Annotated in this window: 46 protein-coding genes and 2 pseudogenes (1 of these 48 running past the window's edge); 34 read left to right on the forward strand and 14 right to left on the reverse strand. The window is 47.3% G+C overall.

Features of this window, described 5'->3' with window-relative positions; translation table 11 throughout:
• The first annotated feature begins 284 nt into the window (after window positions 1–284).
• Window positions 285–1,430, forward strand: coding sequence for an AraC family transcriptional regulator (locus tag AB4124_RS16885; RefSeq protein WP_441973576.1), 1,146 nt, complete (start codon window positions 285–287; stop codon window positions 1,428–1,430).
• Between the two features lie 102 nt (window positions 1,431–1,532).
• Here the strand turns inward: AB4124_RS16885 and AB4124_RS16890 are convergent, their stop codons facing one another.
• Both AB4124_RS16890 and AB4124_RS16895 read right to left on the reverse strand, forming a co-directional pair.
• The gene (locus AB4124_RS16890; protein WP_441973577.1) at window positions 1,533–2,915 is read right to left on the reverse strand and encodes an ADP-ribosylglycohydrolase family protein; all 1,383 of its coding nucleotides are present in this window, start codon (window positions 2,913–2,915) and stop codon (window positions 1,533–1,535) included.
• A gap of 106 nt (window positions 2,916–3,021) precedes the next feature.
• Complete coding sequence (locus tag AB4124_RS16895; RefSeq protein ID WP_441973578.1) at window positions 3,022–3,870, reverse strand: AraC family transcriptional regulator; 849 nt, start codon at window positions 3,868–3,870, stop codon at window positions 3,022–3,024.
• 309 nt (window positions 3,871–4,179) lie between these two features.
• Between AB4124_RS16895 and AB4124_RS16900 the strand changes: the two genes are divergently transcribed.
• The 9 genes from AB4124_RS16900 to AB4124_RS16940 all read left to right on the forward strand — a co-directional run bounded on the left by AB4124_RS16900 (window position 4,180) and on the right by AB4124_RS16940 (window position 19,625).
• Window positions 4,180–5,844, forward strand: a complete 1,665-nt coding sequence (locus AB4124_RS16900) for an extracellular solute-binding protein (protein ID WP_441973579.1) — start codon at window positions 4,180–4,182, stop codon at window positions 5,842–5,844.
• Window positions 5,845–5,958: 114 nt separating this feature from the next.
• Window positions 5,959–6,861 (forward strand): ABC transporter permease, encoded by a 903-nt coding sequence (locus AB4124_RS16905; protein ID WP_441973580.1) that lies wholly within the window; start codon window positions 5,959–5,961, stop codon window positions 6,859–6,861.
• Between the two features lie 37 nt (window positions 6,862–6,898).
• Window positions 6,899–7,783: a carbohydrate ABC transporter permease gene (locus tag AB4124_RS16910; RefSeq protein WP_441973581.1), complete on the forward strand. Its 885-nt coding sequence runs from the start codon at window positions 6,899–6,901 to the stop codon at window positions 7,781–7,783.
• A gap of 40 nt (window positions 7,784–7,823) precedes the next feature.
• Entirely contained in the window at window positions 7,824–9,554 is a 1,731-nt protein-coding gene (locus tag AB4124_RS16915; protein WP_441973582.1) for a sensor histidine kinase, read from the forward strand.
• A 12-nt stretch (window positions 9,555–9,566) separates the two neighbouring features.
• Window positions 9,567–11,249 (forward strand): response regulator transcription factor, encoded by a 1,683-nt coding sequence (locus AB4124_RS16920; protein WP_441973583.1) that lies wholly within the window; start codon window positions 9,567–9,569, stop codon window positions 11,247–11,249.
• Between the two features lie 95 nt (window positions 11,250–11,344).
• Window positions 11,345–12,619, forward strand: a complete 1,275-nt coding sequence (locus tag AB4124_RS16925; protein ID WP_441973584.1) for a Gfo/Idh/MocA family protein — start codon at window positions 11,345–11,347, stop codon at window positions 12,617–12,619.
• 299 nt (window positions 12,620–12,918) lie between these two features.
• On the forward strand, window positions 12,919–15,957 hold the full coding sequence (locus AB4124_RS16930; protein WP_441973585.1) for a DUF4855 domain-containing protein: 3,039 nt from the start codon (window positions 12,919–12,921) through the stop codon (window positions 15,955–15,957).
• A gap of 464 nt (window positions 15,958–16,421) precedes the next feature.
• A complete protein-coding gene (locus tag AB4124_RS16935) occupies window positions 16,422–19,403 on the forward strand; it encodes an NPCBM/NEW2 domain-containing protein (protein WP_441973586.1) in 2,982 nt (993 codons plus the stop codon).
• A gap of 9 nt (window positions 19,404–19,412) precedes the next feature.
• Window positions 19,413–19,625, forward strand: a complete 213-nt coding sequence (locus tag AB4124_RS16940) for a DUF4855 domain-containing protein (RefSeq protein ID WP_430112272.1) — start codon at window positions 19,413–19,415, stop codon at window positions 19,623–19,625.
• A gap of 193 nt (window positions 19,626–19,818) precedes the next feature.
• Here the strand turns inward: AB4124_RS16940 and AB4124_RS16945 are convergent, their stop codons facing one another.
• The gene (locus tag AB4124_RS16945) at window positions 19,819–20,517 is read right to left on the reverse strand and encodes a MerR family transcriptional regulator (RefSeq protein ID WP_441973587.1); all 699 of its coding nucleotides are present in this window, start codon (window positions 20,515–20,517) and stop codon (window positions 19,819–19,821) included.
• 151 nt (window positions 20,518–20,668) lie between these two features.
• On the opposite strand from AB4124_RS16945, the gene AB4124_RS16950 reads away from it, so the two are divergent.
• From AB4124_RS16950 to AB4124_RS16970, 5 genes and pseudogenes are all read left to right on the forward strand, one after another.
• On the forward strand, window positions 20,669–21,163 hold the full coding sequence (locus tag AB4124_RS16950) for a DUF6022 family protein (protein ID WP_441973588.1): 495 nt from the start codon (window positions 20,669–20,671) through the stop codon (window positions 21,161–21,163).
• Between the two features lie 61 nt (window positions 21,164–21,224).
• A pseudogene (locus AB4124_RS16955) lies at window positions 21,225–21,479 on the forward strand (Vgb family protein); the annotation flags it as partial.
• Window positions 21,480–22,181: 702 nt separating this feature from the next.
• On the forward strand, window positions 22,182–22,553 hold the full coding sequence (locus AB4124_RS16960; RefSeq protein ID WP_441973589.1) for a hypothetical protein: 372 nt from the start codon (window positions 22,182–22,184) through the stop codon (window positions 22,551–22,553).
• Window positions 22,554–22,788: 235 nt separating this feature from the next.
• Window positions 22,789–24,015 carry a copper amine oxidase N-terminal domain-containing protein gene (locus AB4124_RS16965; protein ID WP_441973590.1) on the forward strand — a complete coding sequence of 409 codons (1,227 nt, stop codon included), beginning with the start codon at window positions 22,789–22,791 and terminating at the stop codon, window positions 24,013–24,015.
• A 12-nt stretch (window positions 24,016–24,027) separates the two neighbouring features.
• Window positions 24,028–24,183: a hypothetical protein gene (locus AB4124_RS16970; RefSeq protein WP_256720436.1), complete on the forward strand. Its 156-nt coding sequence runs from the start codon at window positions 24,028–24,030 to the stop codon at window positions 24,181–24,183.
• Window positions 24,184–24,468: 285 nt separating this feature from the next.
• On the opposite strand, the gene AB4124_RS16975 is transcribed toward AB4124_RS16970, so the two are convergent.
• Both AB4124_RS16975 and AB4124_RS16980 read right to left on the reverse strand, forming a co-directional pair.
• Entirely contained in the window at window positions 24,469–26,208 is a 1,740-nt protein-coding gene (locus AB4124_RS16975) for a sigma 54-interacting transcriptional regulator (RefSeq protein ID WP_076321474.1), read from the reverse strand.
• Between the two features lie 85 nt (window positions 26,209–26,293).
• Window positions 26,294–27,214, reverse strand: a complete 921-nt coding sequence (locus tag AB4124_RS16980) for a proline dehydrogenase family protein (protein ID WP_076321473.1) — start codon at window positions 27,212–27,214, stop codon at window positions 26,294–26,296.
• Window positions 27,215–27,405: 191 nt separating this feature from the next.
• On the opposite strand from AB4124_RS16980, the gene pruA reads away from it, so the two are divergent.
• Window positions 27,406–28,953 carry an L-glutamate gamma-semialdehyde dehydrogenase gene (gene pruA, locus AB4124_RS16985; protein ID WP_441973591.1) on the forward strand — a complete coding sequence of 516 codons (1,548 nt, stop codon included), beginning with the start codon at window positions 27,406–27,408 and terminating at the stop codon, window positions 28,951–28,953.
• 106 nt (window positions 28,954–29,059) lie between these two features.
• Window positions 29,060–30,406, forward strand: a complete 1,347-nt coding sequence (rpoN, locus tag AB4124_RS16990; RefSeq protein ID WP_256720435.1) for an RNA polymerase factor sigma-54 — start codon at window positions 29,060–29,062, stop codon at window positions 30,404–30,406.
• Window positions 30,407–30,715: 309 nt separating this feature from the next.
• Here the strand turns inward: rpoN and AB4124_RS16995 are convergent, their stop codons facing one another.
• Window positions 30,716–31,870: a lyase family protein gene (locus tag AB4124_RS16995; protein WP_441973592.1), complete on the reverse strand. Its 1,155-nt coding sequence runs from the start codon at window positions 31,868–31,870 to the stop codon at window positions 30,716–30,718.
• A 381-nt stretch (window positions 31,871–32,251) separates the two neighbouring features.
• On the opposite strand from AB4124_RS16995, the gene AB4124_RS17000 reads away from it, so the two are divergent.
• The 4 genes from AB4124_RS17000 (at window position 32,252) to AB4124_RS17015 (ending at window position 34,582) form a co-directional block, all read left to right on the forward strand.
• Window positions 32,252–32,938 carry an endonuclease/exonuclease/phosphatase family protein gene (locus AB4124_RS17000; protein ID WP_441973593.1) on the forward strand — a complete coding sequence of 229 codons (687 nt, stop codon included), beginning with the start codon at window positions 32,252–32,254 and terminating at the stop codon, window positions 32,936–32,938.
• A gap of 269 nt (window positions 32,939–33,207) precedes the next feature.
• On the forward strand, window positions 33,208–33,609 hold the full coding sequence (locus AB4124_RS17005; RefSeq protein WP_256720491.1) for a MarR family winged helix-turn-helix transcriptional regulator: 402 nt from the start codon (window positions 33,208–33,210) through the stop codon (window positions 33,607–33,609).
• Window positions 33,610–33,636: 27 nt separating this feature from the next.
• The gene (locus tag AB4124_RS17010) at window positions 33,637–34,275 is read left to right on the forward strand and encodes a nitroreductase family protein (protein ID WP_076321468.1); all 639 of its coding nucleotides are present in this window, start codon (window positions 33,637–33,639) and stop codon (window positions 34,273–34,275) included.
• A gap of 10 nt (window positions 34,276–34,285) precedes the next feature.
• Entirely contained in the window at window positions 34,286–34,582 is a 297-nt protein-coding gene (locus tag AB4124_RS17015) for a putative quinol monooxygenase (protein WP_076322147.1), read from the forward strand.
• Between the two features lie 140 nt (window positions 34,583–34,722).
• On the opposite strand, the pseudogene AB4124_RS17020 reads toward AB4124_RS17015, so the two are convergent.
• Window positions 34,723–35,037: pseudogene (locus AB4124_RS17020) on the reverse strand (kanamycin nucleotidyltransferase C-terminal domain-containing protein); the annotation flags it as partial.
• A gap of 205 nt (window positions 35,038–35,242) precedes the next feature.
• Between AB4124_RS17020 and AB4124_RS17025 the strand changes: the two are divergent.
• The 3 genes from AB4124_RS17025 (at window position 35,243) to AB4124_RS17035 (ending at window position 36,699) form a co-directional block, all read left to right on the forward strand.
• Complete coding sequence (locus AB4124_RS17025) at window positions 35,243–36,055, forward strand: GNAT family N-acetyltransferase (RefSeq protein ID WP_441973594.1); 813 nt, start codon at window positions 35,243–35,245, stop codon at window positions 36,053–36,055.
• Between the two features lie 42 nt (window positions 36,056–36,097).
• Window positions 36,098–36,259: a helix-turn-helix domain-containing protein gene (locus tag AB4124_RS17030; RefSeq protein WP_441973595.1), complete on the forward strand. Its 162-nt coding sequence runs from the start codon at window positions 36,098–36,100 to the stop codon at window positions 36,257–36,259.
• 131 nt (window positions 36,260–36,390) lie between these two features.
• Window positions 36,391–36,699, forward strand: a complete 309-nt coding sequence (locus AB4124_RS17035) for a hypothetical protein (RefSeq protein WP_441973596.1) — start codon at window positions 36,391–36,393, stop codon at window positions 36,697–36,699.
• Between the two features lie 162 nt (window positions 36,700–36,861).
• On the opposite strand, the gene AB4124_RS17040 is transcribed toward AB4124_RS17035, so the two are convergent.
• The 4 genes from AB4124_RS17040 to AB4124_RS17055 all read right to left on the reverse strand — a co-directional run bounded on the left by AB4124_RS17040 (window position 36,862) and on the right by AB4124_RS17055 (window position 39,113).
• Window positions 36,862–37,263 (reverse strand): ester cyclase, encoded by a 402-nt coding sequence (locus tag AB4124_RS17040; RefSeq protein ID WP_441973597.1) that lies wholly within the window; start codon window positions 37,261–37,263, stop codon window positions 36,862–36,864.
• A 71-nt stretch (window positions 37,264–37,334) separates the two neighbouring features.
• Window positions 37,335–37,682 carry an ester cyclase gene (locus AB4124_RS17045; protein WP_441973598.1) on the reverse strand — a complete coding sequence of 116 codons (348 nt, stop codon included), beginning with the start codon at window positions 37,680–37,682 and terminating at the stop codon, window positions 37,335–37,337.
• Window positions 37,683–37,780: 98 nt separating this feature from the next.
• Complete coding sequence (locus AB4124_RS17050; RefSeq protein WP_441973599.1) at window positions 37,781–38,377, reverse strand: hypothetical protein; 597 nt, start codon at window positions 38,375–38,377, stop codon at window positions 37,781–37,783.
• Between the two features lie 181 nt (window positions 38,378–38,558).
• The gene (locus AB4124_RS17055; RefSeq protein WP_441973600.1) at window positions 38,559–39,113 is read right to left on the reverse strand and encodes an NADPH-dependent FMN reductase; all 555 of its coding nucleotides are present in this window, start codon (window positions 39,111–39,113) and stop codon (window positions 38,559–38,561) included.
• A gap of 199 nt (window positions 39,114–39,312) precedes the next feature.
• Between AB4124_RS17055 and AB4124_RS17060 the strand changes: the two genes are divergently transcribed.
• Entirely contained in the window at window positions 39,313–40,077 is a 765-nt protein-coding gene (locus AB4124_RS17060; RefSeq protein ID WP_441973601.1) for an ArsR/SmtB family transcription factor, read from the forward strand.
• Window positions 40,078–40,523: 446 nt separating this feature from the next.
• On the opposite strand, the gene AB4124_RS17065 is transcribed toward AB4124_RS17060, so the two are convergent.
• Window positions 40,524–41,603 (reverse strand): GntR family transcriptional regulator, encoded by a 1,080-nt coding sequence (locus AB4124_RS17065; protein WP_339265050.1) that lies wholly within the window; start codon window positions 41,601–41,603, stop codon window positions 40,524–40,526.
• A 327-nt stretch (window positions 41,604–41,930) separates the two neighbouring features.
• Entirely contained in the window at window positions 41,931–42,872 is a 942-nt protein-coding gene (locus AB4124_RS17070) for an MTP-1 family protein (protein ID WP_441973602.1), read from the reverse strand.
• Window positions 42,873–43,017: 145 nt separating this feature from the next.
• Here AB4124_RS17070 and AB4124_RS17075 point away from each other — a divergent pair, with 145 nt between their 5' ends.
• The 7 genes from AB4124_RS17075 to AB4124_RS17105 all read left to right on the forward strand — a co-directional run bounded on the left by AB4124_RS17075 (window position 43,018) and on the right by AB4124_RS17105 (window position 53,163).
• Entirely contained in the window at window positions 43,018–43,866 is an 849-nt protein-coding gene (locus AB4124_RS17075; RefSeq protein ID WP_441973603.1) for an AraC family transcriptional regulator, read from the forward strand.
• Window positions 43,867–44,152: 286 nt separating this feature from the next.
• Window positions 44,153–45,067 carry an ABC transporter permease gene (locus tag AB4124_RS17080; RefSeq protein ID WP_441973604.1) on the forward strand — a complete coding sequence of 305 codons (915 nt, stop codon included), beginning with the start codon at window positions 44,153–44,155 and terminating at the stop codon, window positions 45,065–45,067.
• Between the two features lie 11 nt (window positions 45,068–45,078).
• Window positions 45,079–45,975, forward strand: coding sequence for a carbohydrate ABC transporter permease (locus AB4124_RS17085; RefSeq protein ID WP_441973820.1), 897 nt, complete (start codon window positions 45,079–45,081; stop codon window positions 45,973–45,975).
• Between the two features lie 111 nt (window positions 45,976–46,086).
• A complete protein-coding gene (locus AB4124_RS17090; protein WP_441973605.1) occupies window positions 46,087–47,712 on the forward strand; it encodes an ABC transporter substrate-binding protein in 1,626 nt (541 codons plus the stop codon).
• Window positions 47,713–47,804: 92 nt separating this feature from the next.
• Window positions 47,805–50,855, forward strand: coding sequence for a glycoside hydrolase family 38 C-terminal domain-containing protein (locus tag AB4124_RS17095; protein WP_441973606.1), 3,051 nt, complete (start codon window positions 47,805–47,807; stop codon window positions 50,853–50,855).
• Window positions 50,852–51,031 (forward strand): hypothetical protein, encoded by a 180-nt coding sequence (locus AB4124_RS17100; RefSeq protein ID WP_430205075.1) that lies wholly within the window; start codon window positions 50,852–50,854, stop codon window positions 51,029–51,031. The genes AB4124_RS17095 and AB4124_RS17100 overlap by 4 nt, the downstream gene beginning before the upstream one ends.
• A 506-nt stretch (window positions 51,032–51,537) precedes the next feature.
• Entirely contained in the window at window positions 51,538–53,163 is a 1,626-nt protein-coding gene (locus AB4124_RS17105) for a hypothetical protein (protein WP_441973607.1), read from the forward strand.
• A gap of 157 nt (window positions 53,164–53,320) precedes the next feature.
• On the opposite strand, the gene AB4124_RS17110 is transcribed toward AB4124_RS17105, so the two are convergent.
• On the reverse strand, window positions 53,321–55,570 hold the full coding sequence (locus tag AB4124_RS17110) for an AraC family transcriptional regulator (RefSeq protein WP_441973608.1): 2,250 nt from the start codon (window positions 55,568–55,570) through the stop codon (window positions 53,321–53,323).
• Window positions 55,571–55,871: 301 nt separating this feature from the next.
• On the opposite strand from AB4124_RS17110, the gene AB4124_RS17115 reads away from it, so the two are divergent.
• Together AB4124_RS17115 and AB4124_RS17120 are read left to right on the forward strand one after the other, a co-directional pair.
• Window positions 55,872–56,783, forward strand: a complete 912-nt coding sequence (locus tag AB4124_RS17115; protein ID WP_379406099.1) for an ABC transporter permease — start codon at window positions 55,872–55,874, stop codon at window positions 56,781–56,783.
• Between the two features lie 126 nt (window positions 56,784–56,909).
• Window positions 56,910–57,671 carry the 5' portion of a carbohydrate ABC transporter permease gene (locus tag AB4124_RS17120; protein WP_441973609.1) on the forward strand. 150 nt of this gene lie beyond the right edge of the window, so 762 of the gene's 912 nt are visible here — the first part of the coding sequence; the start codon lies at window positions 56,910–56,912; the stop codon falls past the right edge of the window.

Genomic DNA, 57,671 nt, shown 5'->3' on the forward strand with positions numbered 1-57,671 from the left:
AAAGTAAACCAGTTTAACTGGTAAGTGAAAGTGACAAATTACACTGAGCCTGAACAATTTTATTGTCAGGCTAGCGTCTTTAGGCGCAGTTTGGCAACAGGGGGTTATACCCCAAGTGCAAACCACCCGTTGGACGGGTGGTCATGATTTAACAATGCAAGTTCTTATCGCAGAGCGAGGACAAGGGAAGGCAAACCGCATAACGATTCTCCCCAATAAGAGAAAAAACATCGAGAAACCTATTTTTCTCCATGCTACAATTTATTCCGTGGAGGTGCACATCCATGGATTATGAGCAAAGAATTCAGTCCGTGCTTAATTATATTGAGACGCATGTGCAGGAAGACATTCCGTGTGAGTCACTTGTAGCGTTGGCCGGCTTCTCTAAGTCACATTTTTTGCGCGTGTTTGAGGCGTATACTGGCTTCACCGTCATGTCATATGTACGCAGTCGCAAACTGCATCTTGCTGCTGAACGTTTAAGCTATAGCAATGATAAAATTGCGGATATCGCATATGACTACGGCTTCGAATCCCATGATGTATTCGGTAGAGCTTTCAAACGCATGTATGGAATAACACCTGAAAACTATCGGAAGAGACGGTTTCTTTTGCCTACATTCCACGCTGTCAATCTCGCACAGCAGCAAAAGGGAGCTGTAGCCATGATAAAAACCAAGCCACATACGATGATCGTAACAAAACCAGCGATGAAGCTAATTGGCATAGAATGTCGATTTGAAGATGGTGTATCTTCGCCCGATCTGTGGAAACAGTATTTCGATGAGTGGCAGCAAACTTTCGGCAATATCGCACATCTGCGTGTTGAGCCAGAAAAGGAAATTGACTATGCATTGACGGTAGATCGAGACGAGAGCGGATACACCTACTTTATCGGGATCGAAGTGACAAACGTAGACCATGTGCCGCCAGGGGCCACAGCACGGCTCATCCCAAAAACGAAATATGCAAGGTTCACAGCGATTGGACCGGTTGGAGAGTCGATAGGGCGAACGTATGATTATATTTTCAAGGAATGGTTTCCATACTCGTCATTTCAAACAGCTGCTGGTCCGATCATGGAACATTATGATATGCGTTGTGCTACCCATCTCGGCATACCACCTGATACGCAGGAAATGGATATCTACATCCCAATCGAGCTCGTCCTAACACAAACCAAAGAAATTATTGAACTTCAACCATACCGAGCAGCTTATTACAAGGCCGCCGGCAGGAAGGGAAGGAAATGGCAGCAAGTAAAGAAAGAAGCATTTGACGTCATGATCACTTGGGCATTATCGCAAGGTATTGATCAGTCTGATTTGCGAATCCGAGCGCATAACAACGGAGGTGCTACGGAGGAGAAATTCAATTACGAAGTCTATATGGACGTTACAGGGATAGATGTCGGAGTGAAGCGGTTGTAAGTTAAATAAGTGAACTAACGGGAAACTATGGCTGCAACAAAGTACACGACGGAGAGGACGGGGGCTAACCGCCCCCTCCTACTCGATTCATCCTTAATGATTTTAATGCTGCAATTTTCGGAAGACACTATAGCTTCTTTGTGCGCATTCGGAGATGGCAATGGGGTGGAAGCCACTGACATCGGCATACAACGTATCGTTTAGCGGCGAGATCCACTTCTCAGGGAGCGCCGCTGCTCCAAGTGATGCGCCAAGAATGGAACCGACGGTGGCGCCATTGCAATCGGTGTCCCAGCCACCAAGTACGGCGGTTGTTATGCCTTTCTCAAAATCGCCTCCGGAATGAATGAGAGCAGCCGCGCATAATGCAGCATTATTATTGGTATGAACAGGGTGATAGTGCTTAAATGCTTCCCATATTTTACTCACCAATTCTAATGAATCTTCCGTTTCCTGAGCAATGTTGACCGCTAACGAGATATCTTCTGCAAGACGGCTGCGTTTCGGAATTTCACTCAATCCGATCTCAACAATTCGCTTCATATCACTTTCAACGAATGCCGCGGCAATCATAGCCGAGCAAAACATGGCGCCGTAAATACCATTCTTCACATGGGAGAAGGAAGCGTCCCGCCAAGCAAGCTCAGCTGCAAGCTGGGGCTGGCCGGCAGCACCGTATGCATAGCCGTCCACACGGATCTGGGCGCCGATCCATTCGCGGTAGGGATTCAAATAAGAACGTCCTGAGTGGATATGTTTCTCCCAATCATCTGGCCGATCGCCGTTAATATGTGAAGTGACACGCGCGAAATTAAGATAGGACTGCGCTTCAGCTGTGAATACCTGCCCGAATGACAAATGACGATGCCACAGCTTGCCCACATCCCAGGAGTTGAAATCAAGCCCGCGCTCCTCAAGCATGAGCAGGCCAAGAACGGTATAACGAATATCATCGTCTGTTTCCATAAAGCGAATATTCTCCCGGCAGCTGGCCATGCTGCTCCACCTTGCTATCTCGATACCGTACTCGGCTTCTGCAGTTGACTCGCCCGGTGTATAGTGGCGAATCGGCCATTGACCTGCGCCTTCGAACCACAACTTTATATTGTGCCAGCCGGGTCTGCCGCCAGAGCCTTGCATGAAGGCAGGAGCCTCCAGAGGTTTTCCGAGCGCACAACCAGCCGAACGGCCGAGCCAAGCACCATGAAATTTATCCTGCCATTTAAGTTCATCCCAGTTTCCGGACAGGATTCTCGGTCCATCCGGACGTTCGGCGCGAATGGCTTCCAATTCCGACGGCTCGATATACTTGAAATCCGCCATTGGTTCAAGTGCCATTAAAGCCTGGTATACTTCCATTAATTTTGCTTCGTCTGTGCCGGCGGCTTCCAAACGTTCGGACATCCCTTCTACATTACAGCCTTCTTCTTCGCGCTGTTTTACTTCTTCCCGAACTAATTCCCTCAGTCCAATCCATTTCGTCATAACGGTTGCCCTCCTGAAATACGTGAAATCAATGTATGCCTTGATTATAACCAGCCATGCCGGCAATGGCTTCTCAAATTAGGAAAGCGTTATTCTCATTTTTTGTTCATTCCATAACTCCCATCGATTGCCGATAACGGATCGGAGACATGCCGACAGTCTCTTTAAAGACGCGGTAAAAGGTCGGCAAGCTTTGAAAGCCGCATTCGAATGCAATATCAGCAACAACTTTGTCCGTTCCTGCCAATTCCCGCTTGGCAGCCTGGATACGAAGTAAGGAGACATATTCCGAGAAACGGTAACCCGTCGTTTCCAGAAACGCTCGGCTCACGCGCGAGACGCTTAAACCAAGTTCATTAGCCAATTCCCCTAAGCTAACCGGCTCATTGTAACGATGCTCGACCAAAACGGCAAGCGATTGCACCTGGAGAACGGAATGTACCATATGATGACGCTCATCATCGGATAGCAAACCGTTGTAATGTCGAAGAAGACGGCCGCACAGCTGAATGAGCGCGCTTTTGGCCATGACCAAATACCCCGGGGACTTCTCTCGCAGTTCTTCCGCTATAGCCAGTACCCAAGGAGTGAGCTGTTTGGCGAGGGGGGAATCGCCAATGATATGATTGCAAAAATGATTGGAGCGATAGGAGAATGGCAGCAGCAGCCCAGGCTCCTCAGCTAGCAGCAGCGAGGGATCAAAGTTAATAAAAAGATAGCGGCTCGGGTCATCGGGATCGGATTGGGCAATATGCCGTTCCTCGTTATTGACCAGAAACAAGTCGCCGGGATTAGCTGTATATTGTTTATTTCCGAAGAAAAAGCGGCCTTTGCCTGTTAAACAAAGGCCGATCTCCAGACTCGCGTGCACATGGGGCGGCTGCTGATAAGTAGCAGGAGTCCATTCGAAAGCATTGATGGCAATGGGATGATCATAAGCAATATGAAGTTTCATTATGATCCAATGGCCTCCAGACAATAATGAATTTATATGCTAAGTATATAGACAAGAGATGCCTTTAACCAGATACTGTTATTTACTTCTATACATACATTTTGAGGTGTATCTAAATGAAAAGAATACGCCGACGTTGTATCCATCAAACACAGTAAATATTTATTTTTGTCTGGTGTCAAGAGGTGTATACGAAAGTAAAGACTAGTATATAGAACAGCGGGAGGCTTCTTTTTATACTTGAAATATGAAATACTGCATTATAATTTGCAGCGAAAACTATAACGAAATGTACCGGAGGGGTAAAATTTGAAGAGCAAAAAGGCACTTGTCATGATCTCCTTGACGCTTGCATTGGCGGTTACAGGCTGCGGCTTCAAATCGTCGTCTGAGCCAAGTCCACCTGGAAATTCCAAGGAACCGACCGAAATAGCAGGCACAGGAAACAGCAATGATGTCATTGAGGTCTCAACGGTTTCGCCAAGCGATCCTTACTTGAAATTTGACGAAGGGGAGAGCTTCGACAAAAACTCCGTTTATGATGCTTATGAAAAAGATATCGGTGTCAAAATTACAAACAAATGGATTGCCGATGTAAGTCAATTTAAGGAAAAAGTGAAAATCGCGATTGCATCGAATGATATTCCGGATTTCATGCTTGTCAACGCAGCACAGCTTAAAGAGCTTACTGAAGCGGATATGATTATGGATCTGACAGAGGTTTATGATCAGCATGCTACGGAAGAGACAAAAAAGTTTCTGACTGTGGACGGCGGCATGCAAATGAAAACAGCGATGATCGACGGAAAAATGATGGGTATTCCAAGCTCATACAACCCGTTCAACTATCAGTACTTGTTCGTTCGTACGGACTGGCTGAAGGAACTGAACCTGCCTGAGCCTAAAACGATGGATGATCTCATTGAAATTGCCGAAGCGTTCAAAGCGAAAAATCCTGGGGGTACAAAACAAGCTTACGGTATTGCGGTCAGCAAGAACCCATTTAGTACAGAGACAGGCGTTACCGGTCTGAGAGCGTTCTTGAACGGCTACCATGCTTATGAAAACATCTGGATGGAGGACGGGAACGGCGGTTTGATGAACAGTGATATTCAGCCCGAGATGAAGCAGGCTCTTGGAGCGCTGCAAGACATGTTCAAAAAAGGGTTGATCGATCCTGAGTTTGCCGTTAAAGATACGGAAAAAGCCGCTGAGCTCATCTACGACGGCAGCATCGGCATGGTATTCGGCGCTTCCTGGACACCGGCGCAGCTTGTGCAGGGCGCTGTGAAAGACGGCAAGGTTGTTCAAGAATGGGGAGCGTTCCCGATCCCTTCAATCGATAATAAGCCTACTTTGAATCAAATCGGCCTTGGCGTTGACGAGTACTATGTAATCTCCAAACAAGCCAAGCATCCGGAAGGCGTTATCAAATTGCTGAACCAATACATCGTAACGCAGTCTAATCCAACCGAAGAACAAAAGGTTTACGAATACGGTAAAGATGGGGTAGAAAAAGGAGCTAACTACTGGTTGCTTAACCCGCTTCGTGTAGGTAGACAAATCGATAATAATGGGGAGATCTTGCCGAAAGCGATCGAAACAAAAGATGCTAGCATTTTGGAAACAAAAGACCAAAAAACGCGTTATGAGCGTGCAATGAAATATGTTGACGGCAGCGATATCACCATGTGGTGGGAGTACCTGATCTCGGGTCCGAACGGTGCGGTATCGCATAACCCTAAAATCCTGCAAAATAAAGAATACCTGCAAAACAAGTTCTACGGCGCGCCTACTCCGACGATGGCAGATCGTCAAGAAATCTTGACGAAGAAACGTGATGAGATATTCATCAAGATCATGATGAACCAAGTATCCGTAGACGAGTTCGATAAATTCGTTGAAGAGTGGAAGAAGCTTGGCGGCGATGAAATCACGAAAGAAGTTAACGAGTGGTATAAATCGCTTCAATAGAATCTGTGGCGGAGGGAGGGATTGATTCTATGCAATCCCTCCTTTTTTCAAGAACAATCAGGTTCTTGAGTAAAAAAATGCACAGCATGAAAAGTGAATCAGCGAGGTGAAGATATGAAACTGACGCGCATATGGAAGAAGGAATGGCCGCTTCATTTGATGCTGCTGCCAGGTTTAGCTTTTATTGTTATTTTTAGTTACATTCCGATGTCAGGAATCATGATGGCTTTTCAAAAATATGTACCGAATAAAGGGTTGTTCGGCTCCCCATTTATCGGATGGAGGAACTTCCAGCTGTTAATGGATTATCCGGATATCGGCCGTATCTTTTTTAACACGGTCTATATTGCCGTAATGAAAATCCTTGCCGGTTTGTTCGTGCCGATCACCATTGCTATTTTGCTTAATGAATTGCGTAGAGAATGGATGAAGAGAACGTTCCAAACCCTGGTCTATCTGCCCCATTTCTTATCCTGGGTGCTGCTGAGCGGTATTTTGGTCGACATTTTATCTCCTTCCTCCGGCATATTGAACCAACTGCTTGCATGGTTCGGCATGAAACCGATTTTCTTTCTTGGCGATAACAACTGGTTTCCTTATGTTATGGTTATCTCCGATGTATGGAAAGAATTTGGATTTGGCACCATAGTTTATTTGGCGGCGCTAACAGGAATCAATCCTACGCTTTATGAAGCCGCTCAAATCGATGGCGCGGGCCGCTGGAAACAAACGCTTCATGTGACGCTGCCGGGCATGATGCCGATCATTATCCTTATGCTTACGCTTAATATCGGCAATGTGCTGAATGCCGGATTTGATCAAATATTTAACCTGTACAGCGCGCCGGTTTATGAAAGTGCCGATATCATTGATACTTTCGTGTACCGCATGGGGATACAGCAAGCCCAGTTCGGATTTGCCACAGCTGTCGGTTTATTGAAATCCGTCGTATCCTTTATTTTCATTTCCGTATCCTACGTACTTGCATACCGACTAGCGAATTACCGCATTTTCTAATAGCGAAAAAGTCGGTGATTCAGAAAGGAGACAGATCGTGGTCATTAAACCGTCATTTGGAAGAAGAGCTTTTCTCGTTTGCAATCTAATTTTTCTAGCCTTTGTATCGTTTTTATGCTTAATGCCGATTATTCATATTTTGGCGATTTCCTTTAGCTCGGGTTCGGCTGCGGCAGCAGGCAAGGTGGGGCTGTGGCCTGTAGAATTTACAACGGCAGCTTATGATAACGTGTTCGGCAAGCCTGAATATTTAAGAGCTTTTGGCATTTCTTTTCAACGGGTTGTTGTCGGGACGGCATTAAGCATGCTGTTAACGATTATTACGGCGTATCCTTTATCCAAGGACCGCAATACGTTTCGTTTAAGAACCGTTTATGCCTGGATCTTCGTGTTTACGATTTTGTTCAGTGGCGGATTAATTCCTACCTATTTAACAATTAAAAGCTTGGGACTTATTGATTCTCTCGGAGCGCTAGTGTTTCCGATGGCAATTAACGTGTTCAACGTCATTTTGCTATTGAACTTTTACCGCAATTTGCCTAAGGAGCTTGAGGAAGCTTCACGGATAGACGGAGCCGGACATTTTTTAACACTTTGGAAAATATATGTTCCGCTATCGTTGCCCGCGCTGGCGACAACAGGGCTGTTTACGATGGTCGGGCATTGGAATAGCTGGTTCGATGGCATGCTCTATATGAATCATCCAGAAAATTATCCACTGCAAACCTTCTTGCAAACCGTTATTATTAAGATGGACTTCCGATTTCTAAAATCAGAAAATGTGGAACTCATGCTCCAGCTGTCTGACCGTACAAGCAGGGCGGCACAAATCTTCGTTGCGGCTTTCCCTATTCTTATTGTCTACCCATTCTTGCAGCGGTTTTTCATCAAAGGCATTGTAATGGGAAGTGTAAAAGAATAGACAAAGAAAGTCGTAGATCTCAGACACAGGAGAACAAACGATGAAAAGTATATTCTTTTTACAAGATTCCTCTATATTCAAAAAAATCATGGCTGCCTTTTTGGCGGCCTTACTGCCGCTTATGGCGATTACCTGGATGATTAATGAGCAAGGGGCCAATCATATCCGGAGTGAAATATCCGATTCGATTTTGAACACGACACGGTTTTATATAGACTCCTTGGATAAAGAAGCAGACCGGATCAGCCGATATTTGCCTAACTACGTCATGGACAGAGATTTAATGGAGGTGGCGGCGACAGGCGAACAGATGAACTCCTATGAGCGGTCGTATAAAATATTGGATATTCAGCATCGATTGGATTTAATGAAAAATTCCAGTCCGTTTATTCGCGAGGCGAAGGCGTACATTCCGCAAATCGAGCGTACTGTGCTGAGCAACAGCTTTGAAACCAGTCTGAATGCGGAAGAATTCGAAGCGATGCAGCCAGACAAGAAGCTTTATACGGAGCCCTTTATTTATTGGCAGGACCGGCTGTTTATTACAATGCAGTACCCTGCAGGCAAGAAGGACCCGCTCTATGTGGTAGGCGTTGAGCTCTCAACCGGTAAAATGAAAGAAACTTTAGGGCAAATTGGGAATAGCAGGGAAGGCCAGACCGTATTGTTTAATCTGGAGCGCGGCTTTGAAATCAATAGCGGCTCCGACCTTGAATTGCATGATCTGATGAAGCAGTTGGCTTTTGAAAAGCAGGCAGCGAACATGGATGAAGGCTATGATACGATCCATTATAAAAATAAGCGATTTCTAACCGTATTTAAGTATTCAAGCCTTTGGAATTCATACATGGTAACGAGCATACCGGAAGAGACGATTCTCGGTTCGCTCGAGGTATATAAAACTTTGTTTTGGTGGGCTTGCGTGCTTGCTGTATTTATTGTTTTATTCTTTACCTATTTCTTAATCCGGTTAATATACCGTCCGTTGATCAAACTGGTGCGCTCCTTCCGCCGCATGCAGCAAAACGAGCTGGAGCCGATCTTGATCGACCGCAGGAAGGATGAGTTCGGCTATTTATACGAGGCTTTTAACGATACGGTGAAATCTTTGAAAACACTGATTGAGGAAAATTATGAGCAGCAAATACGGAATCAGCGTTCGGAGCTGAAAAGATTGCAATCGCAAATTAATCCTCATTTTTTATATAATTGCTTCTTCGTGCTGTGCCGCTTGATTAAATCCGATAGTCAGAAGGAAAAGGCATACCAATTCTGTTTATACATCGGGCAATATTTTCAGTTCATTACTCGCCAACATGATGACGACATCCCGCTGGAGATGGAGCTTGAGCATTCCCGCACTTATGTGGAGATGCAGTCGATCTGTTACGGGGACCGAATCCAAGTGCTGTTTGATGTCGAAGCCCAGCCGATTAAAGTCCCCCGGTTGATTTTACAGCCTATTATTGAAAATGCTTATAAACACGCCCTTGGTAATATGCTGGGCACAGGCGAGTTATGGGTGCACAGCAAGCTGCGACATGATGCGTTTTACATTTATGTAGAAGATAACGGCGAATTCATGACGGACGAGGAGATCGAAGCGCTTGGCAAGAGGCTGCGTTATTCAACGAACCAGATGGAGGAGACAACCGGCCTGCTTAATGTTCATCGCAGAATTCGGCTTCGTTATGGAGAAGAGTTTGGGATTACCGTGTCACGCTCTGAGCTTGGCGGGCTTCAGGCTATTATTAAACTGAGCATGAGCTAAGGAGGAATCGCCATGTACAGGCTGTTAATCGTGGATGATCTGCCGATTATTGTAGATGGTCTTCTGGAGTTGTTCGAGAAGACGGAGCATTTGGAGCTTGAAGTCATGAAGGCCTACTCCGGTGAAGAGGCGTTAGAGGTACTGTCTCATCACCGGATGGATATTGTAATTTCGGACATTAAGATGTCTGGCATCGAGGGTATTGAGCTTCTGCAGGAAATTAAATCGCAGTGGCCGAAGTGCAAAGTTATTTTATTGACAGGCTACAATGATTTTCACTATGCAAAGAACGCCATTACGTTTGGTGCTTTTGATTATTTGCTGAAAGTGGAGAGCGACGAGAAGATCATCCATACCGTTGAACGGGCGATAGAGGAAATTGAAGAGGAACAGGATCAGGCGCAAATGATCTTGCGGGCCCAGTCCAAAATGAGAATCGCGATGCCTTCCTTGCAGAAGGAGTATATCTGGGGCTTATTTCAAGGCAAGACGATGACGGTGCAGCAGCTTCAGGACGCTTTTGCGGAAATGGACATTCCGCTCGACGCATCGCTGCCGGTCTATTTACTGATTGGCCGGATCGATGCCTGGAAAGAAATATTTACGGCGCCCGATAAAGCTTTGCTCGCTTACGCTCTGCAAAATATCGGCGATGAGTATTTATCCGCCCATGTGCGCTGCTTCTCCGTCGTATTTGATATGAACAAAATGGTATGGATCTTTCAGCCTAAAGACGGCCCGGAGTTAACGGCAGATACCGGTACGATGGAATGGACCAGGGCATACCGCTATGTGAGCGGCAATTTGGAGACGATACAGGCTACCAGCAAAAAGCTGCTGAGCCTTTCCGTTTCTTTTCTTATTGGCAGTGAAGCTGTCCCGTGGAGTCGGCTGTCGGATCGTTTTCATGCGATGAAATACGGTCTTATGCAAGGCCATGGTTTGTTTCATGAAATCATTATGACCGATAAAGATATTCAGAAGTCTGAAGAAAAAGAGAAGGCGATAAGCTATCATGACGGCTTTTTTCACGCTCGCGTACAGCTGCTGATGAGCTGTCTTGAAAATAATCACCGCGAGCAGTTCAATAAACTGTTTGTTGAATTGACAGACAGTTGGAAGGATCCGGATATTCCTGAAGGGCGTAAGGTCGAGGTGTACCACTCCCTATCTGCGGTATTTCTGGCGCATTTGCACAAAAATAAAGATATGCGAGACTATATGAATACCCAGATTAATCTGGATATGCTGTTCCGCCAGGTGGAGACCGCTTCATGGACGGAGCTTATTCCATACTATTGGCAAATTGGGAACTGCTTTTTTGAGTGGAATGCGATTAGAGGAACAGAACTGCCGGCGGAGGTCGTCAAAAAGGTGCATCGCTATATAGAGGAGCATATTGCGGATGATATATCCCTAACCGCTCTTGGGGATTATGTCAGCTTGAATCCATCCTATCTTTCTAGGCTTTACAAGCAAATAACGGGAATTGGACTGTCTAAATACGTAAATGATTACCGCAATGTCATTGCAAAGGACTTGCTGCTCAATACCTCTATGAAGGTCAATGAAATCGCCGCCAGGCTCGGCTACAATTCAGCGCTTGCCTTTATCCGCTTCTTTAAGAAGCAAAACGATATGACGCCGCAGGATTTTCGGACGGCCCGGACCGAAACAATGCAGCAAGGTAAATAAATGTATATGGAATGTAAGCAATGATCTCTTTTGATGCGCAAAGACACCCCTTAAAATGAAGTTATGATGCATTGTATACGCAAGGGGGAAGAGCATTGAAAACATTAACGGCTGTACTATTAGGCGCAGGCAGTAGAGGAAGATACATCTATGGACCGTATGCGGAAAAATTTCCGAATGAGCTGAAGTTTGTTGCTGTAGCCGAGCCGGATGATGAACGCAGACAACGTTTTGCAGAAATTCATCAAATCGATGAAGAGCATGTTTATGATTCTTGGGAAAAAGCATTCGAGCAGGGAAAAATAGCCGACGTGATGATCATCTCCACGCTTGATCGGATGCATTATATACCTGCAATGAAAGCGATGGAGCTTGGCTACCATGTCATGCTGGAGAAACCGATGTCGCCGAATGTAGGGGAATGCATCGAATTGGAGCAAGCTTCCCTTAAGTTTAAGCGTTTGTTGGTGGTCACGCATGTGCTTCGCTATTCCCCGTTCTGGTCGGGCATTAAGAAATGCATCGAGGATGGGGAGCTGGGTGCCATCGGCACCATTCAGCTGACTGAGAATGTAGGCTATCACCATATGATTCATAGTTACGTGCGGGGGAATTGGCGCAATTCCGAGGAAACAAGCCCGATGATTCTCGCCAAATCCTGCCATGACCTGGACCTCATCTCTTGGCTGATGGATGAGCCGTGCACCGCGGTCAGCTCCTTTGGCTCATTGCTTCATTTTAAAGCCGAGAACGCGCCGGAGGGTGCAACGGACCGCTGCATCGATGGTTGCGAAGCAGAGAGGGAATGTGCATTTTCAGCGATTAAAATGTATTTGGAGCAACCTGCCGACCATTGGGCGCGCTATATGACGCACGATTTATCACAGGAAGGCATTATCCGGGCACTTAAGGAAGGACCGTTCGGCCGCTGCGTCTATCGCTGTGATAACAATGTTGTCGACCATCAGGTCGTCAATATGGAATTCGCCAGCGGCGCCAACGCGAACTTTATTATGTCGGGATTAACCAAGAGCGGTACTCGCCGTGTGCAGATTATGGGCACGCAGGGAGAGATCATTGGCGACATGGATAAAGGTTCATTTACGCTGTACCGCTATGCGACGGGCGAAGAGATTGAAATTAAATGCAGCGTGCAGGGAGACGGACACGGCGGAGGCGATGAGCGCATGGTGAGCTCCTTCCTCAAAAATGTACATAAGTTCGACCGCAACCCGTCCCAAGGCCTTACATCGGCTACAGCTTCTTTGCAAAGCCATTTGATTGCCTTCGCTTCCGAACGATCTCGCTTGGAGCAAGGCAGAAGCATAAAGCTGACAGAGATGTATGAGAAGGAAGAAGCGGGAGTTTAATTGTTGAAATCTGTGGAACTATTCGGCAAAGGCAAATAGAACAGAATTACTTGCCGTGCAGTAACCATGGCGGACATCCGCGGCGTCGGGGGTTTGGAAGTGCGTACCCCGGATGCCGTACAAGTTCGCGAGCAAAGAAAAAGGAAATGGGGTATATGAATTTTTTATTTTTGAAAGCGATTCCAACAAAGGCTTTTGCCAGATTTCTTGAAAGGGGGGATCGATTCAGGTATTCATCATAATGCGGTAAAGATTTCAGGCATTTCTTTCAGTTGAGAACAAAAAAGGAGTTGACTAAAATGAATTCGAATAAGAAATGGGGAACCGTCCTGATGGCAGCCGTATTGCTGATGGCCCCGGTTTCTGCGGTCCAGGCGAAAACGCCTGTTCCGGAAGTGATGATTGCACAGGCAGGCGATGCAGGCCAGCCGGAAGGAAATGAGGCAGGAAATCCACAGTTCGTACCAGATCTACCGACGGATGCTGGGGAACCAGCAGCGGAACAGGCAGGATCAGCTCCGAATCCAAACCAAGTGGCAGCATCTTCGGCAGTGGAGGAGACGCAATTCCGCAATCTTGCGGCCGGCCTACCTTATGAATGGTCTGAGGAGCCAGACGCGTCGCGTCCTGACGGCGAGTACAAGCTTACGGATGGAAAATACGGCACATTGGATATGAATGACCCGGCATGGGTAGGGCATCAGCGTGGAAAAACGCGGGAAGTCGTCTTTGATCTCGGTGAGGAAAAATCAATCGGAAAGATTACAGCACACTTTTTCCAAGATTATCCTACCAACTCGATCCTCGTACCTTTGACGGTATCCATGTATGTCTCCGACGATAAAGATAATTGGGGACTGTTGTCCCATAACGCCACCCAGCTGCTCTGGGGGGAAGGTCCGCCAAGACAGGAGACCTTTGAATGGGACGGCAGCCGGGATGGAATCAAAGGCGGGAATACGAACGGCAAGCTTGCTTATGCCCGTTATGTCAAAGTCACCTTTACGATGCATCCAACACAATGGTCATATATTGATGAGATTGAAATTCGGGGTACCGATGGACAGGCTGACGGGGCCGTAAAGGTCCCTGCCGAGCATCCGCAGTTTATGGCGCCGGGAGAAGCCACTGGAGGCATCCGCAATCTCGGACTGCTTTATAACGGACAATATCCAAATGGTCTGGGTGATTGGAACAAGGAACGGATCATCCCTAATATCAGTTATGTAAATAAAGATGGCGAGCCTGTCGACTGGCTTTTTGACGGGATATTATATCTCGGACTGGCTTCGCCTGCCGGCCGTGACTTCGGTGTCGGGCAAACGATACTGGAGGACTGGAATTGGTATTTGGACAAAACCTTCGCAGCCGCAGGGGATATGCAGCAGTTAAATGAGGCTACAATGGAAGTCGGATCCAAGCTGAATCAGCCTGATCATAAAATGAAGGTTGTGCTCATGATTCCGAACCCGGGGGAATACGTAAACGACTTTGGTGACGTTGACGGTGACGGGGTATCCGAAAGCTTCAGAGACTCGGTTGTCGGCAAAGAGAAAGCGCAAGAAAACCGGATAAAAGCGATGCAGTGGTGGCTGGATCAGGTCCGCCAAAGATGGCAGGAGGCGAACTATTCCAATCTGGAGCTTGTCGGCATGTACTGGCTGGAAGAACAAATCAGCACAAGTGATACGGGCCCGGATTTGATTAAAGCAGTAAGCGGAAAAGTCCATGATATGGACCTGAAATTTTTCTGGATTCCGCATTCTTTGGCATACAAAGCGTTTATGTGGAAGGACGTTGGCTTTGACAACGCTGCCTTCCAGCCGAACTATTTCTTCGAGGACATGGGCTACGACCGTCTGGAGGATGCCGCCAACCTGGCGAAGCAATACGGCATGACCAATGAAGTCGAGTTTGATGACCGGATGTTGACCGACGGCGTGTTCCGTGAGCGATTTATCGACTACTTGAACAGCGGCGTTGAAACAGGCCTGATGCAAAACGGATTCAGAGCTTATTATCAAGGGAATAATGCCGTTTACAATGCGGCGGTCAACCAAGATCCTTCCAATCGCATTTTGTATGATTGGTTGTACCAATATGTGAATGGAACATATGAAATCAATAATGCGGCTCCGCCAGAGGCAGCCGTGCAAATAAATGGACAACCTCTTCAAAGTGGTGCCGTGGTAAATGAAACAGAGCCGTTCCAGTTTACGTGGCAGTTAAAGGATGACGATGGCGTGACGAAAGTGACGGCTCAGTTTGACGGCAAGCCTTATACGGCTGGAACAACCATAAATCTGTCGGGTGCACCCGGAAAACATGAATTGGTTATTACCGTAACGGCCGGCAAGTCGCAGAAAACGTCTTATATCATCGATGTCCGTGCAAACGCGGACAGCATGAAAACATTGGTGAACCGATTTGTAGAACAAAATCAATTTACGAATGCCGAAGCGCCTCGTTCTTTGAACAATTATCTAGAGCTAATGAAACGCTACGAAGGAACGGATGCGACACAGTTTGACAAATATCTGAAAGGATTTAACGCGGAACTTGATATTTTGTTGAAAGATGGCGTTATAAAAGAAACGGCGTACAACGCGCTGAAGGAGGACGTTTATTACCTCATTGGAAACTTGGCGCAAAATAAAAAGGCGGAAGCTTCTTCGGTAGAAGGCGGCAGCCCGAATTATCAACCGGAAAAAGCAGTAGATGGATTCCCAGCGACAAGATGGGCCAGTGATTACACGAATAATAGCTGGTTCCAGGTCGACCTTGGCGAAGCCAAGGAATTCGATACCGTACGAATTCATTGGGAATTTGCGCGTGCTAAAACCTACAAACTTCTTGTATCTGACGATAAACAGAATTGGACCAGTGTGGTCAAGAACAATGATGGAATCATTACGGCACGTGACGGAAAAGAAACGGTTCATTTTGAGCCGGTCAAAGCCAGATACGTCAAATTTCAAGGGCTCGAAAGAAATACGGATTATGGTTACTCCTTCTATGAGTTTGGCGTGTACAACCTGGCGGGAGGCGACGGGGTAACCCCGATCGACGGCGTAAGAGCTCTGGCAGATGTCGGCGCAGGAAAATTGACGATTGATGGTCTGGTCATGGATGGAAGCAGTCAGTCCGAAGTGAATTTGAAAGTGCTCGATTCGAAAGGGAAAGTTCGGTATGAAGGCCAGACGACAAGTACAGTAACGGGAAGTTTCCAATTCACGATCAAGCTTACCGGTTTTCTAAAAGGAACCAACGTTGCCTATCTCTCAATCGAAGGTATGTCGACTCCCGTGAAGTTTACATTTGAATACAAGCCACAGTGAATGATGATTATTTCTCGGGCAAGCGCAGAATTCGATAACAAACGGCTTGTTTTCGTTGATTTCGGCCTTGGACCAAGGCATTTCATGACAAATTCTGTTGCAGCGTGATGCAAATAGCATGCGGTATACAACGTATGAAGAAAAGAAACGTGGGAATGATATTGGTTCTTATAGGCCATGTCCAGTTCGGATATGGCCTTTTTTCGTGTATCATTTTCTATTTTTTTTCGATTTTCACGGAGAATACGTCTCATATAGCATACGAAAAAAATAGTACAGTACATCAAATTATGCTGCTTGCTCTCCTGTAAGTCCCCCTTTATCATAAGCCCATGCGGAAGCGTTTTCAGCATGGCCGTTACGAAAGTGTTCTCCAAATGGTTTGTGCCGGATGCCGCGAAAGGAGGGATCAAAGATCTAGAGTTCCATACGAGAAAAAAATAAAAGAAAGGATGATATGTTCAATGAACAAACCTAGGTTTCAAAAGTCGTTGGTAACGCTTTTGTTTTTGTTTACACTGGTCATTGGTTTGTTAGGGTTCAATCATTCGCAAGCCTATGCGCTTGACAATGGGCTTGCAAAAACGCCTCCGATGGGCTGGAATGGTTGGAACGCCTTTCATTGTGACGTTAATGCCGATCTCGTGAAGAAAACGGCTAAAAAGATCGTTGATTCCGGGATGAAAGAAGCGGGCTATGAATACGTCAACATCGATGATTGTTGGATGCTTAATCAACGCGATGCAAACGGCAATTTAGTTCCCGATCCGGAAAAGTTTCCAAACGGGATGAAGGAAGTCGCTGATTATGTTCACTCTCTCGGTCTGAAAATTGGTATTTACGCAAGCGCAGGTACCACGACTTGTGCCAATTATCCGGGGAGTCTCGACCATGAAAAGAAAGATGCCCAAAGTTTTGCCGAGTGGGGAATCGACTATTTAAAGTATGATAATTGTGGAGACCCTCAGGGTCGACCGGTAAAGGAACGCTATGAGAAGATGCGCAATGCGCTTGCGGATACAGGTCGGGACATTGTTTTCAGTATGAGCGTTGGGGGAACTGATGATCCGTGGAAATGGGGCAAGCAGGTGGGCAATCTGTGGCGGACAACCGGTGATATTAGTGATACGTATCTAAGGATGTTAGTCCATTTCCTTAAGACTGTTGAACTGTATCCGTATGCCGGTCCGGGCTATTGGAATGATCCCGATATGCTGGAAGTCGGTAACGGGGGCATGAGTTTAGAGGAATATCGTACCGAATTTAGTCTTTGGTCCATAATGGCTGCGCCATTGCTCTCGGGTACCGATTTACTGAATGCCCCCCAAGAAATTTTAGATATTTACGCCAATCGTGAAGTGACTGCGGTGAATCAAGATCCAATCGGAATACAGGGACGTCCCATCAAGATGCCAAACGACGGTACTTATGTGTTGTTGAAACCGATGGCCAATGGGGACAAAGCCGTGTTGTTCTTCAACTCAACCGATGGTCCGTCAAATATGGAGATAAGTATAAGTCAATTGGGCATACCATCCTCTGTCGACAATAAAACCTATACGGTTCGGAATCTCTGGGCACATGAAACGACTACGACCTCAGACAAAATCAGCGCTTCTGTTCCGTCTCACGGGATTATGATGTATCGCGTCAGTCCGGAACCGAGAAATGAGGTTTCAACTGACGGATTTAAGCGAGTTATCGATAATGACGGCAAAGAAATTTGGGTCAAATCGCTGTCTGACGGAAGCAAAATGATGACATTGGTCAACCGGACTACTGCAGCGACAACAATCAGTGCTGAACCGGAAAAATTAGGTTTTAAACCTGCTTCAGTTTATTTGGCTGAAGACTATTGGACTGGCCAAACAATGAGTTATGCCAGCAAAATCGTCTCCGATGTTGAACCATTTTCAGCGGTCACCTACCGTGTTATACCGGGAACACCGAACGGGGTGCCTGCGGCTGTTGGTATATCGTTTGACGGTCCTTCTGTTATAGCCCCAGGTGAAACCACAACGATCATAACAACGCTGACCAATTATGGAAGAGTGGCTGTTCATAACCTGGATCTCAATCTAAATGTACCGGAAGGATGGACAGTAATCCTCGCTTCGGACACCACACTTCAAACCATGCCACCTGAAGGCAAAAACAATTCCGTTAAGGTGAGTTGGAAGGTGACGGTGCCTCAAGACGCTGGAGCTGGCTGGAGTCATCTTACAGTGGATGCCATGTTCGTTTCTGGTGGGGAAATTCAGGGGCATGTACGCTCAGAATATTCCGTGCAAGTCCCGTCCGCCCCTAAGGCGGAAGATACATTTATCAGCGACATGCCATTTTTCGGCAACGTTTCAAACGGCTGGGGTCCGGCTGAAAGGGATACAAGTGTCGGCGGGAGTGGTCAAGGAGATGGCAATATGATCACCCTGAACGGTAAAGGGTATGAAAAAGGATTGGGTGTTCATGCATACTCTAAAGCTTCATTTTATATCGGTAAGAACTTTTCAAGGTTTATCTCGGATATTGGACTAGATGTTGAAACTCAGGGAGGCTCTGTCATCTTTCAAGTGTGGGGAGACGGGAAAAAGCTCTATGATAGCGGTGTAATGAAAGATAACGCGGATTCCCAGCATGTCAATGTTGATGTTTCCGATGTCGATATTCTTACGTTGGAAGTAATGGATGGTGGCGTCGGCAATGGTGCGGATCATGCTGATTGGGCTGGAGCTAAGCTGTTGAAAGAGGTGTTAGTAGATGACATCAAGATCAACGGGGAATCCTTCTCCAGTTTTGATCACGTAACCAAAGATTACTACATGACATTTTTGGAAGGCACGATATCGGATGTACCTACGGTGGAAGTCATTCCGGCCAATAACGATGTCAAGGTAGATATTTCACCTGCGGAACAACTTCCGGGTACCACCGTGATTACCGTCACCTCGGCAGATGGATCCGTGACGCAAACGTATAAGATTCATTTTAATATCACTCCAGAATTGTATTTAAGCGACCTTCCGTGGATTTATGGGACGACTGGTTGGGGAACGATTCATCGAGATGCTAGTGTCGAAGGGAACCCGATTACATTGATAAGTGATTCGGGCGTTGTCACCTATGATAAAGGAATTGGAACGCATGCTAATTCAGAAATCATTTACGACATTGCCGGGAAAGGGTATAATCGCTTCCAATGTTACGTAGGCCTTGACCAGGAGGCAAACAGAAACGATGTAGGATCCGTAGCTTTTCAAGTATGGGCCGACGGTGAAAAATTGTTTGACAGCGGGATTATGAAAAGAGACACTCCGGCCAAGTTTATTGATGTTGATGTTAGTGGAAGGAAACAATTGAAGTTAATCGTTACCGATGCCGGCGATGGAATTGGCAATGATCACGCCGATTGGGCGGACGCCCAATTTATTGCTGACAAAGCGAAATAAATAACCAAAGTGTCCGCAACATTCGACGGCAAAGAGTACAAGAAGGGCAGTTCGCAATTCATTCAGTTTTTTATAGTTGAAGCGTTCGAAAACCGGATAAAAGTGATGCAGTGGTGGCTGGATCAGGTCCGCCAAGGATGGCAGGAGGCGAACTATTCCTATTTGGAGCTTGTCGGCATGTACTGGCGAGAATTCGAAAACAAACGGCTTGTTTATCGTTGATTTCGGACTTGGACCAAGGTCTTTCATGACAAATACTCCTCGTGCCATGATACGGATAACTTATAGTTCCAAAAAAATAAAAGCCATGGTCACAGCGATAATCCTTCGCTGTTACCATGGCTTCTTCGTTTGAATCGGTCCTAAAGACTGTCAAACCGACAAAATATATTGTCGATGTTTATTAATCTATACACTACAATGGGTCTTTAATTAAGCGATATAGAAAATAGTGCGCTCGCATCTGGAGTTTGATCGTTTTGTGCAGGTAAGCCTGGATACTTTCAGAAAGCTTCATCGCATGCTCGATGTTCTCTAGATCTAAGCGTGCAATGGATTGTTTTAAGTTCACGGTTTCCTCGGAATAAACAGCGCTCTGCAGTACCTGAAACATCCTAATTTTAAAGAGATGCGCTTCATTATAAAGACGGTAATCGTTATCAGGGTCTCGCTTAGCCGTAAACAGGCCGCTTTGCTCCCAGTAACGGATTGCCGATTTAGGAGCCCCTGTCCGGCTGGAAACCTCGTGGATGCTGAAATGTTGTTTAAAGTCGTAAACTTGACTACCTTCAGAATACGACTTCAATTCCCTTACCAGTTGATCTAAACTTGCTTTTTCTCGATGCAGCATGACCTCCCGATCCCTGACGATCCACAATGCGTCATTCAACTCATTTCGCCCAAGACAATGCATTACCTCGCTCGTTACTTCCATACCAAATCCGGCAGCCATGGCTTGAATACATGCCAGATAAGCTTCATGCCGTTCGGTATACATACGATAGCCATTTGAAGATCGAATTGCAGGAGGTATCAGCCCCTTCGCTTCATAGTTCCGCAGGGTGCTGCTGCTTAACCCGTATTTTTCAGCCAGTTTTTTGGGTCGAAAGCCCATGTTATCCCACCTTCGTGAACAATGCACAACATTAAAACCGTTGTAATGTTATTCTTGATTATTTATTGATTTCCTTCAAATTTATCCTCTAACCTTCCAATTGGCTTACATGTTATATGATGGAGATAATCCAATTCAAGGAGGAGTATATATGACTGTAAAACCAGTATTCCGTTACGACATGACCATTGAGGAGATTGGCGGGGCAGGTAATCAATATATCGAATCGGTATGGAAAACACTATACGATTTGATGCTTGATGAGTTAACGATCGCTTTTCGTGAAATCGAGGATGCTGCCTATGGGCTTTATTTGGACCAGTTGATGCCCGTAATCTTTGATAGCCTTGAAGATGCAGGTTTCGAAGCAACGGAGCCCCTCAAGGAGCATGATTTTGTCATCGGGAAATGTTTGCTATTTCGCAATTCGCTTGAAAAATGGGGAACCGAGGAAAATAGGTCTAGAATTTTCTGGAACGTTATACGTAGTAAGAATAGTCAACAGCCCATTGGAACATTATTGACGGAAATCCCTCATTCTCATCTGAAGTTCGACATTCCTATGGCACCTGTACTATATTCGCTGAGCGAGCATGAGAGGGAACAAATCGCGCGAGGGATTCGACGGATTAAGGAATCAGAATAACGGAACAACGGGGCAATCGGATCGGATCGGGACTTGCGGTTTACCGAGTATCAAGCCAATAGCGCCTTTCGGCATGACGGAAGATCGGGAAGGTGCGATTTGGTTTACGGAAATGAATAGCGGCAGAATCGGAAGGTTAACCACATCGGGGGAGATGACCGAATTTGAGTTGCCTAATTCAGACTCATTTCCTTCATTTATTGTTCCCGGCCCAAACGGGGCATTATGGTTTACGCAGAATCGAGGTAATTCGGTCGGCAGAATAGCCACCGAAGGTGATGTAACAGAATTTCCAATTCCAACACTGAATTGTCGGACGACAAGAACATGAAAACTGTGTAAGTCGCATTCTATGCGGCTTTTTTCTTTTAAGTATATAAGTTCTTGTCGTGACTCGATGACAAGAGCTTCTAATTGAATATCATCAACAGATTATTTAGCTAAAGGACACTATAGTTGAAAAACACATCAACAAAGCCGAATAGCCTGATAGATCATTTTTGTAGCCATAATTGAGTCATTACAAGTAGAGAATGATCTAATGTACCTCATATGATTCAAACAATCTTTAGAGAAAACATTAAAGTACTTCGATAATCTTTTTATATTGATATTAGGGAAATGAAGGGAATGTCAGTTTTATCTTTGCACTTGCATAAATGTTGTACACTTATATTGGAATCGAAAGGAAGGGGATTGTAATGGGAGACCCTAGCTTCGTCATTATGAGTCGGGCAGTACATTGGCAGATACGGATTATCCTCTTCTTACGATATCGGCAGTCGATTGCGCACAACATGAGCTACATTATTTCGAGCAAACACAACCAAATGAAGACCGCCATTGTCGAGTGATTGAACTCAATCAAGTAAGGCCGCCTTTGAAGCTAACGCAGCACAGGCTCGCCGGGCAGGCCCTGGCTGTGACGAATGTAACTGCTCACGAGTTGGGTGCAGCGACCTATGGGATCAGCACCTTACGTTGAGTACAATACATAAGGGAGTGAGGAGTGAGAAAAATGAAAGTTGTTAGTCCAGAACGCCAAACATTGTTGATAAAATCGATGCAGTCAACTTTAAGCAAACTCGAAAATGCCTACAAGAATATGATTGAGAAAGGATCAAACGCAACCCTCGTTAAGAAACGACTGGATGCAGTGAAAATCGCCTTAGATAGTCTAGAAAATGCTTGGCATGGAGCAGATTTTTCATACGAAAAGGAAAACATCCTTGAAGCCCGAAAGGTTATAATTGGTATTCTTCCATCTGTAGAAAAACAGCATGAAAACGCTAAAGAAGGTAGTCCTCAAAAGACGTTACTTGAAAGACGCATTGCTTCTATTGAAGCGGCTATAGAAGCTCTTGAGGTTCACACAATAAATTTTAAGTGAAATGCGGCTCTCGGCGTAAAACGATACTGGATCAAGGATAGAAGACCTGTAGGATTACGCTCAAAAAATAACGCTGGAAACCGAAATTCCATATATAACTTGGAAGTATCAGAAGAACAACGACGCTTCGTTGCGTCGTTGTTCTTGTTACCAATTATTACATACCTTATAATCTCATAGTCGAACATTGCGTGCACAGTAAGGAAAATAAAAAAATAAGATGAGGAAGTCACACATGAGAAAATTGCTAGTATGCACGTTATCTATCATGCTATGTTTAGCTGCGTTTACCCCCGCTACCTACGCTTCTGAAGTCCGAGTATCCGTGGATGGCCGTGAAGTACAATTCCCAGATGAACACCCATACGTCGATCAAAAAACCAACCTTACGATGGTTCCACTTGCTTTTGTATCCGACAAGCTCGGAGCCACTACGAAATGGAACGGAAAATTAAAACAAATCACGATCTTGCTTAACCGTGACATCATTAAATTGATGATTGGCGATAATCATGCACTGGTGAATGGAAAAAGAGTAGATTTTGAAGGGTCGGCGGTGCTCAAAAACGGTCGCACGATGGTTCCGCTTCGCTTTATTAGTGAAGCCTTGCATGCAATTGTGGATTGGCAGCCTTCACTCAATCTGGTGAGCGTCATGACCTCAGTGGCTCGTGCTCCGAAAGGAACATGGATATGGGATAGCAACATCCTGAAACAGGATCAAGATAAAATTATAAGTTTTGCAAGAATAAAAGGGTTAACGGATATTTACCTTCAGGTTGATAGAGACATAGATCCAGCAATATATGAGGGTTTTATTCGAAAAGCGAAGAGCGAAGGAATTCAAGTGGAGGCACTTGAGGGTCGTCCCGAATGGGCCTATAGGTCTAAGCAGGAGGATATTCAAAAATTTATAGCGTGGGTTAAAGCCTATAACGCCGCTGTTGGCCCGGAAGCAAGCTTTTCGGGATTGCATTTCGATATTGAACCTTATGCGCTAAGTGAATGGACGAAGGACAATAAGACGATTCTTGAAAGCTGGATGGACAATTTGAGACTGATCGAGAAAGAAACCAAAGGGAGCGGCTTGAAAATTGCGATCGACGTTCCGTTTTGGCTAAATACGATTAATGTACCGGGGAAGGATTACAGTATGAGCGCATGGATGCTAGAGAAGTTCGATTGCCTAGTCATCATGAATTATCGGAATTATGCGTTAGGCAACAATGGAATTGTGAAGAATGCGCAGGCCATACTGAGAGAAGCCTCCACGTTGAAGAAGAAAGTTGTTGTTGCTGTAGAAACGCTCGAAAGCAAAGAGGGGCCACGGGTCTCATTCTATTCCATGAGCAGCGAAGTGATGGAAAAAGAGTTGCAGTCCGCCCATAATCAATTGGCGCACTACACAAGCTATGCCGGCTTCGCCATTCACGATTTCAAAAGCTGGAAGGACATGAAATAAGAAGCTGCTTTTTTGCCTCTGGACAGATTATCGATCCCATCGTCGGAGATGTGGTGGTCGAACCGGTACGGCTTGCAAGTCGGCGTAGCATCCAGCGCAATTTTTATAGCGATTGCTGCTGCCGGTTTGTATGGACTACAGAAACGAAAGCTTGAGATCCGTGATTAGCCTGTCAGAGGTTGAAATAACAAATAATGACAAGCTAGAGAAATAGAGTTTATTTAGCTAACTGGATACGGTAGTTGAACCATGATAAAGAGGCGGCTGATCAAACGATCAGCTGCCTTTCGTTTTTGGGAAATAATGAACAGAGCAATACGATGGAAGTCAGCAAGAAAAGCAAGGTACAAGCGTGTATGATTCATAATTGGATGATAATTCCATTATGTATGCAATTTTAGACATTCAAAATTGAAGTGTCCAAAATATTAGACATCGTCCATCCAACTAGCTTCACAGTTTCAGCCGTTTGAGCTTATTGTAGAGCGTAGCCCGCGAAATGCCGAGCTGCTTCGCCAGCGTGTACTTGTTCCCGTTGACCGCTTCAAGCGCTTCACGCATTAGGTTCCGCTCGTACTCGTCAAGCCTAGCCTGGTATGAAGCACCGTTGATGGGTGCGGTGCTTGGACCAACATCCTCTCCCAGCTGCGGACTCTTATCGCCGGAATAAATATGGTCTGGCAAATATTCGCGCCGAATCTCTCCTTCGGTAGAGAAGATGACGAGCCGCTCAATGGTGTTGCGCAGCTCGCGGATGTTGCCAGGCCAATCGTAATGAAGCAAATCCTCGAATACCTCCGGCGTAAACGAATGGATATGGCGGCCATAAACGAGCGAGAATTCGTGAAGAAAGGACTGTGTCAGCTCGTAAATATCTTCTTTGCGGGCACGTAAGGGGGGAACCTCCAAAGTTACGACGTTTAGCCGGTAATATAGGTCCTCGCGAAAGCTACCGTCATCAATCATCCGCTTCAAATCACGGTTTGTGGCCGCGATAATCCGGCAGTCGGCCTGCAGCAACTTCGTGCCGCCGACCGGGAAGTAACTCCGTTCTTGGAGCACGCGCAGCAGCTTGACTTGAAGATCAAGAGGCATTTCTCCGATCTCGTCAAGGAATAGGGTGCCGCCGCGGGCCAGTTCGATCTTCCCTTTTTTCCCTTTCGGGTCTGCACCTGAGAAAGCGCCCCGTTCATAGCCAAATAATTCGCTCTCGAACAGTGCGGCTGGTATGGCTCCGCAATTGATTGCAATGAAGGGGGCGTTCATCGACTCGCGGGACTCGTGGATCGCCTTCGCGAATAATTCTTTTCCGGTACCGCTCTCACCCAGGATAAGCACCGTCGCTTTCGTCGAACTGATCTTCTTGATCGTTTCGATACTGTGTTTAATCGCGCGGCTCGTTCCCTTGATATGCTGAAATGGGTCTGCCGCAGGGTTCAGCAGGGCCACTTCCTTCTGAAGATGATGGACCTTGCTTGTCATCTGCAGCAGCTCTTGATGCAGCCGCATTTGGGTGGTCAGGTCTGATTCCGCCGCAACGGCGCCGATAATCCGATCCTCGAGAGTAACCGGATTCGAATTAATTAGGACGAACAGGTCGTGCCGCGGCCGATGCTGCATTTTATAGGCGGGCTGGCCGGTTTCGAGCGTGCGAAGAGACTGCAGACGATCGACGGGAAAGAAATCCGAAGCAGGCTTGCCGATGATATCGTCTTTCGGAATGGAGAATATATGCTCCGCTCCTGACGTCCAGACGGCTACACATCCTTCCTCGTCAATCAGCGTAATGGCAACGTCCGGGTCCAAGGTACCCAGCGTTGTTGCAAAATAAGCCTCCAGCACCCGGTGAGCCTGCACCACCGCATCCATAACATCCTGTGCGGAAAGGTAACCGACAGCCTTGCCGTCGTTAAGAACGATCGCCAATGAACAAGAGTTGAAGGCAGCAGAGACTTTCGTTAACGGATCATCTGTGTTTACTGTCTTGACGTTGATCAGGATATCTTGAACATTCAGAATGGTTTCGGCTGCCGATACAGGCAGCAGTGCATATTGACCGGACTCATCCCTGACAAAAACAGGGGTGAACTCGGCAGCCATCCGTGCACCCCGGATGGCTACAAGGTCGGTCAGATCTACAATTATGCAGTCCGTGCGGATGAAATGCTCCACGTCCGGCAATAGATGCTTCATTCGATTGCCCCCTATTTTATGGGAAATGTAAATGCTTACAATCTGGTACTAGGGCCATTATACCGGGCCTGTTTTCCAGTGTAAATCATTTGAACATATTTTTGACGACCATCCATAGATTAGCAGGCTTTTCTGCCAGCCGTCGGGTGTAGTACGGGTACCACATGCTGCCGTAGGGCATATAGCAGCGGATTCGGTGGCCTTCCTTCGCCAATTGCGCCTGGTCGTTCATTCGCAGGCCGTACAACATCTGGAATTCGTAGGCATCGTTCGAGATGCCGTTCTTAAGAGCATATCCCTTGACCCAATCGATGATGCGATCATCATGCGAGGCAATGGCGGTGTACACGCCTTGGTCAAGGTGCATTTGAATGAGGTCTTTGAAGTTATCGATGACTTCGCTCATTTGCTGATAGGCAACGGATGCCGGCTCCTTGTACGCTCCTTTTACGAGACGGAGGTTTACACCAGCTTCAATCAATCGCTTCACATCTTCGCGTGAACGCAGCAAGTAGGCTTGAATCACAGTCCCGACATTGGTTAATCCCTCCCCGTGAAGGCGAAGAACGATATCGATTGTCGCTTGTGTAAAGGGGGAATCCTCCATATCGATCCGTACGAAATTGTTATCTTGTTCAGCTTGGATGACGATGTCCCGAATGTTGCTATAGCATGCTTCCGGATCAAGGGCCAAGCCCATCTGCGTTGGCTTCAGTGATACGTTGGAGTTCATCTTCCGCATGGCGATCCCATTAATTAAGCGTATATATTCCTCTCTGTAGCCTGCAGCTTCCGATAACTGTGTGATTCCCTCCCCCAGATGATCCAATGTGACGATGATCCCTTTCTCGTTCAACCTCTGAATTTCATCCAACGCTTCCTCCAAGCTGTTACCTGCAATGAATTTAGCTGCTAATTTACGGCCGTACCGAAGGGCAAGATGCTCGACCAGTTTATTGCCGGAAACTGATAATAATACTTTTCGATAGAGTTCAGTACTATCCACGGTTGATTTCTCCTTTCAGGCTGTCATTGCTCGTGCAATGAATCTTTACCAGGTTTAACTGCAAGCAAAAATCGTTCCAGACGAAAGAAACAAGCACAGTTGGCACGATAATTGCTTATTATCCAAGAGGACCGGTGGAATAGGGTTTGACGATTCTACCCAAATCACACGAAAAAGGGTGGGTAATAATTATGAGAACTGAATTCAGGAACGAGTCGTTTGTTAACTTTAAGGATGAGCGTAACAATGCGGAATATGACCGCGTACTTGAGCAGACGGAGGCAGGACTTGGCAAAGAGTATCCGCTAATCATCGGAGGTGAGCGCATCATGACTGAGCACATAGCCGTCTCCATTAACCCTGCGAATAAAGCTCAGGTGGTCGGTATCGTATCTCAGGCGAATGTACAATATGCGGAGCAGGCAATGCAGGCGGCTGCAGCTGCATTTGAGACTTGGAAGCGGACTGATCCGAATGAGCGTGCACGTTATTTATTCCGGGCAGCAGCTATTTTGCGCCGGCGCAGAGATGAATTTTCTGCCTTGATGACATTTGAGGCTGGGAAGACCCGGATAGAAGCGGATGTTGAAACGGCGGAGGCGATCGATTTCCTGGAGTTCTATGGACGCGAGATACAGCGGCTTTGCCAGCCGCAGCCATTAACGGTTAGCCAGGAAGAAGAGAATGAGCTGTATTATCTGCCTTTAGGCGTCGGTGTCATCATTCCGCCATGGAACTTTCCATTGGCCATTATGGCAGGCATGACGATGGCTGCCGTTGTATCCGGGAATACCGTCGTCCTTAAACCGGCCAGTCCAACACCTGTCATCGCTGCCAAATTTATGGCACTGCTCGAAGAGGTGGGGTTGCCGTCAGGCGTCGTCAACTTCGTTCCTGGACCGGGTGGAGAGGTCGGCGATTACCTTGTTGACCACCCACTGACCCGTTTCGTCAGCTTTACAGGCTCCCGCGATGTTGGACTCCGCATCAATGAACGGGCGGCCAAGACGCAGCCTGGGCAAAAATGGATCAAACGTGTCATTGCGGAAATGGGCGGCAAAGATGCGATCATCGTTGATCAGGATGCAGACCTCGATCTGGCGGTGGACGCTATAACGCTGTCCGCCTTCGGTTTCTCCGGGCAGAAGTGTTCGGCTTGTTCCAGGGCTATCGTCCATGAGAAAGTCTACGACATCGTGCTGCAGCGTGTAGTGGAGCGGGCAAGTCAGCTGGTAATGGGTGTCCCGGCAGCCGCCGCAACCGATGTAGGTCCTGTTATTGATGAAAAGGCATACCTTAAAATTCAGGAGTATATCGAAATCGGAAAACAGGAAGGACGCCTGGTCCTTGGTGGCGGCACAGGAGATCCGAACGGATTCTTCATCGAACCGACGATTTTCGCGGATGTAGACCCGAATGCCCGGATTTCGCGGGAAGAAATATTCGGTCCGGTAGTTACATTCACGAAGGCGAAAACCTTTGATGAGGCGGTGGCGTATGCCAACAATACGGATTATGGCTTGACCGGTGCCGTCATTTCTCGTAGCGGGCCGAATCTGGAGAAGGCAAGACGCGAACTTTTCGTTGGCAATCTGTATTTCAATCGCAAATGCACTGGCGCCTTGGTCGGAACGCATCCGTTCGGCGGATTTAATATGTCAGGCACGGATTCAAAAGCCGGCGGTCGGGATTATTTGCTGTTGTTTACGCAGGCAAAGCTGGTAGCTGAGCGCTTCTAGCAGGATGAACATCAAAACGCTCAACATATATAGTCTAAAATATTAGACACGAAATCATGATGTTCATTTCGAATGTTTTTGAGTATAGTCAAGAGGGAACAGTATATTGATTGAAGAGAGCCTGCGGGAGGAGGAGAATCTGTTGCTGGGCTATCAATTAGTGCAAGACCAAAGCACGAAGCTGGCAATAACTCCTGAACTGAAGCAATCGATTCATATATTAACCATGTCCGCCGAAGACCTGGTCCGGTATTTACAGGAGCAGGAAGCTGAAAACCCGGTCCTTGAACTCGAATTCAGACGGGATTACGACGCTTATGGCTACAGGAGAAGGGCCACAATCAGCAATGGGTACGAGATGGACCCATTACGGAACGCAAGGCAGTTGCAGGACACGTTGGAGTCAAGGCTTAGGAGCCAACTGCGTATGCTCCCCTTGCCAAGGGAGGTATACCGAATTGCGGCATTTATGGCGGGGAATCTAAGGGATGACGGATATCTGGATATCCCGATCACCGAAATCAGAAGGAAGCTTGACGTATCAGAAGAGCTTATTCGGACCGCCCATGAGGCATTGCAATCGTTAGAGCCTGCCGGTGTCGGCTGCGGAGATTTGAGTGAATGCCTGCTGCTGCAGATTATTAGAGATCCGGCGGCCGCTCCGTATGCGTATGAAGTTGCAGACCGATATATGTCGGAGCTGGCATACGGGAAGCTGGAGAAGATCGCAATGGCTTTGAACATACCCATGGAGACGGCAAGGACGGCATCGGAATATATTCGCGGATTGAATCCTCGTCCGGGGCTGGCGTATGCCTCATTAGAGCCAGAGTATATCGTTCCGGATGCGATCGTCGAATACTATGAGGGTGGCTTCATAGTGTCGATCCATCCGGAAAATCTCCCCAAGCTCTCCATTAACAACTCCTCCCGAGAATGGGTTAAGTTGCGGGGATCAGCCGAAGCAACTTCGTATTTGAGCAGCTGCGTCCGATCTGCCCGTTGGCTGGTTCGGAGCTTGGCGAAGAGGAACCGGACGCTGATGAGGGTCGTCAATGCCATTATGGAGGAGCAGCGACAGTTTCTGGTTGAAGGAATCAAGGGAATTGCACCGATGAAGATGAATACGATATCCACCAAACTGGACCTGCATGAATCGACCGTTAGCCGGGCGGTGAACGGTAAATTCGTACTTACGCCGCATGGTGTGCTCCCTCTGAAATATTTTTTCTCCGCTAGACTATCGACGACGGGCGGTAGCGGTGTATCCTCCCGGAGTGTTAAAGCCCGAATCAAGGAGCTTATCGACGCCGAAAATAAAAACATTCCCTATTCGGACCAGCATATGGCGGATATGCTGCGAGCGGAGGGAATCCGGCTGTCTCGCAGAACGGTTGCGAAGTATCGGGAACAAATGCAGATTATGCCCTCCTCATTCCGCAAGCGCAGATAGAAAAGGGTGTCTCGGATAGGTTTCCGAGACACCCTTACTTGGGTCCGCCAAGCATGGGCGATAACTTGGAGATGAAAATCTGTATATAGCCGTAAGCGCGATATTACAGCGTTCGATTACAAATGAAAAGCTCGCATAGGCAGGATATTATGACTTTCCTGCGCAGTACGAGCGCATGCGTAACTTGCACTTAAGCGATTGAACCGCCGATACCGAACTTACGTACGGTGGTGTGGAAGGTCGGCTACTCAACTATTAGTAGCCTCCTATTCGATTTTCAATACTTCTGAGGCGGTGCGTCATTTTCCTTCAGTCGGCTGTTGTATCGGCATCATTCTGCTCTCGTGTCAGCGAACTTGCAAACGATCCGATTCCCTTCATCATAATGTCAAGCGACTCCATTAAATGGTAGAGGATTACCGGAGGAACGGTGTCGTCATCAGGCATCCCGGCTTCCTCGGCGAGGTTGATGATATGGTCATATCCAATAACCTGCATACAGATCTGATGCAAAAATCCAGCCGATTCATAGTAAATGCGGTTCGGCGGATTCATATCCTTCTCACTCATAAAGGCGTTCCGAATATCGCAGCATAGCTTGAACAGATTAACAGCCAATGTTTTCAGAACCGATGAAAGGTCTGCATAGGCGCTTTTGCTGCCGGAAGAAGAATCTTGGTAGTGACTTGCTGCAAAATAATCAGTACGGGTAATTTGCCTTAAGTAAGAGACGGTTCTCTCCGTTAATTCGCAATACGAATGTGGCATGGCAGCATCCGGTGCGGAATCGATCCGGATGCTCTTTAATCGGGAGGCGGCTTCCGTGAGCGGCGTCGCATCGAGCTGCAGCTGCTTCGCGGATTCCCTGAAAGAACGGATCAGTCGTGTCGACACCATCATAACAGAATCCGCGGAATCGGCCGGGCGTTGTCCCTCAAGAAGTTCTTTTGCCATCCATAATCGATACTTTAATCCCTCGATGGCTGTGATTAACTTGTGCGAAGATTGATGGGCGGCGACATTTAGCGTAGTCGAAATGATCCAATCGGCTGTATGGGGGCCGTTCACGTGAATGTCTGGATCAACCACTGCATAGTTTCCTTTATCCTCAAGCATCAGCTCCAGTGCCCGGTTGGCAAGCACCTCGTTCATATTCACATTCAGGATATTGCTTGAAGAACCATGGATATAATCTGTAATAAATTGCTCCGAATGCTTTCCCTCCATGATTTCATCCGTCGCCTTCATAATGAGATTTCCGATTCGCTCCGGCACGATGCTATGCTCTATGCCTGCACGTACGGTAGCGCTTTTGACGGAAGCCAAAGCCTTAATAAATTCGCTATGGACGCGAGCGTTCACAGTGGGATATTCTCCGGCAGCGCGCATCGTCTCCACACCGTAGTATGCATGGGAGGGCACGTTGACCTCTCCATTCTTGTCCCGCTCAATTCTTAACATCATCAACTCATCCCTTTCGAAAATGTTGTGTCGTCATTTCCTTATAGGGATAATAAGCAATTTTCGTGCCATCAAGATGGGATTCTAGACGAGTCCTTCTCTGAAACCTTAATCTTTGGCTGAAGAAGTCAGAGTGGAGTTGATTAAGTACCAGGAGCTTCACCACACTTTAGCTTATCCTGCCGCGACTTCATATGCGTATCTCCTTGCATGCGTTATTAACATTAATTGGGACTTATGAATATTTACATTTTGTGAAAAAATAACAAAGGGTTCCAGGGCTAAGCCTGCTGTTAGATTTCATCGCTTCATCTGATCATTAACTTTTATATCCATTGTAAACTACACGAAGGTCAGATAGATAAAATGGAAAAGGTGATTCATATGGATAACAACAACAATCTGAAAGTGATGTCCTACAGCATACGGCACGGAAAAGGATTAGATGGGAAAGCAAGTTTGAGCCGCATAGCGGAAGTGATCACAAAAGTCCAACCGGATATTGTTGCATTGCAAGGGGTGGACCGTTTTCTGCCCCGAAGCGGCTTTCGAGATCAGCTGAAAAGGCTGGCTAAACAGCTCGGGATGCACGCTTGTTTCTCTCCTAGCGTTAATCTCATTATTTTTCAATATGGAAACGCTATTTTAAGCCACTATCCGATAATTTCAAAAGAAATTCAGTATATTGGCGGGTCTAAAGAGAGAAGGAGCATCTTAATGGTAAAACTGCAAATCAATGAAGACGTGGTTACAGTAGTAAATACGCATCTGGGGGTACATATGAGGGAACGGATAAAACAGAACCCAATTCTTTGGAGTGTTTTAGAGAAACTGGAACAACCGACGATCCTGGCCGGGGACTTTAATATGGAGATGGATGATCCTTTCATGAAACGGTTGAACGCCCGATGGAAAAAAGTCACGCTTCAGAACAACCTGCCTACCATGGAAAATGGTAAGGAGATCGATCACATCTTCGTAAACATGCCGACAGAACTGGCCACAGCCAGGGTTATTCCTTACGACGCGTCGGATCATTATCCGGTCATTGCAGAACTTCGCTGGCAGTAAGAGATTGGGATGATCTGTCATAAAGACTTTGTGTTTTATCCACGAAGAAATGAACCTCATCCAGGTGTAGAAGCTAAGTAATTAAAATTACTGAATAGACCGATGAAGTTCCCTGAACGGAATCTTTGTCGGTCTTATTTTCTGCAAGGGGACTTGATTTTCTGTAAATAAAGATATATGATTGATCCATCAATTATTGATGAGTCAATGAATTGAAGGAGGTATTTATCATCTCTACATGTCATACAGAAGACCTGCTGTACTTGCTAATGCATTTAAACAAGCATATAGCGACCCGGTTTGAACGATGTGCTGGAGTTAGTCCCAATCGGCTCGAACTCTTATGCAAACTGACGGGTGGCCAAATTAGCCAATCGGATCTGCAGAAGGCAGTGTCTATTGATCCTGCTGCGGTGACCCGACATGTTCAGCAGTTGGAAGCGGAAGGAATGCTTCTGCGAACCAGATGTGAGAATGACAACCGGATTACGTTAGTTCAGCTAACCGAAGAAGGCAAGAGAAAAGTAGCAACGTTTAGAGCGGAGAAAGATCGATTTATGGAGGCCCTGCAGGCAGACCTTACAGAATCAGAACGACTTGCGTTTGTTCAAGTGCTGCAGAAGCTGAACAGCCAGATTCAACAGATGAAAGAATCTAGTAAGACCAATTAACTTATAGAGATTAAAGGAGAGACTATCATGACTGTAACATCCCTAATCAATGATTATAAAGAAATAATTACCTCCCGTCGCTCTGTGCGTGTGTACGATCCAGCGGTTAAAATCAGCCGTGAGGAAATGACTGAGATTTTGGAAGAAGCAACTTTGGCACCATCTTCCGTTAATCTTCAGCCTTGGAGATTTCTTGTCGTTGATAGCCCAGAAGGTAAAGCGACGCTTGAAGAGCTTGCACCAGGTAACAAAACACAAGTTACAACTTCCTCTGCAGTCATTGCCGTTTTCGGAGATATGAACGCATTTGATAATGCTGACGAAATTATGGGTACCGCTGTGGAAAGAGGCTATTTGCCGCAAGAGATTAAAGATCAACTGATGGCTAACTATACTGATCTTTTTGCACGTATACCAGCACAAGCTTTTCGCGAAATGATTCTTATTGATAGCGGCTTGGTATCCATGCAGCTCATGCTTTCTGCTCGTGCCCGTGGATATGATACAAACCCGATTGGCGGATATGACAAATCCCGAATTGCGGAAGCATTTGGTATGGAAAAGGAACGTTATGTACCGGTTATGCTCATATCTGTAGGTAAAGCTGCTAAAGAGGCACGTAGAACAACTCGTCTGCCTATTGACCGCATTGCGGAGTGGAAGTGAGGTTATGACTATGATTATTATTCATGCAGAAATGAAAGTAAACCGTGAAGTAGAAGCGGAATTTCTGGAGTCCGTACAAGAACTTATTGCGTCATCCCGCGCGGAGGCAGGAAATGTGTCGTATAAACTCCTAAAGGATACAGATCAGGATGACACATATGTGATGGTTGAACAATGGAAAGATGAAGAAGCAGTAGGGGCTCACAATGCAAGCAGCCATTTTCAGGCGTTCGTAGCTAATGCTCCAAAATACTTGACAGCTCCGTTACAGGTTCAAGCTCTTACAGGTCAGCCTATTAGAAAATAATTAAAGATCTAAAGTCAAAAAAAGGTCGATCCCAGAGGATTGACCTTTTTTTGCGCCAGTTATGATCGAAGAGATATTCCTATACCCTTATAAAAGCGAGCTTTGGAGAGCCTACATCATAAGTACATTTAAAATGCGAATCAGAATGGAAATCGTTTAGAATGGATTGAGTAGTTATGTTCGGTTGCCCATTTCACAATGCCATTCCAGAAATTTTCACAGGCTGAAACAACACTAGAAGGATATGCTAATTCTCCAGACATAACCATTCGCAGAACATTGTCGAATCCTTCTGGACGACCAGGCAGTTTCAAGGCTTCCGGTAGAACCATGGAGCCAGTAGAGTAAAGCTTTTGGTTGTGTAACCCGACTAACATAGCTCCATATTGGGCAAATTCCACTGCCAAATAAGGCAAATAGGTATGAGGTCCATTTAGACTTACATTTCTTAGTTTTCTAGAATGAGCGATACGATCAACATTTGTCATTATTAGTATTCCCAATACGCAGTTAAACAGGAATGCATGAACGAACAGAAGGTGTATCATTGAACCAGTTCGACTCTGTCACTGAATTCGAATCATTTTATATAAACAGAGTATGAGTACATGTCGATAACACGGGTCACGGTTATAGGTGTCTAGAAGTGAGAAACGGAGAGTGTATAGTTTTGACTACAACCGCGCCTTCGGCGGTGATAAGTTCCTTCAAAGCCTGACAATCTGTGAAATCGAAGACGGAACGATCATCGGTGCGATCTGGCCGGGGCATTATCGAATTATTTATTGTTTTACCGGGCCTGATTACGTTCACCTGGAAGATGAAATATTCGCCTGGGCTGAAAGACACTACTGCGGTCTGTCGCTTGAAGATCGGAGTGGATTGGAAGTTTATATTTGGGGTTATGTCGAGGATCATCCCCGAGTAGAGACGCTGAAGGCAAGGGGATACGAGCAGCATACATGGTACATGTATTCCGGGGTAATCGATTTGGAAACTGCGAATCACGAGCCTCGTTTTCCCGAGGGGTTCAAGGTTCGTCCGATTAAGACGGGTAATATTGAGCAAAAGGTTATGATCATGAGCGATTCAGCAGGGTTGACTGCGCCGGATATGAATATTTACCGGCGTTTGATGTCCTGTCCAACGTACAGTCAGGATTTCGACTTGGTTATACTAGACGAGGCGAATACAGTCGTCGGCTTTGCAAATATCTGGCCCGACCGCGAGAACAACATCGCGATTATCGAACCGTTCGGAACGGCTCCGACGCATCGAAGAAGGGGATTGGCGACAAACCTCTTATACAAGTGTATGCGCCGCTTGAAAGAAGTCGGCGTCAGCAAGCTCTACATTAATCATGGGGGGATGTGGACGCTGGAACCTGAACCGGATGACGCGATGCGCGTCTGCACGAGGGTTGGCTTTCAAGAACTTGGAAATATGTTTGTATGGTGTAAGTCATTCTCATGAACTCTTAATAAACAGTTCCAGGAAACATGCGGACATACAGCAATGGGTTATTTGTTTTCACATCGTTTGAAAGTTGCCTGTGATCTTTTAACTCATACCGGTATGAAGCTTGATGAAATTGCACGCGCTACCGGATTTGAGTATGTCACTTACTTTATCAATCAGTTTACGGTTAAAAAAAGGCATATCACCGACAAAGTATAGGAACATCACTCGCAAGTTCGCCACGACCCAATAGGTTGCTTAGTCGGAGTCATCCAACTCAATTGACAGAGACCAGCTTAACAATTAATGTATTGGAGGATACAAGGTCATTTTATTTTTGGAGGATATTTATGAATCAACGTTATCGAATTACGAGATCCATGCAACCAAACTCAAGTGGTCAAGAGATTTCATTGGAAGAATGCCAAGCTTATTTTTCATCCAAAGCTGATTTTACTTATCAGACGGTGCTGACTGTGAAAGGGGAGGAAAGCACTATGTCTATAGAAGGGGATTTCTTTATGTGGAAACAGGGAGAAGCCCTTATTCCATTCAGACACTATATGGGGGAGTTGTATGTAGCCGTCTCCCATCAAGAAATCGTACCCCTCATGATCGAAATTGCAACTGATCTTTGGGCAGATATCGTGGAAGGGTAATGTCTTTATTGCCGATTAGATGAATATCTAACTAGATGAGAAGCGTCCCAAAACAAAGGGCAAGTAGTAAGGCTCTAATTCTGCCTCTATGATCTTTCATTACAACATACAACCGACCCAGTTTTGGGTCGGTTGTATGTGAAGCGTTGTATTTTACGGAAGTTAGTTGCCCCGAATTTGGCTCCACATGGACACCATGTCGATCCAGCCCCGATGCTCGGCGATCTTGCCGTCCACAACGCGATATTGACGGTAAAGCGTGACATCAATCGTATTGCCCGTGGGCGCGGTTCCAAAGAACATACCTTGATGTGTGCCTTTCACAGTCATTCTCACGAGCACCTTATCCCCTTGACCGATGATCTCTTCCACGGTGTAGCGTTTATCGGGAAATGCCTCCAAGATCGTTGCAGCGAATTTTTTTAGCCCTTCCTTGGATTGATAAGAGAGCTCTTGATAATCGTCGGTCAGAAATCGATCCACAGACTCCAATTCACTGTGATTCCAAAATGCCTCGATAAATTGGTTTACCGTCTCCACATTGGTTTGTTCCAACGTTTTCATACTTAAACATCTCCTTATGAATGGGTTATTAGGAATTGACTTAACGACGAAATGCCGTTCTTGATAGGCGGTTATTGAGCTTGGATCTGAGGCAAAAGCGTGGCCGTATCGAACCAGCCGCGGTGATCAGCGATGTTCCCGTCGATGACGCGAAATTCGCGGAACTGTGTTGCCTTCACGGTTCTGCCTGTAGGTGCATTTCCTGCAAAATGGCCAGCATGCACAGCCGTCATGAAGATTCTAGCGATGACCTTCTCGCCTTGGGTCAGAATTTCCTCCACGGTAAACCGCCGATCCGTAAATGCCTCTACGATTTGCGGTTCAAAGAATTGATCGGTCTTCTCCAACATGCTCTGATTCGCAATGTCCTTGATAAACGCGGTCACCGCTGCTGCATTTCTTTGTTCCATCGTTTTCATACAAAACAGCTCCTTTTTTATTGTTTGTTGAAATCAGTTGTACTGGGTCAAAACAAATTAGATTTTATCCATGAATAGGGACAATGGAATGCAATCGGCTAAATTTGATTTCCAACGATTCCTGCATTGAGCACGGAGATCGGAGAGGCTGGATTTTCTCGATGAAGTCGTTCAAAGAAAATATCCGGCCAACGATGGTTAACATCTTGAGTAGACGTACCCCCTTCTGTAATGGAATCACCAAAGGCGGCAATGACTCGAAAATGCTCATCTTGTGATAAAACCTCCATACCCGAAAGCCAGTAGTATGAATGAATCTTCTTTCGAAAAAAATCCGCGTTGCTATCGTCGGTATGGTTTCCCTCGGCAACATAAGTGGACCTAGGAGGCGAAAAATGCCATGTTGAGGTAGGGGGCGACTCAGGTACATAAACGCTGACGGTTACGTCAACATGTTCCTTTGCTTGGAGATCGACAGGATCCGTATATATTTCTTTTCCTGCAGGGATAACTATGGTGAGTTGGCCATTCAAGGCAACTTGCCGACCGGTTCCGGGAACGATTTCCCCGTTTTTTGCGGATAAAGCTGCCGTCACTGTGCCGAATACCGCAGGCTTGGAACCGTAAAGATTGGAAAACTTCAGCCGGATCTTGGAACCAAAGGCATGCGGATGTATAATCATTCGAATTATCAAGAAGAAACATCTCCTTCGGAAATAGGTTACCATTTGGTAACCTAATGGTGATAAGAAAAACGTCTATCGACGTACTTTCAAAGAATACAGACCGCTTTTAGCTGTAGTTTTTCTTGCGAGATAAGGATGTTAAACCGCGGAAGTTTATACTTTCTGATCTCTTAAAAAAAGGCTTGTGCTGTTAGTTTGCTGCCACAGCTGCTGTTGCTGTAAGCTTACGGGTGAGATCCACGAAACTGCCCACCGCATCTCGAACCCTGTCTCTCATTCCCTCATCTATCGGAGCCCCGCCGGGACCGAATGTATTCGATCCATATCCGATCGAAATCCACTGCGAACAGTTAATACCGTGCAAATTACGTACAATAGTCTGCAAATGCGAGAGCGAGCTTACTCCGAGCGGACCACCTGCGGAACTTACGGAAAGCACTGCCTTGCCGGCAACCTGGCTTCCGGTAATAAAGTCCAAGGCATTTTTAAGAGCTCCTGATACTGATCCATGGTATTCCGGGGTAGCAAGAACCAAACCGTCCCCATCTGTAATTGCCTCCAAGACCTGCTTAACATTGGGATGAAAATCCCAGTTATCAGGTGAAAAAAGCGGCAGCTGCAGCTCCGATAAATCGACAAAGGTGACCGGAATTTGCTGGGTTTTCAAAAGGCTTTCAATGTACTTGAGAAGATACGTGCTTGTGGCGTTTGCGCGGTTGCTTCCCGCAATCAACGTTATTTTCATCTTCAACATCACCTTTCATTTTTAAAAAAGTTGGTTGTGGGCAGATGGATTTGTATGTCGCCGGCTGACAAACAGGTCCGTTTGTGATAAAATGTGACCATTAGGTAACTTGTTGTGTTTTATGATACGTTACCAAATAGTAACGTGTCAAGAGATTCAAACGAATTTATTTCAAATCGACAGAAAGGGGGTGTTTCGATTGGAGAATGACACTTTCAAAGCACTTGCGGATCCCAGCCGCCGTAAGCTTTTGGACCTGCTTCACGCTTCAGACGGACAGACGCTGAACGATCTCTGCGCGCCACTAGACATGTCCCGGTTCGGCGTCATGAAGCATCTGAATATATTGGAGGAAGCCGGGCTCATTACCACGAGAAAAGTTGGACGGGAAAAATTGCACTATTTGAATTCGGTGCCCATACGTCAAATTTATGAGCGGTGGGTGAGTAAATACGCCGAACCATGGGCCGCCCAGTTAACATCTCTTCAAAATGAAATGGAGCGTGATACGAATATGGATAAGAATCTCCGGAATATAAACCAGATAGCGATTAAAGCAAAGCCTGAACAAGTGTGGCAAGCTCTCACGGATCCGACCAAAACGTCGAAGTTTTGGTTCAACTGCGCCATCCGAACCACCTGGGAAATCGAATCTCCATTCGAACTATGGAACGGGGAAGAGAAGAAAGCGGAAGGAATCATTCTGGAACTTGATCCTCCGAATAAGCTCGTGATGAGTTGGCGTTTTACTTCGTTTCCGGGCACGGAGAGTGACACCCCGTCGCGCATTACGTGGGAGATCGATTCGCATGCCGAACTTCATGGCGTGACGCTCGTAACCGTTATACATGATGAATTCGAACAGGCGATGAGCACTGCAAAAATTCTTGAAAACGGGTTGCCGATTGTTCTTTCAGGTATGAAGACGTTGCTTGAAACCGGAGAGACGCTCGCTGACCACTAAAAATCCAGCATACTATTGGCTCAATGTGTTTTCTGATGAAAGACCGGATGGTTATGATGCGGAGGGATATACCATCATAAGTACAGAGTTTCTCATGATGTTAAATCTGGATAGCTGGCCTATTGAAACAGAAAAGAAAACAAGATCATCAAGTGTGTCAAAACCGAGGAGGAAGCTCGACGTATCAATCATTTTTTCGATAGAACGGTTATCGATCTAGAGAAATTTGTTGGTAGATGCGATCAAGGAATCGGAGGTGTCGAATCCGTTAGCGTCAAATAGTACAGAATTTGTATCAAGAGGATAGGCGTGGAGGATTATGGATAGGGGCTGATCCATGATCTTTTGAAATTACAATGGACCTATTTCTTTAGCATGTTTTGCGGCATTATGACCGGCAATGGATACCAGCATATCCTGGAATCCAATGCCTTTTTAGCTTTGTTTTAACCTTGGACTATCTTGATCGTGTCACGTATGACCAAGCTTGTAGGCAGCATGACTTTCTTATTGCCGTAAGATGAGCCTTCGGTAATTTCGAGCAGCAGCTTGGCACTCTCATAGCCTAGGACGTCGAAATATTGCTTCACGGTGCTCAAGGCCACCTTGGCAAATTTGGAGCTCTCGAAATCATCAAAGCCCATTAGGGATACTTGTTCGGGGATACGTATGTCAAGTGCGGTGAGCTGTTCGATTACCTCAAGGGCCCGCTTGTCGTTCGCGCAGAATAGCGCGGTCAGCTCTCCGTCTTGGATAAGGCGCGCAAGCGCAGCATAGTCCAGTTCCTTATCCAGGAACAAGAGCGAATCGGGTATAGGAAGGGACGCATTCGACATGGCATTGCAATAACCGTTATATCTGTCGACTTCCGGGCTCAGATGATAATCGTAAGCCGCGAATCCAATTCGTCGATGTCCTTGCTGGATCAAGTATTCAACAGCTTCGTAAGCACCGTCATGGTTGTTACAGGTGACAACGTTGACTGGATAGCTGGAAGGGGAGCGATCCAGCATAACAAACGGAATCGATTTTTTGCGAACCTCTCCGAGATAGCCCTTTGCAGCTTCGGGATCAGAGGAATAGATGAGTAATCCTCTTAGCTCCGTTTGAATGAGCCCCAGAACGAGCTCACGTTCCTGTTCGAAGTCGTTCTCCACGAATTCGATGATCAGCTTGCAGCCATGCTGGCCTAGAAGTGACTGAATGCCTCTCATGATCTGCATATACGAACTGTCGTACAGGTCGATGCCGGAGATGACGAAGGCCACCAGATTGGAGGTCTTCTCCGAGACGGCTACTTGGCTGGCGACAAAGCTTCCCTTACCTCGGACGCGGTAAATCACGCCCTCGTTCACCAGCTCTGACAGCGCTTTACGCACAGTGATGGAGCTGACATCCAGCAGTTTGGAAAATTCCGACTCGCTAGGAATCCGATCGTCCTTCGTAAATTCCTGATTCTCGATCTGGGATAAGACATAGTCTTTTACCATCTGGTACTTTGGAAGAGCCAAGTCCTTCTTGTTCAAGTAAGTTCACCTCGTATCAACATTTCCTCAATTATAACGCACACCGCTTTAAAAAGTATACGTACTTGAAACACATCTCGTTAAAGATTTTGTCGAATAGGTGAGAAATGTTCAGAAATTAAACAAAAAAGGAGCGAAATGATATAAAAGGTTTGAATTTCGCGGAGGTCTGTATTACGATGGGGTCAAATAAGGTATGTGTTTTGATTTACTTATCATAATAACTTCGAAGCGGACACCTTGGAAAAAAATGAATGGTACTATACCATGAATCGGACATAAAAAGGAGCCGCCGGGGAATTCAGCAGCTCCATCATGGAATTACAACTATAAGGTTACAATGGCGCCTTCCTTCTCGAACGGGTAGTCAATGGCGATGCGCGCCGCTTCGGTATCGCCGATGCCGCTGTACAGATTGACCTTGCCGTCGGGACGCATTTCGATGCCGGCGGTGAACGCGCAGTCGGTCAGATGCGGCTTCTTGGCGGGGCCATCCGGATAAGAAGGGCGGGTGCCGATGATTTTCAAATCCGAGAATTGATTCGTCTGCGGGTCCAATACGAAGGCCATGTTCATATAGGTCGATCTATCTTCTTGAGCGTAGCAGATATGGCCGATGACGCCGACCTTTCCGCTCTCGAGCAAGTAGGCCTGGTTGCAGCCGCCCCACTCGTCCTTGCTGAATAATCCGCGGATATAAGGGGCGTTCTCGATGACTTCCGGAGACAATTCGTCCAGGCTGTCGATGACGGTGAATCCCACCAAGGATTCGCTGCCGAATTCCTTGCGAACCCCTTCGCCGCGCGGCCTGGAGAAGACGCCGATCCTCCCGTCCTGTAGCTCTACGAGCCGAATATCCTTCATATAATTCGGACCGGTCGTGAAGTAGAAGAGATCATGAAGATCGCTGCCTTTGTAGAAATAACCGTAGAATGTATCGAGGAGTCCCTGCTTGTAACGGACATGCGTGCCGCCCAATACGAGCTGTTTGTTGATCATGCTAATATAAGGATCTTCTAGCTGATAAATCATCGTATTCGGCACGGCTGTCCACTGGTCCGGACCGCTCTGCTCGAACAGGCGAACCCAGGACCTCGCCCACTCATGGCGTTTTTCCACGCGTCCGTAAATGTAGCGCTTGCCGTTCCATTCGAACGGAATGGAAGGATTGTAGACATCGAAGCCTTCGACTCCGCGGAAGACAAGCTTGGCGCTTTCATAAATGCGTTTGTTTACTTCGAATTGTTGACGCAGTTCTAATAAGTTCATTCGTGGCAAATCTCCTTTCAGGCTGCAGTAACAACTCTATCCTAATCGAAAGTCTTGCTCTCAATCTTGCTCTATTTTTGAATGCATTATGGTGTTTTGACATCGGAGGAACTAGTCAATATACAAACAAGGAGGGATATCGCATATGTTGAAGCTTCTTGCGGCAGACGGCATTGATTCTGAAATTCAGGCCCACTATCGGCTGATCGCTTCGGTGCGCGATACGATCGGCATGCATACGCACGACTTCTTTGAATTGTTTCTTATTCTGAAAGGAAGTGTTGTGCATGTCATTAACGGCAAAAGGCAGCCGCTGCAGGAAAATACACTCGTGTTCATACGGGACCGGGACGTTCATTACTATGAGCAGACGACGGATAGCGATTGCCAGTTCATCAATTTGTCGTTCCATCGCAAGGTCCTGGATGACCTCATAGCTTTCTTGGGAGAAGGGTTCCCAAGCGAAAGACTGCTTGGGCCAGCCATGCCGCCGTCGACCTTGCTGTCCAAAACGGAGAAGGAATATGTGCGATACCGGCTGTACCAGCTCAGTCTGATTCCGCAGGAGAAGAAGCTGGCCGTCAAAGCGGAGGTAAGAGTCATTTTGAGCGACCTGTTCTCCAGGTATATCAAGGCTGACGCGGATTCGATTGATCTTACCGGACAACCGGAATGGTTTAAGTCCCTATGCCGAGAAGCGAAAAAGAAAGAGCACTTCACGCGGGGAACGGCTGCGCTTGTCCAGCTGTCGGGCAAATCGCATGCCTATGTATGCAGAATGTTCAGGGAGCATCTCGGAATGTCCCCAACCCAGTTCATTAACGAATTGAGAATGTCCTATGCCGAGAATTTGCTGCTAAACACGGATATGGACATCGTGGAGATCAGCCTTGAGATCGGACTTGACAACGTCAGCTACTTTTACGACTTATTCAAGCGGAGGCATAACCTAACGCCGCATCGATATCGTCAGTTCGGGATAATTCAGAGATAGTATGCTAATTACCGATGAATACATCAGTATTTTTATTTGTTGACGATGAAGTTAGTATGTGTTAATTTCTACTTAGCATAACAAGTTGTAAGGCATCACGATGATCATATCTATAGGGGACGGTTGCCGGAAGCAAATGCGTTTTCGACGAACGTTAGGATACAGTCTGGGGGTGAAATTGAATGCGCTTACATAAAAAACGAACCAAATGGCCAGACTCATGCGACCTGGAGTAATAGCACCAGCCGCATTGATCACAACATGTTAACAGTCAGGAGGTGTTCCTTTGAAGACAACCAATAACAGGCTGGTGGCCAGAATCGTCAAGCACCGCTATCTCTACCTTATGGTGCTTCCCGGCTTTCTGACGCTGTTAATCTTTCACTATTTTCCGATGTACGGAATATTAATCGCTTTCAAAGATTTCAACGCTTCCAAGGGGATATGGGGAAGCGAGTGGGTAGGGATAAAATACTTCACTTCTTTTTTTAACGATCCGATGGCGTTCAGGGTATTAAAGAATACTTTGCTTCTCGGTTTGTATACTTTATTTTGGTCATTTCCGGCGCCGATTATATTGGCTCTGTTGTTTAATGAATTGAAAAACAAGGGCTTTAAGAAGCTTGTGCAAACGGTTTCTTATTTCCCGCATTTTATTTCGGTTGTCATTGTTGCGGGGATGCTTAAGGAATTTACGGCGAGAGACGGTTTGTTTAACCATATTGTCAGCTTTTTCGGCGGAGATCCGATCATGTTTCTTCTCGAACCTGACTTTTTTCGGACTATCTTCATCTCTTCCGGCATATGGCAGGGCGTCGGGTTCGGCACGATCATCTACCTTGCTGCATTAAGCGGAATAGATCCTACGCTGTATGACGTAGCCGAGGTAGACGGCGCAGGCCGATGGAAGAAGGTGTTGCACATCACATGGCCGTCGCTTAAGCCGACCACAATCATTTTGCTGATTTTCGCCGTCGGAGGAATCCTCGGGAGCGATTTCCAGAAGATCATTCTGCTCTATTCGCCTGAGACTTACGAAGTAGCAGATGTCATCGGATCCTATGTTTATCGTCAAGGTATACTGGGCGCACAATACGAGTACACGACGGCCATCGGATTATTCATGTCGGTTATTTCCTTTACGATCCTTTACTTGACCAATTGGTTAAGCCGGAAAGTATCAGAGACGAGTTTGTTCTAGGTGGTGGGATGTTGAAAAAGGCTGGTTTTGGTTCCAGAGCATTCGATGTATTCAATATGGTTATCATGCTATTCATCCTGATTGTCGTGCTATATCCGATTCTGAACATTATTGCGACATCGCTTAGCGGCACGCGTTACATCTCCTCGGGGAGCGTAACGATTTGGCCCAAGGGATTTAATCTGGAAGCGTACACGACGGTATTTAATGATCCGTACATTTTTAAAGGATATCTGAACTCGATTATTTATGCGACTGGCTCTACGTGCATCATGCTGCTGTTTACGGCACTGATGGCGTATCCGCTCACGATCCCGGGATTTGCGGGCAAGAAATTTCTGACCATTTTTCTCATGATTACGATGTTTTTCGGCGGCGGCTTAATCCCGACCTATCTGCTTATGCGCGGTTTGAATCTGTTGGATACGGTCTGGGTCATGATTCTCCCCGGTGCGATCAGTGCTTATAATGTGTTTCTGTTTCGGACCTTCTTTCTGAATATTCCTTCTGAACTGAAGGACTCCGCCTATATCGATGGAGCGAGTGATTTGGTCGTTCTTTTCAGGATCATACTGCCGTTGTCGAAAGCGCTGTTTGCAACTTTTGCTCTATTCGGTCTGGTCGGAAGCTGGAATAGCTGGTTCGAGGCTTTGATTTATCTGCGAGATCAGGATAAGTATCCTTTGCAGATGGTGCTCCGAAACTACCTGTTTACCTTGGATACGACCGCGATTCAAGGACGAGTAGGAGGCGGCGCGGTCGCCATCAATGCCCCGGGGGAAACGCTTGATCCGAAGGCGGTACGAATGAGCGTCATCATTATAACCATGTTTCCGATCATGTGTATTTATCCGATCTTTCAGAAGCATTTCACCAAAGGGATATTTGTCGGCTCCATCAAAGGCTAGAGATCCGGATGCGCCGGTGCAAGCAAGTTGAGTGTGCAGTCATTCGTGACCAGTAATAAATAGCAGATTTGAAGAAGAAGCGGTTAATTGTGCAAATTAGGGGGAAATGGGATGAACAAATTGGCAAAAATGCTTGTCCTTGGGTTGATCGCGCTGATGGTTTTTTCCGGATGTTCGAATGATTCCAAAAAATCCGATACCCATGAAGAGAATCAAGAAGTCTTGCGCTTTTCGGTCACGCTGCCTGCGAACGGTGTGGATAATCCGAATAGTCTAGTGGGCAAGGAATGGCACAAACGCATGGAAGCTTATATGGGCAAAAAGGTAGAAATCAAATATAACTATATTCCGTCTTCCGAGTATGACGAAAAGGTCAAGCTTATGATCGCAAGCGACGATCTGACGGATTTCTTCGTGACGCCTTTATTCTATGATACGACCGAAATGGCCGAACAAGGCCAGCTTCTCGAGTTAGGCCAGTATCAAGATTTAATGCCGAACTATATGAACTACATTAGCAAGGTAAAGAACGGGATGAAGCGGGTAACGGATGCCGACGGCAACATGTTCACCTTTAAAGAAACCTCCACGCCCAGATTCGCCGAGGATCGCGGCATGCTCATCCAGAATACGTCTGCTTACCGATATGACGTGTTCGAGGCAAATAACATCAAAATTCCGGAAACGCTCGATGAATTTTATGGGGCTGCCAAAAAACTTAAAGAGCTCTACCCCGATAAATATCCCGTTGCGACAAAATGGAACAGCTTGAGATCGCTGTTCTCCGCGAACCATATCCGGGATGAAATTTTTTGGGACGGCGAGAAATACGTATACGGAATTCTGGATGAAGGATATAAAGAGGCGCTCCAATTTGCGAATAAGCTGTATGCGGAGAAACTGTTAGATCCGGAGTATACCATTGATACAGACGATACGCTGAAAAGAAAAGCGCTGAACGGCGACAACCTCATGTGGCTGACGCAGTGGTTTACGACGCCGGCCGAGTACACGAGAACGGCCGACGACGGGAAGATTTTCGCGGTTTCGTTGTATCCCGACAATCCGAAGTACGGAAAAGCCTGGCAGGAGGTTGTGAACGGCAATACCCCTGACTTGGGCTGGGGAGTCTACGGCGTAAGCTCGAAAGTTAAAACCCCTGAAGAATTGATCAAATTCATCGATTATCAATATTCGGATGAAATGATCCAGCTCATCACTTGGGGAATCGAGGGCACAACCTATACGATCGGGGAAGACGGCGTTCCGACCTTTGTCGACTCGCTGAAAACGGCCAAGGATCCCTGGTTGGAGGGCGATAAATACGGCATGCGCGCTAGCCGAAACCATAACCCCGGCTTGCAGATGGTGAGCGACGCAAGAGCGTTCGTGGATTTTGCCGCGACAGACTATACGGTATTTAACGGCAAATATGAAGAGGTGCCGATTGAGAAGGCGGAATTCCTGACGAGTCTGCCTATGCCCGAGAACGACTATGTTCCTTCCTGGTTGAGCGAGCCGTCGATTCAACTCACGGGCAGTGAAAGCCAGCGGGTCTCGGAGATTATGAACCCGATCAAGACGTTCGTTACGGAAGAACAGGCTAAATTCGTAGCAGGCAAAAACAGCTTCGACAATTGGCAGGCATTCATCGATAAGGTCAAAAAAATGGGCAACATTGATGAAGCGCTGAAAATCTATAATGATGCTGCACAAAGAGCGCTACGAAACGAATAGAAATCGTCCCTCCGCTGCAAGGCCGCCGCGGAGGGGCGGTATGCCGCAAGGCGATAGGATCATAGATAACGAAACATAGGATGTGAGAAACCTTGAATGAAAAGAAAGAGATTTTATTCCATGTGGAAAAGCTGCTAAACAAAAGAGATCAATTTATGATGACGAAGCTTTCTGCTATCGATTTTTGCGGTTTTACGACAATGGAACAACTGTTTATTCATGAAATGGATGGACAACCGTTTGAGAGTTTCGCTCCGGGTCAGCGGTGGGGAGAAAATTGGGGATACGGCTGGTTCCGCTCGAACATTATCGTTCCCAAAGAGGCCGAAGGCAAACGGCTTGTGGCCATGCTTGATTTCGGATCTGAAGCGACCGTGTACATAAACGGTATCGTGAGCGGCGCAAAGGACCTTAACCATCATTACGTAACGTTAACCCGTTCGGCAAAAGCTGGCGAGCCATTTGAAATCGTCGCGGAGGCGTACGCCGGCCATTCGGATTCCAGGCCGACGTTTGGAGAGTCACAGCTTTGCGTTTTTGAAGAGGAGGTCTACCAGTTTTTCATCGATTTGGAGTGCTTGTACGATCTTCGCAATCATCTGGATGCCAAATCCCTCCGCGTTGCGGAGATTGATCGATGCCTGACTCAGGTGTTCGCGACGGTCGACCTGACCCTGCGTCAGGAATTGCTCTGTGAGAACGCAAAGCAGTGCCGGAAGTTGATGGAGCCACTCCTCTCCTGCGTGAACGGTTCGACGGCGCCGACCCTGTACCTGATGGGACAGTCCCACCTGGATGTCGCCTGGCTGTGGCCGATCGCGGAGACGAAGCGGAAGATTGCGCGGACCATGTCCAATCAGCTGGCGCTCATGGACGAATATCCGGAATACAGGTACACCCAGAGCCAGCCGTATTTGTTCCAGGTGGTCAAAACGCTGTATCCGGAGCTTTATGCGCGTATCAAACAGGCGGTAAAGGAAGGGAGGATCATTCCCGAAGGCTCCATGTGGGTGGAGCCTGATACGAATCTGCCCAGCGGCGAGAGCCTGATCCGTCAGGCGCTGCACGGGAAGCGGTTCTTCAAGGACGAATTCGGCGTGGACAACGAGATGCTGTGGCTGCCTGACGTATTCGGCTATTCCGGGAACCTGCCGCAAATTATGAAGGGCTGCGGGATCCATTATTTCGCGTCTACAAAATTGTTCGGTACTTATGATAATGTAGCGGATCCGTTCCCGCATAATACGTTCATGTGGGAAGGGATCGACGGTTCGCAAATTTTGACGCATCTGATGAATTACGGCGATTACTATCCAATTCGGATCAACCCGTCGTTCTTGATCCATCAGTGGAGCGATCGCGTCCAGCTTGAAGGAATTTCCACACGTCTCACCCAGTTCGGACACGGCGACGGAGGCGGCGGATCCAATCGGGACGATCTCGAGTTTATGCGCAGGCTCGGCAATTTGGAGGGCGTCCCCAAGACAAAGCATGGCTCGCCGATCGAATTTTTTGAGGATCAGATCGAAAAAGGCATTCCTGACGCCAAATATGTAGGAGAGCTCTATTATCCCGCTCATCGCGGGACTTACACGACGCAAGCGATCATCAAAAAGCTAAACCGGAAGGCGGAAATCGGTTTCCGCGAGGTGGAGCTTTGGGGGGCTGCGGCGGAGCTGCTGTTTAACCGGAGCTACCCTCACGAGGATATGGACCGTCTATGGAAGGTTCTGCTGCTGAACCAATTCCACGATATTCTGCCGGGCTCCTCCATTCATCGCGTCCACGAAGAGGCGCAGTTGGAGCTGAAGGAATTGAATCAGAACGTATATGACATGGCTTCAGACGCAAGAGATGCGCTCACGGACGACGATGCCTCCCGGGTTACCGTCTTTAACTCGCTGTCCTGGCCGAGAAAGGAACTGGTCGCGTTACCTGCCGGCATCTATGGAATTGCGGATGAAAATGGAGTGGTTCTGCCGGTGCAAATGTACGAAGGCCTTCGCTACGCCGAGGTCGAGGCGCCTTCCATGGGCTGGTCAACGTACAAGACTGAAGAAGTGGAAGCGGGAGATGCTCTAGCAACGTCTGCGGTCCTTGCAACGGAATCGCGTCTAGAGAACGAATGGATTGCGCTCGAAATGAACGAACTGGGAGAGTTGACTCGTATTTTTGACAAGGAGACCGGCACGGAATGGGCGGCGGATCGCTGCAACGTCATGCGGATGTATCGGGATCAAAATTCGGATTTCGATGCCTGGGAGATCGATCGGCGCTACCGCTTGGCACCCGTCGAGCTGGATGCGAGCGCCAAGGTATCCGTTACCGCGAACGGCCCGCTTTTCGCGAATATTCGGGTTGAGCGCGAACTGAACCAATCGACCCTGATCCAGGATATCCGGCTTTGTGCCGGCAGCCGCCGGGTGGAATTCCATACGACGGTTCACTGGCGCGAGAAGAACAAGCTGTTAAAAGTCGATTTCCCGGTTCGCGTTCATGCGAACGAGTCGCTGCAGGAGATCCAGTTCGGTTACGTCAAGAGACCGAATCATGCTTCGCGTCCGCATGATGCGGATCGTTACGAAGTGGTTCAGCATAAATGGTCGGCGCTTGCTGAAGCGAATCGCGGCTTCGCGCTGCTGAACGATTGCAAATACGGGATTTCTGTCAACGGCAACACGATGAGCCTAACGCTGCTTCGGGCTCCGACGTGGCCGGATGAGACGTCCGATCAAGGGACGCACCATTTTGCATATGGATTTATGTTCTGGAACGGCGCGTTCCTGGATAGTCCTGTCGTGCGGGAAGCTTACGAACTGAACTATCCCGTCAACCTCGCGTCTGGAGGAGGCCGGGAGGCGCAATCGCTGCTCTCCATCGATCAAGCCAATGTGATCGCGGAGACGGTCAAGCTTGCCGAAGACGGATCGGGCGATTGGATCGTGCGTCTGTACGAGAGCAAGGGAGCTTCTGTAGCGTGCGGGCTTCACTTCGGGCTGTCCATTGCGGCGGTTTATGAGACAACTATGCTGGAGGAGAAGTTGGCGGCTTTGCCGCACGAGGGCGAAGAGGTATCACTTCAGTTCCGTCCGTTCGAGGTGAAGACGATCAGGCTCCGGCCGAATGGGAGGAATAGGGGATGAAGCTGAACGAAGGACAGCGCCTGGTCATGATCGGCGACTCGATCACGGACTGTGAACGTAAATATCCATACGGGGAAGGGCTGTTCCAAGGTGTCGGCAAAGGATATGCCGCACTCGTAGACGGGATGCTGCAGGCGATTGGCTTCGATTGGTCGCGAATGCGCATGGGTTCCTGACGTCAACTGCCTTAGTTGGAATATTTCCTACTATATATTAGGGGGACAGGGAAATCGGACTTCATTGATATTCATAAGCAGAATTGTGGGTTCGAAAGACATTTCTTCACAGAGAACAGCCGCGCAGCTTGTGCGGCTGTTACTCACAAAGATTAATGTATTCGCTTACATAATGTGCTTCGAGACGGAGCTTCCTCATATCGCAAGACAAAACTCCCGTTAAATGTGGTCTGGCTTCATTGAATAAGCACGTGGATAGATGTTTTTATTGCTCGATCTGGAACATCGCATTGCTCCCATGCTGCGAAAGGAGGTGGTTAGTGAGGAGTTCATCAACGGAGAAGCAATGCCGCTCAGTGTCGCTTCGATCGCTTGGACGCGATAAACCAAATACATCCAGAGGTATTTCGTAACCATGGCAGTAGAAATATGGATTGAACAGACGGTGTCGGGTTAGAGCAACGATTTCTTCTATCAAAAGGCCAAAAGTTCGGGAGGTATGAGAAATGAAAATGAAACAGTGGAAACGTGCGGGGATATGGACTTGTATCCTGCTGATGGCCATGACGGCGCCGGGCGCCGCGATGGCAGCGCAGGCGGCGGGAAGCAGCGCCGAGCCGAATGTGAGCAGCGAGAAGATAAAGGTCCAGGGGCCATTCATGATCAAGGTGGTGGATGCCGAGACAGGCAGGGGCATACCACATGTCCAACTGAAGACGACGAACAGTGTGTTGTATTATACGGACAGTGCCGGTATTGTGGCATTTGACGAGCCAGGTCTGATGGATCAGACGGTCTTCTTCCATATGTCGAGTGACGGCTACGACATTCCTGCCGATATGTTTGGCTACCGGGGGCAGGCTGTAGAGGTTAAGCCAAATGGCAGTGTAACGCTCGAGATGAATCGGATCAACATTGCAGAGCGGCTGTACCGGCTGACAGGCCAAGGCATTTATCGCGACAGCTTACTCGTTGGCCAGAAGCCGCCCATTAAGGAGCCGCTGATCAACGGCTTGGTCATGGGACAGGATTCCGTGCAGACGATCGAGTACAACAATAAACTGTACTGGTTCTGGGGCGATACGGACAGACCAACCTATCCGCTGGGGAACTTCCGCGTGACGGGTGCGACTTCCAAGCTTCCGAGTAAGGGGGGACTGGACCCGGATGTCGGTGTGAATCTGGACTATTTTACGAATCAAGACGGTTTCGTCAAAAGTTTGGTGCCGCCTCTGCCTGATGGTGCAGGCATAGCCTGGGTATTCGGTCTGATGACCGCCAAGGACAGCGCCGGACAGGAACATCTGCTCGCTGGCTACAGCACGCACAATCCTGAACCCACCGCCTTCGGTATTCTTGCCTTTAACGACACGACGAAGGAGTTCGAGCAGGTCGTCCAGTTCCCTTCCAAAGACGACTGGCGCCATCCGGGCGGACAGGCGACCTTCTACGAGGAGGGGGGTAAGGGATACTGGCTCTTTACCGAACACCGAATTCCGAATTTGCGCGTTGCTGCCAGCTATGACGCCATCATCGACTATACCCAATACGAATCGTTTACTTGCCTGACGCCGGGAACGACATACAACGGGGCTCAAACGTCGCTGGAACGCGACGCGGACGGTAATCTCGTATGGGGCTGGAAAAAGGACACTCAGCCGCTCAACCAAGAACAAGAGAAAGAGCTGATCCAATTAGGGCTGATCAAAGCTGACGACCCGCGTTATTATCAATTGAAGGATATCGATACTGGTGAAGACGTTCAAATCGCCCAAAGCTCCATTGAATGGAATGAATATCGGCAGCGTTACGTGATGATCGCGCAGCAGATACAAGGCAAGACATCGGTACTTGGGGAAGTCTGGTACGCGGAAGCACCATCGCCTCAAGGTCCTTGGACCAATGCCAAGCATATCGTTACGCATAACGACTATACTTTTTATAACGTAGCCCAGCATGAATACTTCAACAAGGACGGCGGCCGGGTCATCTACTTCGAAGGAACCTATACGAATACATTCACGAATCATGTCCCAACGCCACGGTATAACTACAATCAAGTCATGTATAAACTTGACTTGGCGAATCCGAAGCTGGGGCTTGAGCCGGTTCAAGAAACGAACGGTAAATAGCGCCAGGGCGCCAGAGCTTTTTGGATAAACGAATAAGGACCTTTCCGTAAGCACTGTGGGGCTTTACCGGAAAGGTCCTTTTCGACTTGGATCTGTTCCTGCGGAACAAGCATACTTAGCTGCCGCTCCTCCATGATAAGCTGGCAAGCGCGATATCTTAACTAGGGGAGTCCCCGTGGATTTCCCGATACTGCTTCGGAGTTAGATTCGTGAACTTCTTGAATGCGGAAAAAAAATGCCCTTTGGATATGAAACCGCATTGATCTGCGATCTCCAGCACCGAGAGCTGGCTGGAGATCAGTTTCTCCTTCACTCTCTCGATTCGTTCCTGAAGGATGTACTCGGACAATGACACGTTCATGATCTCTTTGAATAGCTGCCGGATATAGCTGACGGAGAAGGAAAAGTTGTCGGCTATCTGCTCGATCGATAATTGCGCATCCTGCAAGTGGTTGTCCGCGTATTCTTTAATCTCCAAGACGATCTCTTCCTTGCGGCTCGAAGATTTCGGAACTTCGGTCTCGGATGCGAGCTTCGTGACGATGCTCTCCAGCCATGCTTGAAACTCGGACAGCGTGCTGTACCGCTCCAGCAATTGATGGATGCTGCTGATTTCATGCAGAACGCTGGACTTGTTAAAATTTTTGAGCAGGTCATAAGTAAAGTAGGTCAGGTTAAGCTTACAGTCGCGATAAGGAAGCTCATGGACGTGCTTCATCTGCTGACGCAGCAGAACGAGCGCGGTCTCCGGGCGGCCGCGGCGGATCGACTTGATGATCTCGGCTGTCTCCAGCGCCTCAGACGCAGAAGGATACCCTGCCATAAACTCTTCATAATCGCTCTCCAGAAAAATTTGCTTCTCTCCGTTAAGAAATCGCAGTTTCGTCAATTCGTAGATATGATCATAGATGTTTCGGATATTGGCGCCGAAGTCATAGGCATTGCTGACTGCAGCCGTTGTATCAACGTTCAGGATACGTGCGACCTGATTCTGCGTCTCCGCCAGAAGACGTTGTAGTTGAAGCCCGCCCGATGCATGGCCACCAACGACCAGAATGATATGGTCGCCACCCATATCCAAGCCTTCGGCCGCATAAGAACCTGCACCAAACACTTCTTCGCTAATATTGCGTATGGCGTACTTGATCAATTTCCGGGAGGGGAAATCGTAACGTTCGCAAAAGACCGTATAGGCTTCGATCCGAAGAACGGCCAAAAACAGAACGTCGCAGGAAGCGAGCTTGGTCTGGGTATGGATATATTCATAGCCCTTGGTACCTGGCGTCCCGTGCAGCATCCACTGGGCGAGTAGTTCCGTTCGAACGAGCTCGGATTGGTTTCTCATGGATGCATGAAGCTGCTCCACGTTGATCAGCAGCATATCGATGCCGTCGTGGATCCATTGGATATCCGGCTTGGCATCGAACGTGGAGTTTGCGAATGCAACCTTTCCCTTCAGCTTTTCCGACAAGAAGGTGATGGAACGCAAGGAACGGCGAGAACTCCAGAAGAACAACAAGGAGAGGAGTGCCAGTAGCAGCAATGTATACGTTATCAATTTGTGCTGGAATAAGGAGATATGGCGTGTCAAAATATGATACTCGTTCGAGTAGTATACCGACCAATTTTCAGTAGTCAGCTTGGCTGTATTGACGAACCATCTCTGATGGGGGAGCCGAACTTGAAAATCACTGTCCTGCTGCTCCTGGCTCGCTTGATAAAGCTGTCCGCTCAGCGCGGGATTAGGCACGCCCAATAGAAGTTGCCCATGCTCGTCGAGAATCCGAATGTCTTGCTCCGAGGAGACCGTTTGACCGAACAGAAGCTTCGACAGCAGCGGTTTATCAATGAGCAGCACGAGATAGAAGTCAGACGGCTTCTCGGGGGTTGCGGGCAGAATAAGGGCCAGGGAGTCCGAGCCATCCAGCGAATGATTAAAGAAGCGCAAATATTGGCGGTGGAATGACTCCACACGCTCCAGCATGCTCGGGTCGGCAAAGGATTCACTGCGGACGATTCCGGCTTTGGAATCGACGACAAGATTTTGCTTCAAATTAATCAGATAGGATCGCTGGATGAGCGGTTCGGTGGACATGAAGTTGGATTGGGCGACGAGTACAGCATGGTTGATGAGCGGATCGTTGCTTGTATTGAAGAACCAGTTCTGAATATTCTGATCGGCGTACATGCTGAGCCCGTTAGCTTTCAAATTGCCGAGAATCATTTCGGCCTTCGAAGCCAGGTTGTTTACTTCGTTCTGCGAATTGCTGCGCACCTCCAGCATGGTGTATTTTGCGAATTCCGCAGACAGTAAATAGACGAAGGGAATCATGGAACAGATCAGAACGGTGGTCAGTACAAGAAAGGTTCGAAAATAGGTCTTCTGTAAAATAGGTTTGATCTTCATATATAAGCCAGCACCCCTTGCTGATGGATTGACGGTTTAAGGGTATAACGTAACGGTTCGATAGAAGAAATGAGCCGTGACCTCTTTACTCAATCATATCCTGACCCTTGTGTGAAGTCCTCATTTTAACAAAGTAGAAATTAAGATGATGCTGAAAGCCCGATTTACCGCACAATCCTTAAGTTGAATACCCTTTGTGACACAATGAGGACTATTCCGAATTCCTCCTTCCGTACATAATAAACACTGTCAGGATATGGCCACATCGGACAGACCAGATCGAATGGAGGGATACTATAAATTGAGAATGTTTAGGGATCTTGTAAAGAACCGGGGCTTGTATACGATGGCGATACCGGGAATCATCTTTCTCGTTGTCTTCTCCTATGTTCCTCTGTCCGGACATCTGCTAGCGTTCAAGGACTTTCAGATCAGCAAAGGCATATGGGGCAGTGATTGGGTGGGGCTGGACAACTTTCGCTTCTTTTTCTCCAATCGGGATTGGATTCAAGTGACGGTCAATACGGTTTATTTAAATGCGCTGTTCATTATTTTCGAGATGGTTTTTGCGCTTCTCATTGCTCTTTTCTTGAATGAGATTCGCTTGAAATGGTTTAAACGCACGATCCAATCCGTCATCTTCCTTCCTTATTTCATTTCCTGGGTCGTCGTCGGGTATATGGCATTCATTTTATTCAACAATACGGACGGCCTGATTAACCGCGTGCTGGGCATGACCGGGCTTCAAGCTGTCGATTGGTACCAGACCCCCTGGGTATGGCCGATTATTCTAACCTTAACGCGAATCTGGAAGAGTGCCGGTTACTACTCGATTATTCTGCTCGCTGCCATTACAGGTTTCTCCACCGATTATTATGAGAGTGCCCGCCTGGATGGAGCCACGAGGCTGCAGCAGATGAAATACATTACGCTGCCCTTGCTGAAGCCGCAAATCATCATTCTCGTCCTTTTGGGAGTCGGACGGATCTTCTACGGGGATTTCGGCATGATCTACGGAATTATCGGGGACAACGGAATTCTATTCCCGACGACTGATGTCATCGATACATATTCCTATCGGGCGTTAAGGCAGCTTGGCAATTTTAGCATGTCATCAGCTATCATATTCTATCAGTCTATCATGGGGCTTATCGCCGTCGTTTCGTTTAATGCGTTGGTTCGGAAAATCGATAAAGACTCCAGATTATTTTAAGAGCTTGTTCAAAATGTCATCTTTCCATGACAAAGCAAATTATGAAGTGGACTCGACATCGAATCTTGAACTGACTTTTTGGACACGCACTTTAATTTCGCGGAATGTAAGGGAGGTGAATTCCAAATGAATCGTCCGGATGCTCTGATCCCGCCCCCACGAGTCCAACGGACAACCGAGTTCTCCGATAAAATGGCGGTGTTGTTGTTCGGACTGTTTTTGATTATATTTGCGCTGGCTTGTTTGCTTCCTTTTTGGCTGATGGTCATTAATTCGTTCTCCAGCACCCAAAGCTTGGCGGTGAACGGATACTCCATATGGCCCGCTGAATTTACGCTGGAGTCGTATCGTTTCCTCCTTCAGGGCAAGCAAATGTTTACCAGCTATGGCATCACCATTGCGGTAACAGCCATCGGAACCGTTATCGGCCTCGTCGTCACTGCGTTGTTTGCTTACGTGCTGGCCCATCCGAAGAACCGATACCGCGGCTTCCTCTCGTTTATGACCTACGTGCCGATGGTGTTTGGCTCGGGGCTCGTCGGCTTCTATCTTCTGGTCGTTCAATGGCTGCATCTGAAAGATACGCTGTGGGCGCTTGTGCTCCCTTACGTCATGAATCCGTTTTTTGCGTTTATCTTAGTCTCGTTCTATCGCTCGTTGCCTTATGAGCTGAACGAATCGGCTAACATGGACGGCGCCGGAGAGTGGACAATCTTCTTCAAAATTATCCGGCCGATCTCAACGCCGGTTATTGCAACGATCAGCTTGTTCTACGCACTGCAATATTGGAACGATTGGTGGCTGTCCCTTCTGTTTATCGATAACAGCGATATGTACCCGCTTCAGCTGCTTCTTCGGCAGCTCATGTCGCAGATGCAGCTCACGTCG

Origin of the sequence: Paenibacillus sp. 2KB_20, from assembly GCF_052115765.1 — a bacterium.
Taxonomy (GTDB): Bacteria; Bacillota; Bacilli; order Paenibacillales; family Paenibacillaceae; genus Paenibacillus_AQ.

What these genes read in the sequence shown, in the direction of transcription:
- AB4124_RS16885 (WP_441973576.1), top strand. Translation starts at nt 285, where the DNA reads ATGGATTATGAGCAAAGAATTCAGTCCGTGCTTAATTATATTGAGACG.
- AB4124_RS16890 (WP_441973577.1), bottom strand. Translation starts at nt 2,915, where the DNA reads ATGACGAAATGGATTGGACTGAGGGAATTAGTTCGGGAAGAAGTAAAA.
- AB4124_RS16895 (WP_441973578.1), bottom strand. Translation starts at nt 3,870, where the DNA reads ATGAAACTTCATATTGCTTATGATCATCCCATTGCCATCAATGCTTTC.
- AB4124_RS16905 (WP_441973580.1), top strand. Translation starts at nt 5,959, where the DNA reads ATGAAACTGACGCGCATATGGAAGAAGGAATGGCCGCTTCATTTGATG.
- AB4124_RS16915 (WP_441973582.1), top strand. Translation starts at nt 7,824, where the DNA reads ATGAAAAGTATATTCTTTTTACAAGATTCCTCTATATTCAAAAAAATC.
- AB4124_RS16920 (WP_441973583.1), top strand. Translation starts at nt 9,567, where the DNA reads ATGTACAGGCTGTTAATCGTGGATGATCTGCCGATTATTGTAGATGGT.
- AB4124_RS16930 (WP_441973585.1), top strand. Translation starts at nt 12,919, where the DNA reads ATGAATTCGAATAAGAAATGGGGAACCGTCCTGATGGCAGCCGTATTG.
- AB4124_RS16935 (WP_441973586.1), top strand. Translation starts at nt 16,422, where the DNA reads ATGAACAAACCTAGGTTTCAAAAGTCGTTGGTAACGCTTTTGTTTTTG.
- AB4124_RS16945 (WP_441973587.1), bottom strand. Translation starts at nt 20,517, where the DNA reads ATGGGCTTTCGACCCAAAAAACTGGCTGAAAAATACGGGTTAAGCAGC.
- AB4124_RS16950 (WP_441973588.1), top strand. Translation starts at nt 20,669, where the DNA reads ATGACTGTAAAACCAGTATTCCGTTACGACATGACCATTGAGGAGATT.
- AB4124_RS16960 (WP_441973589.1), top strand. Translation starts at nt 22,182, where the DNA reads ATGAAAGTTGTTAGTCCAGAACGCCAAACATTGTTGATAAAATCGATG.
- AB4124_RS16965 (WP_441973590.1), top strand. Translation starts at nt 22,789, where the DNA reads ATGAGAAAATTGCTAGTATGCACGTTATCTATCATGCTATGTTTAGCT.
- AB4124_RS16975 (WP_076321474.1), bottom strand. Translation starts at nt 26,208, where the DNA reads ATGAAGCATCTATTGCCGGACGTGGAGCATTTCATCCGCACGGACTGC.
- pruA (WP_441973591.1), top strand. Translation starts at nt 27,406, where the DNA reads ATGAGAACTGAATTCAGGAACGAGTCGTTTGTTAACTTTAAGGATGAG.
- AB4124_RS16995 (WP_441973592.1), bottom strand. Translation starts at nt 31,870, where the DNA reads ATGATGTTAAGAATTGAGCGGGACAAGAATGGAGAGGTCAACGTGCCC.
- AB4124_RS17000 (WP_441973593.1), top strand. Translation starts at nt 32,252, where the DNA reads ATGGATAACAACAACAATCTGAAAGTGATGTCCTACAGCATACGGCAC.
- AB4124_RS17005 (WP_256720491.1), top strand. Translation starts at nt 33,208, where the DNA reads ATGCATTTAAACAAGCATATAGCGACCCGGTTTGAACGATGTGCTGGA.
- AB4124_RS17010 (WP_076321468.1), top strand. Translation starts at nt 33,637, where the DNA reads ATGACTGTAACATCCCTAATCAATGATTATAAAGAAATAATTACCTCC.
- AB4124_RS17015 (WP_076322147.1), top strand. Translation starts at nt 34,286, where the DNA reads ATGATTATTATTCATGCAGAAATGAAAGTAAACCGTGAAGTAGAAGCG.
- AB4124_RS17030 (WP_441973595.1), top strand. Translation starts at nt 36,098, where the DNA reads ATGGGTTATTTGTTTTCACATCGTTTGAAAGTTGCCTGTGATCTTTTA.
- AB4124_RS17035 (WP_441973596.1), top strand. Translation starts at nt 36,391, where the DNA reads ATGAATCAACGTTATCGAATTACGAGATCCATGCAACCAAACTCAAGT.
- AB4124_RS17040 (WP_441973597.1), bottom strand. Translation starts at nt 37,263, where the DNA reads ATGAAAACGTTGGAACAAACCAATGTGGAGACGGTAAACCAATTTATC.
- AB4124_RS17045 (WP_441973598.1), bottom strand. Translation starts at nt 37,682, where the DNA reads ATGAAAACGATGGAACAAAGAAATGCAGCAGCGGTGACCGCGTTTATC.
- AB4124_RS17055 (WP_441973600.1), bottom strand. Translation starts at nt 39,113, where the DNA reads ATGAAAATAACGTTGATTGCGGGAAGCAACCGCGCAAACGCCACAAGC.
- AB4124_RS17070 (WP_441973602.1), bottom strand. Translation starts at nt 42,872, where the DNA reads ATGAACTTATTAGAACTGCGTCAACAATTCGAAGTAAACAAACGCATT.
- AB4124_RS17075 (WP_441973603.1), top strand. Translation starts at nt 43,018, where the DNA reads ATGTTGAAGCTTCTTGCGGCAGACGGCATTGATTCTGAAATTCAGGCC.
- AB4124_RS17090 (WP_441973605.1), top strand. Translation starts at nt 46,087, where the DNA reads ATGAACAAATTGGCAAAAATGCTTGTCCTTGGGTTGATCGCGCTGATG.
- AB4124_RS17100 (WP_430205075.1), top strand. Translation starts at nt 50,852, where the DNA reads ATGAAGCTGAACGAAGGACAGCGCCTGGTCATGATCGGCGACTCGATC.
- AB4124_RS17105 (WP_441973607.1), top strand. Translation starts at nt 51,538, where the DNA reads ATGAAAATGAAACAGTGGAAACGTGCGGGGATATGGACTTGTATCCTG.
- AB4124_RS17110 (WP_441973608.1), bottom strand. Translation starts at nt 55,570, where the DNA reads ATGAAGATCAAACCTATTTTACAGAAGACCTATTTTCGAACCTTTCTT.